General features: G+C 69.0%; 51 protein-coding genes, 1 tRNA gene and 1 pseudogene (2 of these 53 running past the window's edge). 18 read left to right on the forward strand and 35 right to left on the reverse strand.

Annotation, left to right across the window (positions count from 1 at the left end; all coding sequences use genetic code 11):
• The 4 genes in view from ACIBGM_RS30740 to ACIBGM_RS30755 are tightly spaced (at most 6 nt apart) and all read right to left on the reverse strand, a layout consistent with a single transcriptional unit that may run on beyond the window.
• Positions 1 to 708 carry the 5' portion of an ABC transporter permease gene (locus tag ACIBGM_RS30740; RefSeq protein WP_396387507.1) on the reverse strand. It extends 432 nt beyond the left edge of the window, so 708 of the gene's 1140 nt are visible here — the first part of the coding sequence; it begins with the start codon at positions 706 to 708; the stop codon falls past the left edge of the window.
• A 6-nt stretch (positions 709 to 714) separates the two neighbouring features.
• Entirely contained in the window at positions 715 to 1713 is a 999-nt protein-coding gene (locus ACIBGM_RS30745; RefSeq protein ID WP_360534344.1) for an ABC transporter permease, read from the reverse strand.
• The gene (locus tag ACIBGM_RS30750) at positions 1714 to 3714 is read right to left on the reverse strand and encodes an ABC transporter substrate-binding protein (protein WP_360534342.1); all 2001 of its coding nucleotides are present in this window, start codon (positions 3712 to 3714) and stop codon (positions 1714 to 1716) included. It lies immediately after the preceding gene.
• Positions 3711 to 6080 carry an Ig-like domain-containing protein gene (locus tag ACIBGM_RS30755; protein WP_396387508.1) on the reverse strand — a complete coding sequence of 790 codons (2370 nt, stop codon included), beginning with the start codon at positions 6078 to 6080 and terminating at the stop codon, positions 3711 to 3713. The genes ACIBGM_RS30750 and ACIBGM_RS30755 overlap by 4 nt, the downstream gene beginning before the upstream one ends.
• Before the next feature lie 228 nt (positions 6081 to 6308).
• Between ACIBGM_RS30755 and ACIBGM_RS30760 the strand changes: the two genes are divergently transcribed.
• Positions 6309 to 8081, forward strand: coding sequence for a glycoside hydrolase family 127 protein (locus ACIBGM_RS30760; RefSeq protein ID WP_396387509.1), 1773 nt, complete (start codon positions 6309 to 6311; stop codon positions 8079 to 8081).
• A gap of 1 nt (position 8082) precedes the next feature.
• Here ACIBGM_RS30760 and ACIBGM_RS30765 read toward each other — a convergent pair whose 3' ends face one another.
• The gene (locus tag ACIBGM_RS30765) at positions 8083 to 9087 is read right to left on the reverse strand and encodes a sugar-binding transcriptional regulator (RefSeq protein WP_360534336.1); all 1005 of its coding nucleotides are present in this window, start codon (positions 9085 to 9087) and stop codon (positions 8083 to 8085) included.
• 32 nt (positions 9088 to 9119) lie between these two features.
• On the opposite strand from ACIBGM_RS30765, the gene ACIBGM_RS30770 reads away from it, so the two are divergent.
• The gene (locus ACIBGM_RS30770; protein ID WP_396387510.1) at positions 9120 to 11963 is read left to right on the forward strand and encodes a glycoside hydrolase family 2 TIM barrel-domain containing protein; all 2844 of its coding nucleotides are present in this window, start codon (positions 9120 to 9122) and stop codon (positions 11961 to 11963) included.
• On the opposite strand, the gene ACIBGM_RS30775 is transcribed toward ACIBGM_RS30770, so the two are convergent.
• The 14 genes from ACIBGM_RS30775 to ACIBGM_RS30840 all read right to left on the reverse strand — a co-directional run bounded on the left by ACIBGM_RS30775 (position 11947) and on the right by ACIBGM_RS30840 (position 24782).
• A complete protein-coding gene (locus ACIBGM_RS30775; protein WP_396387511.1) occupies positions 11947 to 14064 on the reverse strand; it encodes a DUF6351 family protein in 2118 nt (705 codons plus the stop codon). The two genes, ACIBGM_RS30770 and ACIBGM_RS30775, sit on opposite strands and share 17 nt — an antisense overlap.
• 73 nt (positions 14065 to 14137) lie before the next feature.
• On the reverse strand, positions 14138 to 14569 hold the full coding sequence (locus ACIBGM_RS30780) for a DUF2550 domain-containing protein (protein WP_360534330.1): 432 nt from the start codon (positions 14567 to 14569) through the stop codon (positions 14138 to 14140).
• A gap of 107 nt (positions 14570 to 14676) precedes the next feature.
• Positions 14677 to 15081 carry a F0F1 ATP synthase subunit epsilon gene (locus tag ACIBGM_RS30785; RefSeq protein ID WP_360534328.1) on the reverse strand — a complete coding sequence of 135 codons (405 nt, stop codon included), beginning with the start codon at positions 15079 to 15081 and terminating at the stop codon, positions 14677 to 14679.
• Position 15082: 1 nt separating this feature from the next.
• Positions 15083 to 16537, reverse strand: a complete 1455-nt coding sequence (gene atpD, locus ACIBGM_RS30790; protein WP_360534326.1) for a F0F1 ATP synthase subunit beta — start codon at positions 16535 to 16537, stop codon at positions 15083 to 15085.
• 5 nt (positions 16538 to 16542) lie between these two features.
• Positions 16543 to 17454, reverse strand: coding sequence for a F0F1 ATP synthase subunit gamma (locus ACIBGM_RS30795; RefSeq protein WP_360534324.1), 912 nt, complete (start codon positions 17452 to 17454; stop codon positions 16543 to 16545).
• A 6-nt stretch (positions 17455 to 17460) separates the two neighbouring features.
• Complete coding sequence (gene atpA / locus ACIBGM_RS30800; protein ID WP_360534322.1) at positions 17461 to 19101, reverse strand: F0F1 ATP synthase subunit alpha; 1641 nt, start codon at positions 19099 to 19101, stop codon at positions 17461 to 17463.
• An 89-nt stretch (positions 19102 to 19190) separates the two neighbouring features.
• On the reverse strand, positions 19191 to 19988 hold the full coding sequence (locus ACIBGM_RS30805; protein ID WP_360534320.1) for a F0F1 ATP synthase subunit delta: 798 nt from the start codon (positions 19986 to 19988) through the stop codon (positions 19191 to 19193).
• On the reverse strand, positions 19988 to 20560 hold the full coding sequence (locus ACIBGM_RS30810; RefSeq protein WP_360534318.1) for a F0F1 ATP synthase subunit B: 573 nt from the start codon (positions 20558 to 20560) through the stop codon (positions 19988 to 19990). Before ACIBGM_RS30810 ends, ACIBGM_RS30805 begins: the two co-directional genes overlap by 1 nt.
• Positions 20561 to 20589: 29 nt before the next feature.
• Entirely contained in the window at positions 20590 to 20820 is a 231-nt protein-coding gene (gene atpE, locus ACIBGM_RS30815) for an ATP synthase F0 subunit C (RefSeq protein ID WP_360534316.1), read from the reverse strand.
• Positions 20821 to 20906: 86 nt separating this feature from the next.
• Entirely contained in the window at positions 20907 to 21689 is a 783-nt protein-coding gene (atpB, locus tag ACIBGM_RS30820; RefSeq protein ID WP_360534314.1) for a F0F1 ATP synthase subunit A, read from the reverse strand.
• Positions 21690 to 21786: 97 nt separating this feature from the next.
• Positions 21787 to 22002 (reverse strand): hypothetical protein, encoded by a 216-nt coding sequence (locus ACIBGM_RS30825; RefSeq protein ID WP_360534312.1) that lies wholly within the window; start codon positions 22000 to 22002, stop codon positions 21787 to 21789.
• A 123-nt stretch (positions 22003 to 22125) separates the two neighbouring features.
• On the reverse strand, positions 22126 to 22590 hold the full coding sequence (locus ACIBGM_RS30830) for a hypothetical protein (protein WP_360534310.1): 465 nt from the start codon (positions 22588 to 22590) through the stop codon (positions 22126 to 22128).
• A gap of 204 nt (positions 22591 to 22794) precedes the next feature.
• The gene (locus tag ACIBGM_RS30835; RefSeq protein ID WP_360534308.1) at positions 22795 to 23916 is read right to left on the reverse strand and encodes an MraY family glycosyltransferase; all 1122 of its coding nucleotides are present in this window, start codon (positions 23914 to 23916) and stop codon (positions 22795 to 22797) included.
• Positions 23916 to 24782, reverse strand: coding sequence for an L-threonylcarbamoyladenylate synthase (locus ACIBGM_RS30840; RefSeq protein ID WP_396387512.1), 867 nt, complete (start codon positions 24780 to 24782; stop codon positions 23916 to 23918). Before ACIBGM_RS30840 ends, ACIBGM_RS30835 begins: the two co-directional genes overlap by 1 nt.
• Before the next feature lie 241 nt (positions 24783 to 25023).
• Between ACIBGM_RS30840 and ACIBGM_RS30845 the strand changes: the two genes are divergently transcribed.
• From ACIBGM_RS30845 to ACIBGM_RS30855, 3 genes are all read left to right on the forward strand, one after another.
• Positions 25024 to 26040, forward strand: coding sequence for an adenosine deaminase (locus tag ACIBGM_RS30845; RefSeq protein ID WP_360534304.1), 1017 nt, complete (start codon positions 25024 to 25026; stop codon positions 26038 to 26040).
• A 69-nt stretch (positions 26041 to 26109) separates the two neighbouring features.
• Positions 26110 to 29094 carry a BTAD domain-containing putative transcriptional regulator gene (locus ACIBGM_RS30850; protein WP_360534302.1) on the forward strand — a complete coding sequence of 995 codons (2985 nt, stop codon included), beginning with the start codon at positions 26110 to 26112 and terminating at the stop codon, positions 29092 to 29094.
• Positions 29095 to 29131: 37 nt separating this feature from the next.
• Positions 29132 to 30076 carry a hypothetical protein gene (locus ACIBGM_RS30855; protein WP_396387513.1) on the forward strand — a complete coding sequence of 315 codons (945 nt, stop codon included), beginning with the start codon at positions 29132 to 29134 and terminating at the stop codon, positions 30074 to 30076.
• A 56-nt stretch (positions 30077 to 30132) separates the two neighbouring features.
• On the opposite strand, the gene prmC is transcribed toward ACIBGM_RS30855, so the two are convergent.
• The 11 genes from prmC to ACIBGM_RS30910 form a co-directional block, all read right to left on the reverse strand.
• On the reverse strand, positions 30133 to 30960 hold the full coding sequence (gene prmC, locus ACIBGM_RS30860; protein WP_360534298.1) for a peptide chain release factor N(5)-glutamine methyltransferase: 828 nt from the start codon (positions 30958 to 30960) through the stop codon (positions 30133 to 30135).
• Positions 30957 to 32033 carry a peptide chain release factor 1 gene (prfA, locus tag ACIBGM_RS30865; protein WP_396387514.1) on the reverse strand — a complete coding sequence of 359 codons (1077 nt, stop codon included), beginning with the start codon at positions 32031 to 32033 and terminating at the stop codon, positions 30957 to 30959. The genes prmC and prfA overlap by 4 nt, the downstream gene beginning before the upstream one ends.
• An 87-nt stretch (positions 32034 to 32120) precedes the next feature.
• The gene (rpmE, locus tag ACIBGM_RS30870; protein ID WP_145813862.1) at positions 32121 to 32327 is read right to left on the reverse strand and encodes a 50S ribosomal protein L31; all 207 of its coding nucleotides are present in this window, start codon (positions 32325 to 32327) and stop codon (positions 32121 to 32123) included.
• A 108-nt stretch (positions 32328 to 32435) separates the two neighbouring features.
• Positions 32436 to 34643 (reverse strand): transcription termination factor Rho, encoded by a 2208-nt coding sequence (rho, locus tag ACIBGM_RS30875; protein ID WP_396387516.1) that lies wholly within the window; start codon positions 34641 to 34643, stop codon positions 32436 to 32438.
• A gap of 354 nt (positions 34644 to 34997) precedes the next feature.
• Positions 34998 to 35966 carry a homoserine kinase gene (gene thrB / locus ACIBGM_RS30880; protein WP_396387517.1) on the reverse strand — a complete coding sequence of 323 codons (969 nt, stop codon included), beginning with the start codon at positions 35964 to 35966 and terminating at the stop codon, positions 34998 to 35000.
• A gap of 22 nt (positions 35967 to 35988) precedes the next feature.
• Positions 35989 to 37053, reverse strand: a complete 1065-nt coding sequence (gene thrC, locus ACIBGM_RS30885; protein WP_396387518.1) for a threonine synthase — start codon at positions 37051 to 37053, stop codon at positions 35989 to 35991.
• Positions 37054 to 37056: 3 nt separating this feature from the next.
• Complete coding sequence (locus ACIBGM_RS30890) at positions 37057 to 38349, reverse strand: homoserine dehydrogenase (RefSeq protein WP_360534289.1); 1293 nt, start codon at positions 38347 to 38349, stop codon at positions 37057 to 37059.
• On the reverse strand, positions 38346 to 39749 hold the full coding sequence (gene lysA, locus ACIBGM_RS30895) for a diaminopimelate decarboxylase (RefSeq protein WP_396387519.1): 1404 nt from the start codon (positions 39747 to 39749) through the stop codon (positions 38346 to 38348). The genes ACIBGM_RS30890 and lysA overlap by 4 nt, the downstream gene beginning before the upstream one ends.
• Positions 39746 to 41404, reverse strand: a complete 1659-nt coding sequence (argS, locus tag ACIBGM_RS30900) for an arginine--tRNA ligase (RefSeq protein WP_396387520.1) — start codon at positions 41402 to 41404, stop codon at positions 39746 to 39748. Before argS ends, lysA begins: the two co-directional genes overlap by 4 nt.
• A 62-nt stretch (positions 41405 to 41466) precedes the next feature.
• Complete coding sequence (locus tag ACIBGM_RS30905) at positions 41467 to 41997, reverse strand: hypothetical protein (RefSeq protein WP_396387521.1); 531 nt, start codon at positions 41995 to 41997, stop codon at positions 41467 to 41469.
• A 46-nt stretch (positions 41998 to 42043) separates the two neighbouring features.
• The gene (locus ACIBGM_RS30910) at positions 42044 to 42229 is read right to left on the reverse strand and encodes a PspC domain-containing protein (protein WP_360534281.1); all 186 of its coding nucleotides are present in this window, start codon (positions 42227 to 42229) and stop codon (positions 42044 to 42046) included.
• A 193-nt stretch (positions 42230 to 42422) separates the two neighbouring features.
• On the opposite strand from ACIBGM_RS30910, the gene ACIBGM_RS30915 reads away from it, so the two are divergent.
• Positions 42423 to 42494 (forward strand) — tRNA-Arg (locus ACIBGM_RS30915).
• A gap of 155 nt (positions 42495 to 42649) precedes the next feature.
• On the opposite strand, the gene ACIBGM_RS30920 is transcribed toward ACIBGM_RS30915, so the two are convergent.
• Positions 42650 to 43036, reverse strand: coding sequence for a hypothetical protein (locus tag ACIBGM_RS30920; RefSeq protein WP_396387522.1), 387 nt, complete (start codon positions 43034 to 43036; stop codon positions 42650 to 42652).
• Positions 43037 to 43197: 161 nt separating this feature from the next.
• Between ACIBGM_RS30920 and ACIBGM_RS30925 the strand changes: the two genes are divergently transcribed.
• A complete protein-coding gene (locus tag ACIBGM_RS30925; protein ID WP_396387523.1) occupies positions 43198 to 44601 on the forward strand; it encodes a carboxylesterase/lipase family protein in 1404 nt (467 codons plus the stop codon).
• Here ACIBGM_RS30925 and ACIBGM_RS30930 read toward each other — a convergent pair.
• From ACIBGM_RS30930 to ACIBGM_RS30940, 3 genes are read right to left on the reverse strand one after another with little or no spacing between them, the layout of a single operon-like run.
• Positions 44590 to 45219 carry a maleylpyruvate isomerase family mycothiol-dependent enzyme gene (locus ACIBGM_RS30930; protein WP_360533668.1) on the reverse strand — a complete coding sequence of 210 codons (630 nt, stop codon included), beginning with the start codon at positions 45217 to 45219 and terminating at the stop codon, positions 44590 to 44592. The genes ACIBGM_RS30925 and ACIBGM_RS30930 overlap by 12 nt on opposite strands.
• Before the next feature lie 24 nt (positions 45220 to 45243).
• On the reverse strand, positions 45244 to 46425 hold the full coding sequence (locus ACIBGM_RS30935; RefSeq protein WP_360533671.1) for an RNA polymerase sigma factor: 1182 nt from the start codon (positions 46423 to 46425) through the stop codon (positions 45244 to 45246).
• Positions 46422 to 46760 carry a YciI family protein gene (locus tag ACIBGM_RS30940; RefSeq protein WP_360533674.1) on the reverse strand — a complete coding sequence of 113 codons (339 nt, stop codon included), beginning with the start codon at positions 46758 to 46760 and terminating at the stop codon, positions 46422 to 46424. The genes ACIBGM_RS30935 and ACIBGM_RS30940 overlap by 4 nt, the downstream gene beginning before the upstream one ends.
• 195 nt (positions 46761 to 46955) lie before the next feature.
• Here ACIBGM_RS30940 and ACIBGM_RS30945 point away from each other — a divergent pair, with 195 nt between their 5' ends.
• The 4 genes from ACIBGM_RS30945 (at position 46956) to ACIBGM_RS30960 (ending at position 51160) form a co-directional block, all read left to right on the forward strand.
• On the forward strand, positions 46956 to 47342 hold the full coding sequence (locus ACIBGM_RS30945) for a VOC family protein (protein WP_360533677.1): 387 nt from the start codon (positions 46956 to 46958) through the stop codon (positions 47340 to 47342).
• Between the two features lie 46 nt (positions 47343 to 47388).
• The gene (locus ACIBGM_RS30950) at positions 47389 to 48159 is read left to right on the forward strand and encodes a phytanoyl-CoA dioxygenase family protein (protein ID WP_360533680.1); all 771 of its coding nucleotides are present in this window, start codon (positions 47389 to 47391) and stop codon (positions 48157 to 48159) included.
• 25 nt (positions 48160 to 48184) lie between these two features.
• Entirely contained in the window at positions 48185 to 49678 is a 1494-nt protein-coding gene (gene zwf, locus ACIBGM_RS30955) for a glucose-6-phosphate dehydrogenase (RefSeq protein WP_360533683.1), read from the forward strand.
• Positions 49679 to 49930: 252 nt separating this feature from the next.
• Positions 49931 to 51160 (forward strand): serine hydrolase domain-containing protein, encoded by a 1230-nt coding sequence (locus ACIBGM_RS30960; RefSeq protein WP_396387524.1) that lies wholly within the window; start codon positions 49931 to 49933, stop codon positions 51158 to 51160.
• 42 nt (positions 51161 to 51202) lie between these two features.
• Here the strand turns inward: ACIBGM_RS30960 and ACIBGM_RS30965 are convergent, their stop codons facing one another.
• Positions 51203 to 52276 (reverse strand): ABC transporter substrate-binding protein, encoded by a 1074-nt coding sequence (locus tag ACIBGM_RS30965; protein ID WP_396387525.1) that lies wholly within the window; start codon positions 52274 to 52276, stop codon positions 51203 to 51205.
• Between the two features lie 137 nt (positions 52277 to 52413).
• On the opposite strand from ACIBGM_RS30965, the gene ACIBGM_RS30970 reads away from it, so the two are divergent.
• From ACIBGM_RS30970 to ACIBGM_RS31000, 7 genes and pseudogenes are all read left to right on the forward strand, one after another.
• On the forward strand, positions 52414 to 52647 hold the full coding sequence (locus ACIBGM_RS30970) for a hypothetical protein (RefSeq protein ID WP_132213771.1): 234 nt from the start codon (positions 52414 to 52416) through the stop codon (positions 52645 to 52647).
• Between the two features lie 14 nt (positions 52648 to 52661).
• The gene (gene frdA, locus ACIBGM_RS30975; RefSeq protein ID WP_396387526.1) at positions 52662 to 54401 is read left to right on the forward strand and encodes a fumarate reductase (quinol) flavoprotein subunit; all 1740 of its coding nucleotides are present in this window, start codon (positions 52662 to 52664) and stop codon (positions 54399 to 54401) included.
• Positions 54402 to 54403: 2 nt separating this feature from the next.
• Positions 54404 to 55147 (forward strand): succinate dehydrogenase/fumarate reductase iron-sulfur subunit, encoded by a 744-nt coding sequence (locus ACIBGM_RS30980; RefSeq protein ID WP_360533696.1) that lies wholly within the window; start codon positions 54404 to 54406, stop codon positions 55145 to 55147.
• Positions 55144 to 55524 carry a fumarate reductase subunit C gene (locus tag ACIBGM_RS30985; protein ID WP_396387527.1) on the forward strand — a complete coding sequence of 127 codons (381 nt, stop codon included), beginning with the start codon at positions 55144 to 55146 and terminating at the stop codon, positions 55522 to 55524. The genes ACIBGM_RS30980 and ACIBGM_RS30985 overlap by 4 nt, the downstream gene beginning before the upstream one ends.
• Entirely contained in the window at positions 55521 to 55877 is a 357-nt protein-coding gene (gene frdD, locus ACIBGM_RS30990; protein WP_396387528.1) for a fumarate reductase subunit FrdD, read from the forward strand. The genes ACIBGM_RS30985 and frdD overlap by 4 nt, the downstream gene beginning before the upstream one ends.
• A 15-nt stretch (positions 55878 to 55892) precedes the next feature.
• A complete protein-coding gene (cobF, locus tag ACIBGM_RS30995; protein WP_396387529.1) occupies positions 55893 to 56660 on the forward strand; it encodes a precorrin-6A synthase (deacetylating) in 768 nt (255 codons plus the stop codon).
• A gap of 137 nt (positions 56661 to 56797) precedes the next feature.
• Positions 56798 to 56801 (forward strand): annotated as a pseudogene (locus ACIBGM_RS31000) (carboxylesterase family protein); its annotated part runs 404 nt beyond the window's last position; the annotation flags it as partial.

Consider the following 56801-nt stretch of genomic DNA (forward strand, 5'->3'; position numbering starts at 1 on the left):
TCCCCAGCTGTCCGGCAGCGCCGCCGACAACGCCATCCACAGCGGCAGTGTCGGGATCGACATGATGAACTCGATGACCCGCTGGATCGCGTTGTCGATCGGCCCGCCGAAGTACCCGGAGATGCCGCCGATCAGGATGCCGAGCACGAAGCTCGCGGCCACCCCGACCAGGCCGATCGACAGCGACACCTTGGCGCCGTGGATCAACCGGGACAGCAGGTCGCGGCCGGACTGGTCGGCGCCGAGCAGGAAGAACGGGTCGCCCTTCGTGGTCGGGCCGATCAGGTGGATGTCGGACGGGATCACGCCGAGCACCTTGTACTCGTCACCGCGGACGAACAGGCCGACGTCGACGATCTTGTTCTTGTCGACGGTGAAGGTCTGCTCGAACGTCTCCTGGTCCCGGGTGGACGAGTAGCCGTAGACGAACATGCCGTGCTCGGTGGAGAGGTGCACCCGCTGCGGCGGCGCGTACGGCAGGGACGTGTGCGCGGAGTCGCTCGCGGCCGGCGCGAAGAAGCCGGAGAAGATCGCGATGAAGTAGATCGGGAGCAGCACGATCGCACCGATCAGCGCCAGCCGGTGCTTGCGGAACTGGCGCCACATCAGCCGCCACTGCGGCAGCGCGCCGTGGTCCCGCAGGCTCTTCACCACCTCGGGTTCGGCCTGCGGCGGCGGTGCGGGCTGCTCCTGGATTGTCTGAACCATCAGGCCCTATCCCTTCGACAGCCGGTGTCGGATCCGCGGGTCCCACCAGGCCAGCGCGAGGTCGCTGAGCATCGTGCCGATCACCGTCAGCGCGCTGAGGATCAGGACGAAACTGCCGACCAGGTACATGTCCTGGCTCTTCACCGCGCCGAGCAGCAGCGGGCCGCTGGTCGGCAGGCTCATCACGACCGACACGATCGTCTCGCCGCTGATCAGGCCGGGCAGCAGCCAGCCGACCGTGCTGAAGAACGGGCTGAGCGACATCCGGACCGGGTACTTGAGCAGCAGCTTCCACTCCGGCAACCCCTTGGCCCGCGCGGTCGCGACGTACGGCTTGTGCAGCTCGTCGAGCAGGTTGGCCCGGGTGATCCGGATCAGCCCGGCCGTGCCGGCCACGCCGACGACCACGATCGGCACCCAGAGGTGGGATATCAGGTCGATCAGCTTGCCCAGGTTCCAGGCGGCGTCGGCGTACTCGGGTGAGAACAGCCCGCCGACGCTCTGGCCGAAGTACCGGAACCCGATCCACATCATCACCAGCGCGAGCATGAACTCCGGCACCGCCATCCCGATGAAGCCGAGGAAGGAGGCGACGTAGTCACCGGGCGAGTACTGCCGCAGCGCGCTGTAGATGCCGATCGGGAACGCGATCGCCCAGACGAACAGCAGGCTGCCGATCGACAGGAAGATCGAGAGCATGACCCGGTTGCCGATCAGGCTGGACACCGACTGGTTCCAGGCGAACGACTGGCCGAGGTCGCCGTGCAGGACCACCCCGGAGATCCAGGTCCAGTACTGCACGATGAACGGCTTGTCGAGGCCGTAGTGCCGTTTCAGCTCGGCGATCTGCGAGTCCGGGATGTCCTGGCCGCGGGCCTCGGCGTTCGCGATGACGGTGGTGGTGTAGTCGCCCGGCGGCAGCTTGATGACGACGAAGGTGACGAACGAGATCGCCGCCAGCGTCACCACCATCCAGAGCAGCCGCCGGGCGAGGTAGCGCAGCATCTATTGGCCGATCGCGAACTGCTCGGGGTGGACGATGCCGGGGGCAACGGCCTCGATCATCTTGTCCGGCACGTTGTGGAAGTCGTTCTTCGCGATGCCGTAGGTGTTCGGGACGCTGCTCAGGCCGATGTAGTAGAACTGGTCGGCCGCGATCTGCAGGATCTGCTTGCCGAGGTCGAGCGTCTTCGCCGGGTCCGGCTCCTGCCGGCCCTGGGTGAACAGCTCGAGCTGCTTCTTGACCTCGGCCGGCGGCTCGACACCTTCTTCGCCGTCGGACTGGTACCACTGCGCCCAGCCGATGCCGTACCGCGCGCTGCCGTCGTTGGTCGGCACCCAGTAGTGGTCACCACCGGTTCCGGTCGGCAGCACGAAGGTGCCACCGGTCCAGGTGCCGGCGTCGTGGTCGTTGGCCTTGACCCGCTCCTTGGCGAGGTCCTCGCTGACCGCCTGGGTCCGCAGCTCGACGCCGACCGCACGCCAGCGCTTCTTCACGAACTCGATCGCCTCGACGTGGTCCGGGAAGGACTCGCTGACCAGCACGGTGACCGACACCGGCTTGCCGTCCGCGCCCAGCCGGCGGCCGTCGGCCGCCTTCTTCAGCCCGGCCTTGTCCAGGTGCTCGTTGGCCTTCGCCTCGTCGAACTCCAGGTACTGCGTGGCGAGCTGCTCGTTGTAGTACGGCGAGTCCTTCGGCGGAGCGCAGTTCCACGGCTCACCCTGGCCGGCGTACACCGCGTCGATGATCTCCTTGCGGTTGATCGCGTACGACAGGCCGATCCGGAAGTCCTTGTTCGCGAACAGCGCCCGCTTGACCGGGTTCTTGTGGGTCTGGTTGAGGCCGATGATCATCGTGTTCGTCAGCTGGGTCGGCACCTCGAAGATCCGGTAGCCGCCCTTGTCCCGGTTCTGCGCGACGACCGGCTTGTTCTGCGCGGTGCCGAAGTTGCGGTACTGCATGCCGAACTCGCCGTTCATCACCTTCAGCAGCTCGACCTGCGCGTCCTGCACGACCTCGACCCGGCAGGCGTCGATGTACGGCAGCTGCCGGCCCGCGTCGTCGACCTTCCAGTAGTACGGGTTCCGGGTCAGGGTGACCGCGGAGCCCTTGCCGAGCGGGGTGACGACCTTCCACGGCGCCAGCGTCGGCTGGTCCGGGTTCGTCCACGGGTTCTGCTTCTGCGAGAACAGGTCCGTCCAGCTGCCGACACCGGCCTTCTTCGCCAGCGCGTTCGCGTTCGGGTTGTACTTGAGGTGGAACTGCTGGAAGTAGTGCTTCGGCAGCAGCATCCCGTAGGCGCCCTCGCGCAGGAAGATGCCGTCGGCGATCTGGATGATGAGCGACGGCTGCGGCGCGGTGTAGGTGAGGGTGACGGTCCGCTCGTCGGTCTTCTCGATCTTCGCGATCTTGCCGGTGTCCGGCGAGGCGAAGGCGTCGTAGATGCCGTCCGGGTGCAGCCCGGCGTCGCACTGCACCTCGAGCAGCGTGAACAGCAGGTCGTCCGCGGTGCAGGGCTTGCCGTCGGACCACTTCAGGCCCTCGCGGAGCTTGAACGTGATCACCTTGCTCTCGGCATCGACCGTGAACTCGGCGACGTTGCCTTCCATCTCGTCGTACCCGGGCTTGCCGGTCTTGTCCGGCTTCCAGCGGACCAGGGGCTCGTACGCCAGGGCGTTCCACAGCCACTGGGTGTCCTCCTGGGTCAGCATCGCCGAGCGCCAGGTGCCGCCGAACACCGCCTTGCCGGCTAGCGGCTTGATCACCGGCGGGTTCTTCGGCAGCCGCTCGGCCAGCGGGGGCAGGGTGCCCTTGTCCACCAATGCCTTCAGCATCGGCGACTCCAGCTGATCGGCCGTCGCGGCCTGGGCGCCGGTGCCGGCGGGCTTGGTGTCGAAGAAGCTGCAGCCCGGCACAGTGGCCGCCACCAGCATCCCGAGCCCGCCCTGCAGCACCCGTCGCCGGTCGACCTTGCGTAGTTCCTGGGACATCGTCACTTTCCTCACTGCTCGACCGTGATGTTGCTGAACTGCGCGGTCCCGTAGTCCACGAGGCCGTTGTCCTCCTTGCCCCCGTCGACCGCGAAGCCGATGTAGAAGGTCCGGCTCGGCATCGCGATCCGCTCGTAGCCGAACCGGTCCCACTTGACCTTGTCGGTGGAGATGCCATCTGCAATAGCTATGAAGGCCTCGAACTCGACCTCCCTCGCCTGCGGGCGCTCCCGGCGGAGCAGCCGCAGCCAGTACTGCTTGGTGGGATCGAGGTACTCGTCCTCGGTCCACGGCCAGGGCCCGACACTCGGCGACGGGCCGTCGGTCTGGATCCGGATCGCCTGCGCCTTCATGCCGCCGTCGTCGGTGACCCCGGACACGCCGCCGTCGTCGCCGACCGTGCCGGTGCCGCCGGCCACGCCGAACCCGATGCCGCCGTACATGAACGGCGCCGCCTGGTCGAGACTGTCGCGGATCATCAGGCCGGCGGTGAGTCCGTTGGCCACCTTGGTGATCTTGTCCAGCCGGGCGGTGATCTGGGCGACCGAGCCGGCGCCGCCGACCTGGAGCCTGCGGTAGACGTAGTGGAAGTTGCTGCCGCGCCCGAGGATCCGGCCGGAGCCCTTGACCGTCAGGATCCCGCCGTCGAGGCTGCCCGAGCCCGGCACCGGCGGCTTGCCGATCGCGGCCGACGTCCAGCCCGGCGTGCCGGACTGCAGGTTGACGTGCACCGGCACCTGGGTCGACTGGGTCGCCGTGCCGTTGCGGTCGGTGGCCCGGGCGGTCAGCCAGTAGGAGCCGTCGGCAACGTTCTTCCACTCGATCCGGTACGGCGCCTCGGTCGCGGTGCCGATCAACTGGTCGCCGTTGAAGAACTCGACCATGGCCAGCTCGCCGCCCTTGTCCGCAGCGGCGGACGCCTCGACCGTGACGGTCGGCGCCGTCCGCGCCGCGACGACCTCGTTGAACGCCGGGCTGGTGATCCGCACCGTCGGGTTGCCGACCGGGTCGGGCACGATCGAGTTGAGGTAGTTCTCCAGGTAGGTGTAGCCGTTCGGCGCGATCTTCTGGGCGTCGGACGGGTCGTTGGGGTCGAGGCCATTCGCCTTCTCCCACCAGTCCGGGATGCCGTCGTGGTCGGAGTCGACCGGCGCCTCGGTCTGCGCCAGCACCGGGAAGCCGCCGACCTCCTTCTGCGAGTTGATCAGTCGGCCGGTGCCGTTGCGGGCGTCGTCGACGATCCGCGCGTCGGCGGCGTCGCGTCTCGGCAGGACGGCGCCGGCGTTCTTCAGCACGGCGTCGTACGCCTTGGCCGCGGACTGCGTCTCGAGCTCGTCGGCGAACGGCAGCGGGCGGGGCAGCTCGTTGATGCCGCCGATCGGGTACCGGATGCCGCGCCGGTTGTGCGCGGTGACGTCCGGGTGGCCTTCCACCTGGTTGCCGGAGACGTGCCACTGGCCACCGCGGTTCGCGCTCAGGATGACCGGGGCGACCTCGCCCAGCGTGCTCGGGCCGGGCTTGTAGTAGTTGCCGACGATGTTGATGCCGTTGGCCCACTCACCGCCGTACACCGAGGTGTAGCCGTGGTCGTAGACCACGTTGTTGCGGTGGTCGACCTCGAGGTTGATGTTCTCGGTGTAGCCGAACCGCGGCTGCCGGCCGCCCTGGTGGGCGATCAGGTTGTGGTGGTAGGTGTTCCGCTCGCCACCCCAGATGCCGCCGTACCCGTGCCGGTTCTTCGGGTGCGCCGACAGCGCGAGACCCTCGGCGATGATGCACCACTGGATGGTGACGTCGAAGTTCCCGTACGGCGACAGGCACTCGTCGACCGCCCAGCTGAACGAGCAGTGGTCGATGATCAGGTTCCGGATCTCCGGGCTGACCGAGCCGGGCACGTTGGTGTTGAAGGCGTCGTCGGCGGCCGCGTTGCGGTCGCCGAGCCGGAACCGCAGGTAGCGGATGACGATGTCGTGCGCACCGCCCTTGATGCTGGTGCCGCGGCCGGAGACGCAGATGCCGCCGCCGGGGGCGGTCTGGCCGGCGATCGTGAGGTTGTTGCCGGCGATCTCCAGGCCGGTCTCCAGCACGATCGTGCCGGACACCCGGAAGACCACGGTGCGGTTCGAGCCGGAGACGGCGTCCCGCAGCGAGCCGGGGCCGGAGTCGTTGAGGTTGGTGACCTCGTAGACGGTTCCGCCGCGGCCGCCGGTGGCCCACTTGCCGGCGCCCTCGGCGCCGGGGAAGGCCGGAACCTTGTCCTCCGTGGACACGGCCTTCGCGGCGTGCGCCGGAACCGTGATGCCCAGGGAGGCGGCGGCTCCGACGGCGGCGGAGGTGGCGACGAACCCGCGACGGGTCCAGCCGGTGGATGCTTCGGTCATCGTCCATGCCTCGCTTTCGGCAGGGGGGCGGCTGCTGACCGGGCCAGATTCTGAATATCTAGTCAGCTTCGAATGGAACGACGGCCTCATGGTCACGGAGGTTACGAGGCGATGTCAAGAGCATGACACCCGGTTTCCGCAATCGTTTGCAGCCGGAGACTTCCGTGGCGGCAATCGTTTGCACCGAACCCTTGCCTGCAACTCGTTTGCAGTGGTTGGCTGTCGGCCATGCCTCTTGAGTCACTCCCGCTTGGCGCTGTGCGGATCACCGGTGGGTTCTGGCGGGACCGCCAGGAGATCAACCGGAACTCGACGATCCCGGCTGCCGCGCGGCGGTTGGAAGAGGCCGGAACGTTGCGGAACCTGCGACGGGCCGCCGGGCAGGAGCCGATCGGTGACGGGTTCGCGGGGAAGCTGTTCGCCGACACCGACGTCTACAAGTGGCTCGAGGCGGTCGCGTGGGAACAGACCCGGCTCCCGTCGACCGAGCTCACCAACTGGCAGACCGCAGCGAGTGCGCTGGTCGCGTCGGCGCAGGAGCCGGACGGGTATCTCAACAGCTACGTGCGACTGGCCCTCGACGGTGAACGGTTCGGCGACCTGGAGAAAGGCCACGAGCTGTACTGCGCGGGCCATCTGCTGCAAGCGGCCGTCGCGCAGTCACGCGCGACCGGGAATCGCACGCTGCTGGAGGTCGCCACCCGGTTCGCCGATCTGCTCTGCAAGACCTTCGGGCCCGGGCGGCTCGGGGGGATCGACGGTCATCCGCTGATCGAGATGGCGTTGGTCGAGCTCTACCGGGAGACCGGCACGGCGTCGTACCTGGAGCTGGCGTCGTACTTCGTCGAGGCCCGAGGTCACGGGCTGTTGCAGCCGCCGGGACACCACGGACCGGCGTACTTCCAGGACCACCTGCCGGTGCGGGAGGTGCGGACGCTCGCCGGTCATGCGGTGCGGGCGTTGTATCTGGCCGCCGGCGCCACCGATGTCGCGGTCGAGACCGGCGACGCCGAGTTGCTGGAGGCGCTGCAGGCATCGTGGGACACGATGGTCGAGAGTCAGCTGTACCTGACCGGCGGCGCCGGGTCGCGCTGGTACGGCGAGGCCTTCGGCGACCCGTTCGAGCTGCCGCCGGATGCGGCGTACTGCGAGACCTGCGCGGCGATCGCCAGCGTGCAGTGGAGCTGGCGGCTGCTGCTCGCGACGGGTGACAGCAAGTACGCCGACCTGATCGAGCGGACGCTCTACAACGCGGTGATCTCCGGCGTCTCGTTGAGCGGCGGCGAGTTCTTCTACGTGAACACGTTGAAGGTCCGTCAGCACGCGTTCGCCGACGACCAGCGGTCCGCGGTGGCAGGACGACAGCCCTGGTTCGGTACGGCGTGCTGCCCGCCGAACGTGATGCGGACACTCTCGTCACTCGACCAGCTCGTCGCGACGTCGGACGACGACGGGGTGCAGGTGCACCTGTACGCGCCGGCGTCGGTACGAGCGGAGCTGCCCGCCGGCAAGGTCGGGTTCGAGGTGGAGACGCAGTACCCGTGGCACGGCACAGTCACGGTCCGGGTGACCGAGTCACCTGATGAGCCGTGGACGCTGGGGCTGCGGATTCCGGCGTGGGCTGAAGGTGCAGTGATCACGGTGAATGGTGCTGAGGGACCGTTGCGGCGCCGGTGGTCTGTGGGCGACGAGGTGGTGCTCGAGCTGCCGGTGGAGGCACGTCGTACGGTGCCGGACGATCGGATCGACTCGGTGCGGGGTTGTGTGGCGATCGAGCGCGGGCCGTTGGTGTACTGCTTCGAGCAGCTCGACCAGGACGTCGTACTGGATGAGACGGCTGTGCTGGCTGGGGAGCTGGTCGAGCAGGAGCGGCCGGAGTTGCTCGGTGGGGTGACTACCGTCGAGGTGCCGGCGCGAGGCGGGACGTTGACAGCAATCCCCTACTACGCGTGGGCGAATCGGGACGTCGGTCCGATGACCGTGTGGATCGATGCCCGTTAGGTTAGTCCGCGGCCAGGCGTTCGGCGACCGTGCGGTCGGTGATGAGGACGTCGACCCAGCGTCCGAGGAGCGCTGCGCGGATGGCGGCGTACTTGCGCATGCCGCCCGCGACGCCGACGCTGCGGACGTCGTCGCTGCGCACCTGAGCTGCCGACAGCCCGAGCACGCGCTGGTCGAACTCGGACCGGATCGGTTTGCCCTCGTCGTCGAAAAACCGCAGGCAGATGTCGCCGACCGCGCCCTGGTCCTGCAGCACCTTCTGCTCCTCGGGGGTCATTGCGTTACCGCTCTCCCGGAGCAGTGGCGACGGCTCCAAGCTGCCGATCCCGACCAGCAGCAGGGTCAGCCGGGACCATGCCTCCATCACCTCGCTGACCACCGGGTCCTTCACCAGGGTCCGCTTCGCGCTCACGCTGCCGACCAGACCCGGCACCGGCAGCAGCACCGGTGCGGCGCCGGTGAGGTCGGCCAGCCGGCCGATCAGCCGGGCGGCGCGTGCCTGGGCGGCCGGGTTGCCGACGCCGCCGAGCACCTGCACGACCTCCTCGGCGACCTGCGTCGGCCGCGGTGTCATCGACTCGACGGTCGCGAGCAGCGTGGAGCTCCACGACGAGATGCCGATCCGGTCACCGCCGGTGAGGGTGGTCTCCAGGTACACCGCGGCTGCCGCGCCCAGCGCCGGGATGATGTGCGCGTCGTCCTCACCGCTGGCGTCGACCACGATCACCTCGCGAAGTCCGTACCGCTGCTCGACCGCGTCCTCCAGCTCGGTGTGCACGCCGCCCGGCGGGATGACGACCGTACGCACGATGCCCGCCACCACGGCCTGCTTCAGCAACCGGGACACCCGCGGCTGCGAGATGTGCAGCTGCGCGGCGATCTGCGGCTGGCGGACACCCTGCTCGTGGTAGAGCTTCGCGACCTTGGTCAGCAGCCGCAGGTGATCCGCCGACGGCTGCCGCCGGCCGACCGGTCGCGGCCCCTGTCCCGCACTCGCCGTCGTCATGCTCAGCATGCTAACTGCATCGGAAGGATGTAATGACGTACTACGAAGACCCTGGGCCCGGGTACGGCGTGCTGCCGGCGCGGGCTGCTGTGCGTTCCGACGTACCGTCGATCTGCCTGAACGGGACCTGGCGGTTCCGCTACGCGGAGTCGGTGGGCGAGGCCGGGTTCGAGCGGCCGGACTTCGACGACTCGGGCTGGGACTCGATCCCGGTGCCGTCGAGCTGGCCGATGCACGGGTACGGGCGGCCGATCTACACCAACCAGCCGTACCCGTTCCCGGTCGATCCGCCGTACGTGCCGGACGAGAACGGGACCGGGGACTACCGGCTGGAGTTCGACGCGCCGTGGGACGGGCCTGCGGTACTGCGGTTCGAGGGGGTCGACTCGTGTGCGCGGGTATGGCTGAACGGCGTGGAGCTCGGGGTGACGCGCGGGAGCCGGCTGCCGAGTGAGTTCGATGTGAGTTCGGTACTGCGGGTCGGACCGAACGTGCTGGCGGTGCGGGTGCATCAGTGGTCGTCGGGGAGCTACCTCGAGGACCAGGACATGTGGTGGCTGCCGGGAATCTTCCGGGATGTGACACTGCTGGCGCGTCGGTCGGTGACCGACGTGTTCGTGCATGCGGACTACGACCACCGGACCGGCGCTGGGACGTTGCTGGTCGAGTCCGTGCCCGGTGCTGTGGTGCGGGTGCCGTCGCTGGGGCTCGAGTTCGCTGCTGGTGAGTCGGTGACGGTGGCTGACGTGGAGCCGTGGTCGGCGGAGATGCCGCGGTTGTACGACGCTGTGGTCGAGACGCCGGATGAGCGTGTCTCGCTGCGGATCGGGTTCCGGACGGTGGCGATCGTGGACGGGGTGCTGACGGTCAACGGGCGGCGCGTGCTGTTCCACGGGGTGAACCGGCACGAGCACGATCCCGTGCTGGGTCGCGTCGTACCGGAGCATCGGTTGCGGCAGGAGCTGCTGGTGATGAAGCAGCACAACCTCAACGCGATCCGGACGAGCCACTACCCGCCGGACACGCGGTTGCTGCAGTTGTGCGACGAGCTCGGGTTCTGGGTGATGGACGAGTGCGACTACGAGACGCACGGGTTCTTCCTGCTGGGGTGGCGGGGGAATCCGGCCGACGATCCGTCGTTCGAGGCCGCGTCGGTGGATCGGATGCGGCGGCTGGTGGAGCGGGACAAGAACCACCCGTCGGTGATCATGTGGTCGCTCGGGAACGAGGCAGGTGTCGGGCGGAACCTGACCGCGATGGCGGCGTGGACGCGGGACCGGGACCCGTCGCGGCCACTGCACTACGAGGGTGATCTCAGCTGTGCCGACGTCGATGTCTACAGCCGGATGTACGCCTCGCACGCGGAGGTGGAGGCGATCGGGAAGCGGGCCGAGAAGCCGCTGGATGATCCGCGGCTGGACGCGCGGCGGCGGGCGATGCCGTTCGTCCTGTGCGAGTACTCCCATGCCGGGGGCAACGGTCCCGGCGGGATACCGGAGTACGAGGAGCTCTTCCACCGCTACGAACGCTGCCAGGGCGGCTTCCTCTGGGAGTGGATGGACCACGGCATCCTGCGGCCCGACGGGAGTTATGCGTACGGCGGCGACTTCGGCGAAGAGCTGCACGACGGCAACTACGTCCTCGACGGCCTGGTCTTCCCCGACCTGACGCCCAAGCCGGCCCTCCTCGAGGCCCGCAAGGCTTTTGAACCTCTCCACTTGCGCGTCTCCGAGAACGTCCTCCACCTCACGAACCGGTACGACGTCGCAGACACCAGCCACCTGTCCCTGCACTGGGAACTGACCGACGAGGGCGAGCCAGTCGCCCGCGGGACGCTGGACATGCCGGTCATCGCCTCCGGAGCCGAGGCAACCGTGGCACTACCCGACCTCCCCACCCCCCTCCAGAACCGCGAACGCTGGCTGACAGTCCGAGCCGTACTACGTGACAACACCCCACGGGCTTCTGCAGGCCACGAAGTAGCCTCCACCCAGACCCAAGTCGCCCCCGCCAGTGCGCCGACCTCCTCTTCTACTCCCGCCGTTCGGCCGGGACGGCCGGACGGTGAGGGGATCTCGTTGGGGCCGGCGGTCTTCTGCGCGCGGAGTGGGCGGCTGGTTCGGTTGGAGGGTTGGGACGTGGAGCATGTGCCGTTGGAGTTGTGGCGGGCGCCTACCCAGCACGACGCGCGGACTTGGGATGCGACCACCTTGGACCGAAAGACCCGATGGGCGAACGCCGGGCTGCATCGGCTGCGGTATCGGACCGTGGCGGTGGAGGTCGAAGGGGACGAGTTGGTGGTGCGGACGATGGTCGGCGCGGCCGCGACCGATGCCCGGGTGCTGACGACCTACCGGTGGACCTCCGACGGCAAGCGGCTGGCAGCCGACGTCGAGGCCGAGCCAGTGGGTGAGTGGACAGTCCCGTGGGCTCGCGTCGGGCTGACGCTCGGGCTGCCGCCGGGGTTCAGAGAGATCACATGGTTCGGGTTGGGCCCGGGACAGGCCTATCCGGACGCACGGGCAGCGGCGAGGGTCGGGCGATACTCGGCGACCATCGAAGAGCTGCAGGTGCCGTTCATCTACCCACAGGAGAACGGCGCGCGGGCCGACGTGCGCTGGGCCGAGCTGTCGGGGACGGCAGGAAGACTCAGGCTGACCGGAGACCCGCACCTGGGTCTGACGGTACGACGCTGGACCATGACCGACCTGGCCGCCGCCAATCACCGAGAAGACCTCACGCCAAGCGACCGCGTCTGGGTGACTCTGGACGCGCTGCAGCACGGGCTAGGCAGTCCGACGAGCGGCGCACCGATCCTCCCGCCGCACGATCTCCAGCCCCGAGCCCACCGCTTCAGCTTCAGTTTGGGAACGTGAGCCAGGTGCCGGCCAGCGGCTGCTGGCCGATGCCCGGCTTCGAGTAGTCGCAGACACCACCCGGGAAGATCCGCACCAACCGGTTCCACTGGGCGTCGGTGAAGCCGGGGTACTCGCCGCGTTCCGGAGCACGCAGCCGGCACTTGATCACATCCGCGGCGACCCCGGCTCCCGCGACCTCCCGCGGGAACGACGCCGACGGGAACAACTGCTCACACCGGGACGCAGGATCCCGGTCCAACGGCTGCGCGATGAACCCGGACGGTCCCCTGCAGCCCTCCACCAGCAACGTCGGTCGCGCAGCCTCGATCTTCTCCAGCCGCGGCCGGGACGAGTCGTCGGCCGCCAGCGTGGTCAGCCACTCGTCCAGCGAGTCGACCGCGTGCTGCAGCAGCGGGCTCGCCGTACTGAACGGCCCGTACCGAGCGTCCTCCAGCAGGCTCACCTGGTTGGCCGACGTCCCGTTCGCCTTCTCCAGCCGCGCCCGCATCGAGAAGGTGTGGTAGCGGACGTGGATGTCTCCGTAGGCCTGGTCGTCGAAGTACGCGCGGTAGTCGATGATCGGCACGTCGGCCAGCCCTCCCCCGCCGCTGGTCAGCCGCCCGGTCCGGTACGCCGTACGCACCGCCTGCGGATCCGCCACCGTCCGGGCCGGCACCAGGTTGGCGTCGGCGTCGAACCCGCCGACGTACTCGTTCAGGTCGAGGAACTGCGCGGCCGTGATCACCCCGGACCGCAGCACCCCGAGCCCGTACTGCACGCCGACGTTGTCCAGCGGTCGCCGCGCGAAGCCGGTCGCCGGGTCGGCGCCGTACGCGTTGATCGCGTGGTCGAACACGTCGCACCGCACGCCGCGCGGGTGGGTCTCCGGGTCGTAGCGCTCGGCGGCCGGGACGATGTCGCAGTTTCGCCGCGGGTCGATCCGCCCGGCGCTGACCGCCATGCTCGGCAGCGTCGCGTACGTCGCGAACCCGGCCACCTGCCGCTTCTGCTCCTGCGTCCAGGCGGCGTTCGACCGCGAGGTGAAGTAGGAGTCCAGCAGCCACGCGTCGCTGATGAACGTCACAGTGCCGAACCCGACGTCCGGGAACGAGCAGCCGGCGATGATGCCGTCGAAGATGCCCGGGTAGTTGTCGGTGATCTGGTGCGCCTGGTACGAGCCGCCCGAGCAGCCGAAGCCGACGGTGTACTCCGGCCGCCCGTAGTGCTCGACAAAGAGCTCCTTCGTCATCATCGCCGACTCAGCAGCGGTCAGGTCGTTGCAGTTCTGGCCGAAGACGTTCAGCGACGACGACATCAGCGCGTACCCACGGCCGAGCAGGAAGGCGTCGGTCACCCCGCCGGTCGTGCTGCCCGAGCGGTACCACCCGCCCGCGCAGCCGCCGCCGAGGGTGAAGATCGCCCGCCCGTTCCAGCCCGCCGTACGCCTGGTCGGCCGCGGCTTCGGCTCGCGCAGCGGGTCGTGCAGCATACTGGTCTGGACCACCGCCCGGTTGGCGCTGCCGGTCTCCATCCGGACGATGAACGGCGCGTTCGCGTCCGTGCGCCCAAGATCGGCCGGGTACGACGTCGCGCCAGCCGGCCATGTGGCCCACGCACCCGCCGTCGTCCGGTAGAAGTAGTCCACCCGCGGCTTGATCGTGCAGTCGGCGTCGAGCGCCTCGCCGAGCGTGCCGCCGACCACCGGGACGGTGAACTTCGCGGTCTCGCAGACGAACGGTTGCTGGTGCGGACCGGAGAACACCGGCCCTTGCCGCGGGTGGTTGCGGACGTCGAGGGTGGTTCGCTCGTCGCCGGCCTGGGCCCTGAGGGTGTTCGCGCCCAGGCGCATGCCCCCGACCAGACCGGTCAGACCGTGCTCGTCGGCGGTGAACGCCGAGGTCACGTCGTTGCCGTTCAGCGTCACCTGCACCCGGTCGGCGCCGCGGGGCACGTCGACGTGCACGAGCGCGTCACCTCCGGTCACCTTGTCCGGGCGTCCGGAGAGCACCTCCAGCTTGAGCTGCCGGGTCGCGGTGGCCGGAACCGCGGGAATGAGCAGGAGGACAACGAGGACGCCGGCGAGCAGACCGACGGCTCGGGTGCGATCGACCTGGCTCACGGGCCAAACGTACCCAGCTTCGGCGTCAGAACCGGGGTCCTGCCGGAGTGCCGCGGGCAGACCGGTGCAAACGTCAGTGGTAGGTCTGGCTGCTGGGTGGCGCGGACTCCATCCAGGCGAGGACGCCGGTCAGGGCTTCCTCGGTCATCGCGAAGTGGACCGTGCGGTCGTGCAGCTTCGCATCGACGATGACGTGGCCGGCGTACGTCACGAGGGGCTCGTTGCCCATCGGGCGCCGGGTGGTGACACCTTCCAGCTGGCGGCGGTTGACGACGAGCTTCGGCCACCAGGCGAGGCTGAAGACGCGGAACCACTGCAGGTCGTCGCCGACGTACCGGGCCAGGCCGAGCGCCCAGCCGCGGCCGTGCTCCTTCTCGGCCAGCTGCAGGCTGCAATCGAACGTGCCGCCGTCCCTGGACAACCAGCGACGACGGCACGCGAAAGCGATGACCAGCAGTACGGCGGCAAGCAGACAGACCCCGACGACATCGAGGACTATCCGCATACCTTGCGACCCCATTTCCGGTGCCCGAACTCGGTACTGCCCCGGGCACCCCGGAGAACCGTACTGTCAGTGACGATATTCGATTTCTCCGATTATGGCAGGTACGTTCAATCCACCTTCTCGGCGGCCCGCACCCTTGCCTCGGCGAGGCGGAGGTCTTCCTGGGCGCCCTCGGTGTCGCTACCGGTGGCCAGGGCCCGCTCCAGGTCGCGGCGGGCCTCCTCCAGGTCGATGTCGTGCCCCATCTCGGCGTTCTCGGCCAGGATGGAGACCCGGTCGTTCGCCACCGAGATGAAGCCGTCCGGCGCGGCCGCGACGAAGTACTCGTCGTCTACGGTCCGCACCTGGACGGTGCCACCCTGCAGCAGGCCCAGCAGCGGCGCGTGGCCGGGCAGGATACCGACGTCGCCGTCCGTGGTCCGGGCGATGACGATCTTGGCCTGGCCCTGCCACACCGTCCGCTCGGCCGCGACCAGCGCGACCTCGAGGTGCTTGGCAGAATCGTCGGCCATCTCAGTTGTCCTTCTGCAGCTCGGCCCACTTGCGCTCGACGTCCTCGAGCGAACCGACGTTGAAGAACGCCTGCTCGGCGATGTGGTCGCACTCGCCTTCGGTGATCTTCTTGAAGGACTCGATGGTGTCCTTCAGCGGCACGGTGGAGCCCGCGATGTTGGTGAACTTCTCCGCCATGTAGGTGTTCTGGGAGAGGAACTGCTCGATCCGGCGCGCGCGGGCGACGGTGATCTTGTCCTCTTCCGAGAGCTCGTCCACACCGAGGATGGCGATGATGTCCTGCAGCTCCTTGTTCTTCTGCAGGATCTGCTTCACCCGGACGGCCACGTCGTAGTGCTCCTGGCCGATGTACTGCGGGTCGAGGATCCGCGACGTGGAGGTCAGCGGGTCGACGGCCGGGTACAGACCACGCGACGCGATGTCGCGGGAGAGCTCGGTGGTCGCGTCGAGGTGGGCGAAGGTGGTCGCCGGCGCCGGGTCGGTGTAGTCGTCCGCGGGCACGTAGATCGCCTGCATCGAGGTGATCGAGTGACCCCGGGTCGAGGTGATCCGCTCCTGCAGCACACCCATCTCGTCGGCCAGGTTCGGCTGGTAACCGACCGCGCTCGGCATCCGGCCGAGCAGCGTGGAGACCTCGGAACCGGCCTGGGTGAACCGGAAGATGTTGTCGATGAACAGCAGCACGTCCTGCTGCTTCACGTCGCGGAAGTACTCCGCCATCGTCAGCGCCGACAGCGCGACCCGCAGGCGCGTGCCCGGCGGCTCGTCCATCTGGCCGAACACCAGCGCGGTGTCCTTGAAGACGCCGGCCTCTTCCATCTCGTTGATGAGGTCGTTGCCCTCACGGGTCCGCTCCCCCACCCCGGCGAACACCGAGGTGCCACCGAAGTTGTGGGCGATCCGGTAGATCATCTCCTGGATCATGACGGTCTTGCCGACACCCGCACCGCCGAACAGGCCGATCTTGCCGCCCTGCACGTACGGCGTCAGCAGGTCGAGCACCTTGATGCCGGTCTCCAGCATCTCGGTCTTCGACTCGAGCTGGTCGAACGACGGCGCCTTGCGGTGGATCGGCCAGCGCTCGGTGATCTCGAACTCGGACTCGTCCTGGTTCAGGCACTTGCCGGTGACGTTCCAGACCCGGCCCTTGGTGACGTCGCCCACCGGGACCGAGATCGCGGAGCCGGTGTCGCGCACCTCGGCGCCGCGGACCAGGCCGTCGGTCGGCTTCATCGAGATGGCCCGGACGATGTTGTCACCGACGTGCAGGGCCACCTCGAGGGTGATGGTCTGGGTCGCGCCGCCGATGGTCAGGTCGACCTCGAGCGCGTTGTAGATGTCGGGCATCGCGTCAGCCGCGAACTCGACGTCGACGACCGGGCCGATCACCCGGGCGACGCGACCGACACCCGCGGCGCCGGCCTCGTTGTTCTTCTCGGTAACCGTGGCAGTCATCTCTCTCACTCGCTCCCGGCGGTCGCGTCGGCCAGCGCGCTGGCGCCACCGACGATCTCGCTGATTTCCTGGGTAATTTGGGCCTGGCGGGCCTGGTTCAGGTCCCGCGTCAGCTTCTCGATCAGGTCCTGCGCGTTGTCCGTCGCCGACTTCATCGCGCGCTGCCGGTTGGCCAGCTCGGAAGCGGCCGCCTGCAGCATGCAGTAGTGGATCCGGCTGGCGACGTACTTGGGCAGCAGCGCGTCCAGCACGTCCTCGGCGGACGGCTCGAACTCGTACAGCGGCAGGACGTCGTCGGCCGCGGGGGCCTCCTGGCCCTCCACGACCTCCAGCGGCAGCAGCCGGATCACGTCGGTGCGCTGGGTCAGCATGGACACGAACCGGGTGAAGACGATGTGGATCTCGTCCACGCCGCCCTCTTCGGTCGGGGTCAGGAAGGCCTCGATCAGCGCGTCGGCGATCTCCCGGGCCCGGGCGAAGCTCGGGTTGTCGGAGTCACCGGTCCACGACTGCGCGATCTCGCGCTGACGGAAGGTGTAGTACGCGAGGCCCTTGCGGCCGCTGATGTACGGGACGATCTCCTTCTCGTCCTCGCGCAGCAGCGTGTTCAGCCGCTCACCCTCGCGGATCACGTTGGACGAGTAGGCGCCGGCCTGGCCGCGGTCGGAGGTGATCAGCAGCACCGCCGCCCGCCGCGGGTTCGGCTTCTCGGTGGTCAGCGGGTGGTCGACGTTCGAGAACGTCGCCACCGCCGACACGGCACGGGTGAGCTCACGCGCGTACGGACCGGCCGCCTGGGCGCGCTGCTGCGCCTTGACGATCCGGGACGCCGCGATGAGCTCCATCGCGCGGGTGAGCTTCTTGATCGTCGAGACCGAGGCCTTACGCTCGCGAAGCTCCCGCAGACTGGCTGGCACGGTCGATCAGCCCCGCTTCTGCCGGACGATCTGCTCCTGCTCGACGTCCTCTTCGTCCATCGCCTCGGCCGGCGCCTCGCTGCCGACCAGCAGCTGGCCGTCGGAGGTCTGGAAGGTCGGCTTGAACGCGTCCAGCGCCTCGGTCACGGCCGCGGCCGCGTCGTCGTCGAACTGGCCGGACTCACGGACGGAGTCGAGCACCTTGCTCTCCCGCCGCAGGTAGTCGAGGAAGTCACGCTCGAAGCGGAGCACGTCGTTGGTCGGGACGTCGTCGAACTTGCCCGTCGTGCCGGCCCAGATGGAGACCGTCTGCTCCTCCACCGGGTACGGCGAGTACTGCGGCTGACGGAGCAGCTCCACCAGCCGCTGACCGCGGTCGAGCTGGCGGCGCGAGGTGGCGTCGAGGTCGGAGGCGAACATCGCGAACGCCTCCATCGCGCGGAACTGGGCCAGGTCCAGCTTCAGCGAGCCGGAGACCTTCTTCATGCCCTTGACCTGCGCGGCGCCGCCGACCCGGGACACCGAGATACCGACGTCGATGGCGGGGCGGATGTTGGCGTTGAACAGGTCCGACTGCAGGAAGATCTGGCCGTCGGTGATCGAGATGACGTTGGTCGGGATGAAGGCCGACACGTCGTTCGCCTTGGTCTCGATGACCGGCAGACCCGTCATCGAACCGCCGCCGAGCTCGTCGGACAGCTTCGCGCAACGCTCCAGCAGGCGGCTGTGCAGGTAGAAGACGTCACCCGGGTACGCCTCGCGGCCCGGCGGGCGGCGCAGCAGCAGCGACATCGCGCGGTACGCCTCGGCCTGCTTGCTCAGGTCGTCGAACACGATCAGCACGTGCTTGCCCTGGTACATCCAGTGCTGGCCGATGGCCGAGCCGGTGTACGGCGCGACGTACTTGAAGCCGGCCGGGTCGGAAGCCGGGGAGGCGACGATGGTGGTGTACTCCATCGCGCCGGCCTCTTCCAGCGCGCCGCGGACGGCGGCGATGGTCGAGCCCTTCTGGCCGATCGCGACGTAGATGCAGCGGACCTGCTTCGTCGGGTCGCCCGACTCCCAGTTCGACTTCTGGTTGATGATCGTGTCGATCGCGATCGCGGTCTTGCCGGTCTTGCGGTCGCCGATGATCAGCTGCCGCTGGCCGCGGCCGATCGGGATCATGCCGTCGATCGCCTTGATACCGGTCTGCAGCGGCTCGCGGACCTCCTGGCGGTCCATCACGCCGGCCGCCTGGAGCTCGAGCGCCCGGGAGCCCTCGAGGTCCTTGATCTCGCCCAGGCCGTCGATCGGCTTGCCCATCGGGTCGATGGTGCGGCCGAGGTAGCCCTCGCCGACCGGCACCGACAGGACCTGCCCGGTCCGGCGGACCTGCTGGCCCTCCTCGATCCCGTCGAACTCACCGAGCACGACGACACCGATGTCGCGGACGTCGAGGTTCAGCGCGATGCCCTGGGTGCCGTCCTCGAACTCGAGCAGCTCGTTCGTCATCGCCGAGGGCAGGCCCTCGACGTGCGCGATACCGTCACCGGCGTCGACAACCGTGCCGACCTCTTCCCGGCTGGTTTCGGCCGGTTGGTAGGTGTTGACGAACTGATCCAGGGCGTCCCGGATCTCCTCCGGCCTGATCGTGAGCTCAGCCATTGTGTTTCCTGCTTCCTTTGACCCTTGCTGGCCTGTTGTGGCTCTAAAGGCGTTCCGACCCCTAGCGCCGCTTATGTCGTTAAGAGCCGTCAGCCCGCGATGCGCCGTTGCGCCTCGTCGAGCCTGGCCGCGATGGTTCCGTCGATCACTTCGTCGCCGATGTCCACCCGGACGCCGCCGACCACGTCGGGGTCGACGATCACGTTCAGCTGGATCTCCCGGCCGTACTGCCGGCCGAGCGCCTCGGCCAGCCGGGTGCGGTCGGCCTCGGTCAGGTCGGTGGCGACCCGCACGGTGGCGATGCTGGCGTTGCGCCGGGCCGCCGCAGCGACCTGGAACGACCGCAGCGAGGCGGCGAAGCTGCGGCCCCGCCCGTCCACCGCGCGCTCGGCCAGCCGCACCGTGGTGGCGTCGGCCTTGCTCTGCAGCAGGCCGCGGATCAGCTCCTGCCGTGGCGCCAGCGGGATGTTGCGGTCGCTCAGCTTGTCGCTGAGGGCCCGCTCCACCGCGACCACGCGCTCCAGCCGGAACAGCTCGTCCTCGACGTCGTCCAGCTTGCGCCGGTTGTCGGCGGACGCCATCTCGGCCTCGACGCTGATCAGGTCGAGCGCGTCACCGAGGTCACGGCTGGAGACCCAGCGGCCGGCCACCGCGGCGGTCAGGATCTCCAGCGCCTGGGCGGAGATCTTGCCGCTGAACAGCTGCTGGACCAGGCCGGTCTTCGCGTCCGCCGGGCGGGCCGGGTCGGTCAGGGCGCGCCGGAGCGCGCCGTTGCCGTCCAGCACCTTGGCGACCGAGAACAGCTCGGTGCCCAGGTCGTCGGAGACGGTGACACCCGCCAGGGCCTCCTCGGCCCGGGCGAGTGATTCCTGCGACGCGCCGCGCATCAGCCGTCCGTTCCGACGGCCTGACGTGCGGACTCCGACGCCTCCAGGTCGGCCAGGAAGCGCTCGACCGTACGGCGCTGGCGCGCCTCGTCCTCGAGCGACTCACCGACGATCCGGCCGGCCAGGGTGGTGGCCATGTGGCCGACCTCGCTGCGCAGCGAGGCGACCGCCTGGGCCCGCTCGGCGTCGATTTGGGTCCGGGCGTGGGTCACGATGCGCTCGGCCTCGGCGTTGGCCTGCTCACGCATCTCCGCAATGATCTGCGCACCCTGCTCACGCGCGTCCTCACGGATCTTCGCAGCCTCCTGGCGGGCCCCCGCCAGCTGCTCGTTGTACTTCTCCAGGGCGGCCTTCGCCTCGGCCTGGGCCTGCTTGGCCTCGTTCATCCCGCCTTCGATCGCCTGCGTCCGCTCGGCGTAAGCCTTCTCGAACTTGGGAACGACGACCTTGGCGAAGGCGATGGCCAGCAGGACCAGGAAGACGAAGCCGAAGATGATCTCAGCGGTGTGCGGCATCAGCGGGCTGGGGCCCTCGGCCGCAGCCTCCGTGAGCGGGAGCACTAACGTCGTCATGTCTGGGTCCTGTCAGTCAGGGGAACGGGTCAGCCGCGGAAGACGAAGGCGAGGGCGATACCGATGATCGCCAGAACCTCGGTCACACCGAAGCCGATCCAGGCGATCGACTGCAGCTTGCTCTGAGCCTCGGGCTGCCGCGCCGTGCCGTTGATCACGGCGGCGAAGATCAGACCGACGCCAACGCCCGGGCCGATCGCGGCGAGGCCGTAGCCCAGAACAGCGATGTCACCGGTGATTTGCAGAGCGATGTTGCTCATTGCGGTGTGTTCCTTTCGGTACGGATAGGGGCTATCCGGGTTTCCGTTACTACGGGTCTATGGGTACTGCGTTCGGGTGGTGCGGATCAGTGCTCTTCGGCGATCGCACTGCCGATGTACTGCGCGGTCAGCACGACGAAGATGTAGGCCTGGATGCACTGGACGAACAGCTCCAGCCCGGCGATCGCCAAGCCCATCAGCAAGGTGATGACACCGACACCTGCCAGCGCGATGCTGCCCGAGTGCAGCAGCATGTACTCGCCGCCGAGCACGAACACCAGCAGCAGGATGTGGCCGGCGAACATGTTGGCGAACAACCGCAGGCTCAGCGAGATCGGCCGCACCAGGATGTTCGAGATGAACTCGATCGGGATCATGAGCGGCATCAGCCACATCGGGACACCGGCCGGCATCGTCTGCAGCTTGAAGTAGCCCAGCACACCGTGCTTGCGGATGCCGGCGCCGTTGTAGATCACCCAGGTCATGATCGCGGCGACGTACGCCCAGCCGACGTGGCTGAAGGTCGGGAACTGGACGCCGGGCACCGACGCGGCCACGTTGTTCAGCAGGATGAAGAAGAACAGGCCGCACAGGTACGGCACGTACTTCATGTACTCGGCGCTGCCGATGGCGTCGCGGGCGATCGAGTTGCGGACGAAGTTGTACCCGAGTTCACCGGCGAACTGCAGCTTGCTCGGCACCACCGCGGCCTTGCGTGACGCACCCCAGAAGAACCAGACGATGACGACCACCGTCAGCGCGGCGACCAGCACCGGCTTGGTGAACCACTCGACACCCGAGAAGATGGGCGGAAGGTTGAAGTCTTCTGGACCGGGTGGGTTGAACTCGGTCGAAACGCCGGCGATCACCGGGTCTCCTCTCGCGTCGTGCTCAAGTCGGACGCCTTGTGGCAAAGGGCAGGGCGGCTCAGGGCATGGCGGTCAACAACGTCAGACCCGGCAAGGATCAGGACCGCGACCCGTACCGGAAGTGCAGCATCAGGATGGTGAGCCCGGCACCGAGGACGATGCCCACCGGGAGTAAGAACTGGGTGCCGAGCAGGCGATCCAACCCGAACCCGATGCCGCCGTACACCACGACACCGCCGATCAAGTAGGACAGGACCCGCCAGCCGTCGCCCGCGTTCGGGGGTGATGGCTTCGGATCCTGATGCTCGCTCATTGGCACCCGAAAGGTACCAGGAGGCAACAGACCCGGTCACATCGGTACCCGTTACGTGCACCACAACCGGGCGGTGCTTGATGATGAACTCACTCCGCTCGTTCATGCCGCTACCCAGGGTGCTCATGCGGTCACTTCCCCGTCCAGGTCGTAGATCGGGATCCGCAGCCGGGACCAGGCCCAGATCTCGCCGGCCATCCAGCCCATCACCACGACCAGCGCGCTGATGCCGAGCACGGTCAGATTCACGTGCGTGGCAAGGCTTTCGGAGTTCAGGGCGAGGGCCAGCAGGCCGCCGAAGATCGCGATCCGGCCGGTGTACGACGCCATCGCGACCGCGAGCTGCGTCGTCGGGGAGGTGCGCCGGGACAGGTGCAGCGCGAGCAGGCCCGCGCCGGAGAAGAGGACCACCGTCAGCAGGCCCAGGAGTGCGCCCCACAGACCCTCGATGCCGGCGGCGACGGTGGAAACGGCCGCCGCGTTCACGCCGACGACGAGCGCGGCGACCAGCGCGCCACGCAGCATTGCCAGCGCCGGGTGCCTGGTTGCCTGGCCGGCGACTTTCGGACTCTGAGCCGAGGAAGCCATCTGGTGGTTCCGTCCTGCTGGCGACCGGGTCTCGCGGCCCGGTCGTCGGGTGGGCGGGGTCAGGGGTGTCGCTGTTCTTTGCTGGTGCTTGTGAAAACTAGCACAAAGTCTGCACGGTCAGCAAAACGAGTCCCCTGCCGCTGTACAGGCACACCCTATCGCCAGGCCACCTGACCGAGTGGTCTGGTCCCGCCAAGAGCGTGCTCAGACCTTGGCGAGCGGTTTGCGGGAGCGGCGGCGGGGGAGGCCGGTGGTGAGCAGGACCGCGGTGACGGCGACGGCCAGGACGATGAGGGCGGTCCACCAGAACAGGACGAGGCCCAGCACGACAACGCCGTACGCGATCAGGGCGGTCCAGAGGTACATCAGGAGGACGGCGCGGCGGTGCGAGTGGCCGCGTTGCATGAGGCGGTGGTGCAGGTGGAGCTTGTCGGCGGCGAAGGGCGAGCGGCCGGCTTTGGTACGGCGGACGTAGGCCATCGTCAGGTCGAGCGCCGGGATCGCCAGGACCGCGATCGGGAGGATGAGCGGGAGCAGTGCGGGCAGCAGGCTGGAGCCGCCGACCTCGTAGGGCACTGCGTTCGGGTCCATCTGGCCGGTCAGGCTGATCGTCGACGCGGCCAGCATCAGGCCGATCAGCAGCGCGCCGGAGTCGCCCATGAACACCCTGGCCGGGAAGAAGTTGTGCGGCAAAAAGCCGAGACAGGCGCCGGCCAGCGCGACCGTGATCAGGGTCGAGGTCGTCGCCCGGTCGAGGTTCTGCTCGACGTTCAGCAGGTAGGAGTAGGTGAAGAACGCGGTCGCGCCGATCGCGGTCACGCCGGCCGCGAGGCCGTCCAGGCCGTCGACGAAGTTCACCGCGTTGCAGGAGACGAGCAGGATGCCGGCGGTCAGTACGGCGAGTTGCGCGGGCGGCGGCGAGACGACGCCGCCGGGCAGCGGCAGCCAGTACAACTGGATGCCCTGGACAACCATCACTCCGACCGCGAGGACCTCCCCGGCCAGCTTGGTGATCGCGTCCAGCTCGTACAGGTCGTCGACCACGCCGACGGCGCAGATCACCACGCCGCCGATCAGGATCGCCCGGGCGTCGTGGGCGACCTGCAGGCTGTCGCCGAGGAACGGCAGGCTGGAGGCGACCGCGAAGGCGGCGATCAGGCCGCCGAGGATGGAGATCCCGCCGAAGTACGGGATCGGGACCTTGTGCACGTCCCGGGCCCGGACCTTCGCGACGGCGCCGTACCGCAGTGCGATCTGCCGGGCCACCCCGGTCAGCAGGAACGTCGTGGCCATCGCCACGAACAGGACCAGCAGGTACTCGCGCACTAGTCTGCAGGCCTCACATCAGGGTCGTCCGGCTTCTTCTTGTCATTGTCGTCTTTCGACGGCGCTGCGTCCTTGGGCGCTTCGTCGTCTTTCGACGGGGCTGCGTCCTTGGGCGCTTCGTCGTCTTTCGACGGGGCTGCGTCCTTGGACGCTTCGTCGTCTTTCGACGGCTCTTCTTCCTTGGACGCTTCCAGCGGTTCTTCGGTTGGCTTCTCGCCGGAATCCTGGTCGGCTGTGACTTCAGGCACGACTGCTCGGAGCTGAGCAAGCGACAAAGCACCGAGGCGTACGACGTGGGGCGTGTCGCCGGTGATGTCGACGATGGTCGACGGCTGCCCGCCGGTCGCCGTACCGCCGTCAAGGTAGACCGCGACCGAGTCCTGCAACTGCTCCTCGGCGTCGTACACATCCAGCGCGGCCGGCTGGCCGCTGAGGTTGGCCGAGCTGACCGCGAGCGGCCCGGTCCGGGACAGCAGCTCACGGGTGTTCTCGTGGTCCGGCACCCGCAGCGCGACGGTGCCCTGGGTCTCCCCCAGGTCCCACATCAGCGACGTCTGCGCGTGGCAGATCACGGTCAGCGGCCCGGGCCAGAACTCCTGGCAGAGCTTGCGTCCCGATTCGGGGACGTCGGTGGCGAGCGCGTCCAGCGACTCGACCACCGAGATCAGCACCGGCGGTGGCATGTCGCGGCCCCGGCCCTTGGCGTCCAGCAGCCGCTGGACCGCGTCGGCCTTGAAGGCGTCCGCGGCGATCCCGTAGACGGTGTCGGTCGGAAGGACGACCAGGTCGCCGGCCTCGATGGCGTCCACGGCCGCGCGGTAGGCCGGTGCCAGCTCGTCGCCGGTGAAGTCGAAGCGCTCACTCACGCACCGAATCGTGCCACTCACCGCCCCGCCCACTCCACTCGGGCTCCCGCAGGCCCGAGTTGACAAATGATTGTCAGCTTCCCGGCACGGTCGCCCAAGACGTCCTTAGGATCCCCGACATGACTGTTTTGAATTGCCGGGCCTCCGGCGCCGGCGGGTCATGGGGCTGGAACTCCCGGCCTTCCCTCGTCCCTCCAGTCGCTTCGCTCCCTCCACTCCTCAGTCCAGGCCGGGAGGCCCCATGACCCTGTCGCGGGATTTCCTGACCGGCCTGCCGAAGGCCGAGCTCCATGTCCACCACGTCGGGTCCGCCTCGCCGCGGATCGTCGCCGAGCTCGCCGCCCGCCACCCCGAGTCGCCGGTGCCGCGGGACCCGGCCGCGCTGGCGGAGTACTTCGAGTTCGACGACTTCGCAAAGTTCATCGAGATCTACCTGACCGTCGTCGACCTGATCAAGACGCCCGACGACGTCCGGCTGCTGACCTACGAGATCGCCCGCGAGATGACCGCGCAGAACCTGCGGTACGCCGAGCTGACGGTGACGCCGTACACCTCGGTGACCCGGGGGATCGCGGCCGAGGCGTTCTGCGAGGCGATCGAGGACGCGCGGGTCGCGGCCGAGAAGGAGCTCGGCATCACGCTGCGCTGGATCTTCGACATCGCCGGTGAGGCCGGGCTGCCGGCCGCCGACGAGACGCTGCGGATCGCGACGAAGATCCGACCCGAAGGGCTGGTCGGGTTCGGTCTCGGCGGTCCGGAGATCGGCGTGCCGCGGCCGCAGTTCCAGCCGCACTTCGAGGCCGCCATCGCCGAAGGGCTGCGCAGCGTGCCGCACGCCGGCGAGACCACCGGGCCGGACACGATCTGGGACGCGGTCCGGGTGCTGAAGGCCGAGCGGATCGGCCACGGCACGTCGACCATGCAGGACCCGGCCCTGGTCGAGTACCTGGCCGAGCACCGGATCCCGCTCGAGGTCAGCCCGACGTCGAACATCGCCACCCGTGCGGTCGCGTCGTACGACGTCCACCCGCTGCGGGCGATGGTCGAGGCCGGCCTGGTCGTCACGATCAACTCCGACGACCCGCCGATGTTCGGCACCGACCTGACCAACGAGTACGCCGTCGCCGCGCAGCTGCTCGACCTGGACCAGGCCGGCGTCGGCGAGCTGGCCAAGACCGCGGTCCGCGAGTCCTTCGCCGAGGACTCGGTGAAGAGCGCGTTGATCACCGAGATCGAGGAGTACGTCGCCAAGTCATAAGCCAGGTCATAGGCCAAGGCGTAGACAATCGTTTGCCGGTGGCCCCGTCCGCACGCGAGACTGCGCAGTGTGACCGGATCGCTGCGGATCGAGCTGCTCGGGCCGCTCCGCGTCGAGGTGGACGGCCGGGTCGTGGAGGCGGGGCCGCTCCGGCAACAGGCTCTCCTCGCGGTGCTTGCGCTGCGAGCCAACCGGACCAGTACGGCGGAGGAGCTGTTCGACGCGGTCTGGGCGGACCGGCCGCCGGCGAGCGGTTTGAAGGTGTTGCCGCCGTACATCTACCGGATCCGCAAGGCGCTCGGAGTGGACGGGCTGCTGGAGCGGACACGCGACGGCTACCAACTGCGGCTCCCCGCGGGATCCGTCGACCTCGACGACTTCGAGGCAGCCGCGCAGCAGGCTGAGGCGTCGCGTGCCGCCGGTGATGTCGATACTGCTGCGGCCGCCTACGCGCGAGCGCTCGACCTCCACCGCGGTGAACCGCTCAGCGGCCTGCCGGGCCAGTACCTGGCGGCGCAGCGCGTCCGGCTGACCGAGCGCCGCTACAAGGTGCTGAGTGATCGGATCGACCTAGACCTCGAATGCGGTCGCCACACTGCGGTTGTGGCCGAACTGGTGGCCGCAGTAGCCGACCGGCCCCTCGACGAACGGCTTGCCGGCCAGCTGATGCTCGCCCTGTACGCCGGTGGCCGCCAAGCCGAGGCGTTGAACGTCTATGCCCGGACGCGCGACACCTTGGTCGAGCAACTCGGAGTCGAACCGGCCCCGGAGCTCCGTGCCACGCACCAACGGGTCCTCCGCAACGAGCCGCAACCGCAGCAGACGCGTGACGAGCTCCCGTACCAAGACGCCGCCTTCGTCGGCCGGGAAGCAGAGCTGGCCGCATTGGTCGCAGCACTGACTCCCACTGTCCGGTCCGCTCCCCCGGTCGTCGCCATCGACGGCATGGGTGGCACCGGCAAGACCGCCCTGGCTGTCCGCGCCGCCCGCGAGCTGGCCGACGCTTACCCCGACGGTCTGCTCTACCTGCAGCTCCACGGACACACACCAGGCAGACAGCCGCTCGCTGTCGCGGCTGCGCTGGACCATCTGCTCGGCAGTCTCGGCATCCGACCAGATCGCATCCCGCGCGATCCGGACGGGCAGGCGGCGATGTGGCGGTCGGAGGTCGCCGGAAGACGAGTGCTCGTCGTACTGGACGATGCACTGAGTAGCGAGGTGCTGCAGCCGCTGCTGCCGGGCACGCCCAGCTGCGGTGTCATCGTGACGAGTCGGCGCCAGCTCACCGGGATCGACGCCGGCACTCGACTGCCCCTCGCCGTACTGGATGAGGTGGACGCGGCAGCGCTCCTCACGGAGATCATCGGCGCCGACAGGGCACAGGCCAGGCAGCAGGCGACACATGAGCTGGTGCAGCGGTGCGGTCACCTGCCGCTGGCCATCCGGATCGCGGCCGCGCGGCTGCGGCACCGCCCGGCCTGGACAGTCGAGCACCTCAACCAGCGTCTGTCCGCGCAGGAACGGCGGCTCAGCGAGCTGGCCGTCGACGGCCGGCGGCTGGAGTCGGCCTTCGCCTTGTCCTACGAGTACCTGAGCGACGAGCAGCAGCGGATGTTCCGCTACCTCAGCCTGATGCCCGGCCGCGACGTCGACCAGTACGGCGCCGCCGCGCTGGCCGGGGTCACTCCGGAGGCCGCCGAGCCAGTCCTCGAAGAGCTGGTCGACGCCAACCTGCTGCTGCAGCCGGCCGCCGGCCGCTTCCAGTTCCACGACCTCCTGCGCGCCTACGCAAGCCAGCTGAGCAAGCAGTACGACGAGGACGCCGTACGACGAGCCGCCAGCGGCCGCCTGCTCGAGTACTACCTCAGCACGGGCCACCGAGCCGTCTCCCAGATCACCAAGCTCCGCTACATCGACATCAGCGACCGGCAGCCCATCCCCGGGCCGGAGCTGGCTTCGTCACAGCAAGGACTCGCGTGGGGTGACGTGGAGGGTGGCAACGTGCTGGCTGCCGTCCAGCAGGCGGCCGACGGCGGCTGGGACGAGCGGAGCTGGCTGATCGCCGCCGGCTTCGCGCGGTACTTCCATGAACGCGGCCGGGTCAGCGAACGCGAGACTCTGCTCGCGCTCGGTCTCCAGGCCGCGCGCCGACTGGGCGATCCCATGGCGCAGGCGTCCGTGCTGCACGTGCTCGGGATCTTCAGCAAGGTGCAGTCCGGTCCGAAGGTCAGCCTGGAGTACCTGCGCGCCGCCGTCGAGCTGTTGCCCGACGACGCCGACCCGGTGCTGCGCATCCAGGTATTGATTGCCTTCGGCAACACCATCGGGATGATCGATCCCGGTACCGAGTCGACCGCGGCGCTGACCACCGCGCTGGAGCTGGCGCGGTCGATCGGCGACGACCGGATCGCCGGTCACGCCCTGACCGAGCGTGCCATCAAGGAGGCCGCCCGGCACGACTACCGGCAGGCGTACGAGTCGTACAAGCTGGCGATGGCCATCGCCAGGGCGCAGGACGACCAGACCCTGCAGCCGCACATCCACAACGGGACGGCCGAGGTGCTCAACGCGCTCGGCCGCCATGACGAGGCCATCGAGAGCGTCCGGCAGGGACAGGACATCGCCGATCGGGTCGGCATGCGGCACAGCCGGTCGGACGCGCTGATCCAGCTCGGCATCGCGCACCGTGCGCTCGGCCGCCTGGACGAGGCGCTGGAACTGCATGAGCAGGCGCTGAAGGTCGCGCTGGAGGTCGGCTCCCGATTCTCCATCGACGAGTCACGCATCGAGCTCGGCTACAGCCTGCTGGCCGTCGGCAGGCCGGACGAGAGCCGTGCGATGTTCGATGCGGTTCTGCAGGACTCGCAGGCCGAGCATCAAGCTCTCACCGCTGCGCGGGTTCTCGAAGGACTTGCAGCGGTCGCGGAGGCCGCCGGCTCCTACGAGCAGGCAGCGGCCTTGCTGGACGAGGCCCTGCGACGGCTGGGGTCGCTGACGCCGCTGTACGCCGCCGAGCTGCGACAACGCCGCACATCGATCATGCGGTCGGCCTAGTTCGGGTTCTGGCGGTCGGCGTGGTTCTCTAGGTGGGGTGCGCACAGTTCCACGGGTGGTGGCCGTGCTCGGGCTGTTGCTGGGCGTGGCTGCCTGCAGCGATGAGCCGGGAGCCATAGCACCCCCTGCTACCTCACCCACACCGTCGGACAGTCCATCGACGAGCACTCTCCCTCCCCCGCCGGCTCATGGTGACCTGCCGCGCGGTGGGCGCACGATCTTCCCGAAGCACCAGCTCGTCGGGTACGTCGGCCTGCCCGGCTCTCCCGCGCTCGGCCCACTCGACAAGGACCTGGACACCAGGGCGGCCCGGCTGGAGAAGCTGTCCCGTGCGTATGCCGCCGGCCGCACACCGCTGCCGGTGATGGAGCTGATCACCGTGGTCGCGAAGGCGGCGCCCGGTAAGGACGGGATGTACCGCGGCCGGCTGCCGGACGCGAAGATCCAGGAGTACCTGACGGTCGCCCGCAAGCACCGGATGCTGCTGCTGCTCGACGTCCAGCCCGGCCGGGCCAAGATCCTGCCCGAGGTGAAGCGGCTCGAGCGCTGGCTGAAGGAGCCGGATGTCGGGCTGGCCTTCGACCCGGAGTGGGCGGTCGGGCCCAACCAGGTGCCCGGCCGCGTCTTCGGCCGTACGACGGGCGCCGAGCTCGACGGCATCGCGTCGTACCTGTCGGGGCTGGTGCAGACGCACAAGCTGCCGGAGAAGGTGTTCGTGTTCCACCAGCTGTCGCCCCGGATCGTGACCGGCGAGCAGGCGCTGAAGAAGCATCCGGGCGTGGTGACGATCAAGTCGGTGGACGGGATCGGGGCCGCCGAGGACAAGCTGGAGACGTGGGGCAAGCTCACCCGGCGGCTGCCTCCCGCGGTGCACACCGGCTTCAAGCTGTTCCGCGTCGAGGACGCCCGGCACGGCCCGGTGATGACGCCGGCCCAGGTCCTCGCGCTGAAACCGCGCCCAGAGTTCGTCGTGTACGAATAGAGGATGCGGATAGCCTTCGCCGTCGCCGGTGGCCCGGGAGCAGGATCTGGCCAGGCCTAGATCCGGCGGCCCGTCGCGAACCGGTGGCGGCCGGCGAGGTCCAGCTGGTCGCGGACCTCGGTGAACAGCCCGGTCGCGGCGAATACCGCCGGCGCCGACTCGCCCTGAACGTCCGCGTGCTCGCACGCGAACCAGCCGCCGGGCTTCAGCAGCCGGCCGGCCGTCGCCGCGACGACCTTGATCTCGTCGAGGCCGTCGTCACCGGACCACAACGCCAGCGCCGGGTCGTGGTCGCGGACCTCGGCGGTGACCGATTCCCACGCAGTCAAAGGGATGTACGGCGGGTTGGAGATCACCGCATCCACCTGGCCGTCGAGCTCGGGCAGGCAGCCGTCGATATCACCCTCGTGCAGGACAGCACCGGTCCCGGCCAGGTTGCGGCGAGCCCAGACGCAGGCCTCCGGCGACAGCTCGACCGCGTGCACGACGCTGTCCGGGCGCTCGGTCGCCACCGCGCCGGCGATCGCGCCGGAGCCGGTGCACAGGTCGACGACCAGGGGCGACTCGACGTCGGCCAGCTTGTCGAGGATCCAGCCGACCATCACCTCGGTTTCCGGGCGCGGCACGAAGACACCGGGTCCGACCGCGAGCTCCCGGTAGCGGAAGGCCGCCGTACCGGTCAGGTGCTGGAGTGGCTCACGGGCGGCTCGGCGGGCGATCAACTCGTCGTACGCCTGTAATTGAGCGTCGGTCGGCTCGGCGAGGTTGAGGCGGCTGGACCCGGTGACGAAGGCGAGCAGCTCGGCGGCGTCGAAGTCGGGTGAGGCGACCCCCGCCTCCCGCAACCGAGCCGCCGCCTCGGCGACAACCACCTTCCCGCTCACTTGGAGTCGACGGCCTCGAGGCGGGCGGCCAGGTCGGCGTCGGTGAGGGCCTGGATCACCGGTGCGAGCTCGCCGCCGAGGACCTGGTCCAGGTTGTGCGCCTTGTAGCCGACGCGGTGGTCGGAGAACCGGTTCTCCGGGAAGTTGTAGGTGCGGACCCGCTCGGACCGGTCGACGGTCCGGATCTGCGACCGGCGCGCGTCCGACGCCTCCTGGTCGGCGGCCTCCTGAGCGGCCGCGAGCAGCCGGGCGCGGAGCACGCGCAGGGCCTGCTCGCGGTTCTGCAGCTGGGACTTCTCGTTCTGCATCGACACCACGATGCCGGTCGGCAGGTGGGTGATCCGGACCGCGGAGTCGGTCGTGTTCACGCTCTGCCCACCCGGCCCGGACGACCGGAACACGTCGATGCGCAGGTCGTTCTGGTCGATCTCGACGTCGACGTCCTCGGCCTCCGGCAGCACCAGCACGCCGGCCGCGGAGGTGTGGATCCGGCCCTGCGACTCGGTCACCGGCACCCGCTGGACCCGGTGCACACCGCCTTCGAACTTCAGCTTCGCGTACGGCGCCTCGCCCGGCTCCGGCGTGCCCTTCGCCTTTACCGCGACGGTGATCGACTTGTACCCGCCCAGGTCGGACTCGGCCGAGTCGAGCACCTCGGTCTTCCAGTTCTGCGACTCGGCGTACTTCAGGTACATCTTCAGCAGGTCGCCGGCGAACAGCGCGGACTCGTCGCCGCCCTCACCGGCCTTGATCTCGAGGATCGCGTCCTTGTCGTCACTCGGGTCGCGCGGGACCAGCAGCAACTGCAGCTTGTCCGCCAGCTCCTCGCGGCGGGCCGCCAGCTTGGTGGCCTCGTCGGCGAACGCCGGGTCCTCGGCCGCCAGCTCCCGGGCCGCCTCGATGTCGTCGCCGGTCTGCAGCCACTCGTCGTACGTGCGGACGACCGGCGCCAGCGCGGCGTACCGCTTGCCGACGCGGCGCGCGTTGGCCTGGTCGGAGTGCAGCTCCGGATCGGACATCTGCCGCTCCAGCTCGGCGTACTCCGCCTTCAGCGTCTGAACCGCCTCGAACATCGCGCACTCCTCCCTTCAGGTGTCCCGGACATACACAAACCGCGCGCCGGTCCCGCAGACATGCGGAACCGGCGCGCGGTGAGGCAACTACTTCTTGGCGTACCGCTTCTCGAAGCGGGCCACCCGGCCACCGGTGTCGAGGATCTTCTGCTTGCCGGTGTAGAAGGGGTGACACTGCGAGCACACGTCGGCGTGAATGACGCCGTTCTCCGCGGTCGAGCGCGTCTGGAACGTGGCGCCACAGGTGCAGGTCACCGTGGTGTCGACGTACGTCGGGTGGATGTCGCTCTTCAAGGGATCTCCTAGGTTCAGGTGCCCCGGGTCGCCCGCGGGCGCGAGCGTGAACCGGAACCGACACACCAGTTTGCCACCCAGGGGCAGCAAACTGGTAATCGAGTGCTTCTAGTTACCGTCGTCGGTACTGCGTGCCCCGCCCGCGGACGGTGTGGTCTTGTTCACCTGCAGCAGGAACTCGATGTTCGACTTGCTCTCCTTGAGCTTGCCGATCAGCAGCTCCAGGGCGGCCTGGCCGTCGAGGGCCGACAGCACCCGGCGGAGCTTCCAGACGACCTGGGTCTCGTCCTTGCTCATCAGCAGTTCCTCGCGGCGGGTGCCGGAGGCGACCACGTCGATGGCCGGGAAGATCCGCCGGTCGGCGAACTCGCGGCGCAGCCGCAGCTCCATGTTGCCGGTGCCCTTGAACTCCTCGAAGATGACCTCGTCCATCTTGGAGCCGGTCTCGATCAGCGCGGTGGCCAGGATGGTCAGCGAGCCGCCGTCCTCGATGTTGCGGGCCGCGCCGAAGAACCGCTTCGGCGGGTACAGCGCCGAGGAGTCGACACCACCGGACAGGATCCGGCCGCTGGCCGGCGCCGCGATGTTGTACGCGCGGCCGAGCCGGGTGATCGAGTCGAGCAGCACGACGACGTCGTGGCCGAGCTCGACCAGGCGCTTGGCCCGCTCGATCGCCAGCTCGGCGACCGTGGTGTGGTCGTCGGCCGGGCGGTCGAAGGTCGAGGCGATGACCTCGCCCTTCACGGTGCGCTGCATGTCGGTGACCTCTTCGGGCCGCTCGTCCACCAGCACGACCATCAGGTGTACTTCGGGGTTGTTCGTGGTGATCGCGTTCGCGAGCGCCTGCAGCACCATCGTCTTGCCGGCCTTCGGCGGCGAGACGATCAGGCCGCGCTGGCCCTTGCCGATCGGGCTGACGATGTCGACGATCCGGGTGGTGAGCACGCCGGGCTCGGTCTCCAGCCGGAGCCGCTCGGTCGCGTACAGCGGGGTCAGCTTGTTGAAGTCCTGCCGCTGCTTGGCGATCTCCGGGTCCGACCCGTTCACGGTGTCGATCCGGACCAGCGGGTTGAACTTCTCCTTGCGCTCACCCTCCTGCGGCTGCTTCACCGCGCCGGTGATCGCGTCACCCTTGCGCAGGCCGTACCGCTTCACCATCGACAGGGCGACGTACACGTCGTTCGGGCCCGGCAGGTAGCCGCTGGTCCGGACGAAGGCGTAGTTGTCCAGCACGTCGAGGATGCCGGCCGCCGGGACGAGGACGTCGTCCTCGCTGATCGTCGGCTCCGGGTCGAACCGCTCGCCGCGGCCGCGGTTGCGGCCACCGTCCCGACCGCTGTCGCGGCCGCCGGTCTGGTTCCCGTCGCGGTTGCGGTCCCGGTCGCGGCCCCGGCGGCGCCGGCGACGGCCCTCGCCTTCCTCGCCGCGGTCGGCCTGGTCCTGCCGGTTCCGCTGGTCGCCCCGGTTGTCGGCCCGGTTGTCGGCCCGGTTGTCGGCCCGGTTGTCGGCCCGGTTGTCGGCCCGGTTGTCGCCCCGGTTCTGGTCGCCGCGGTTGCCGTCCCGGTTCTGCTCGCCGCGGTCGCCGCGGTCGCCCCGGTTGTCACGGTTGCGGTCGCGGTTCTGCTCGCCGCGCTCACCCCGGATGTCCCGGTTGTCGCGGTTCTGTTCGCCGCGGTCCCGGTTGCGGTTCCGGTTGTCGCGGTCACCGCGGTCGTCCCGGTCCTCACCGCGGTCGTCGCCACGGTTGTCCGCACGGCTCTCCGCGCGGTTGTCCACAGCCTGCTCGGCCTTCGGCTCGGCGACGGAGGTGCCGTTCTGCGTGGCGACCGCGGCCGCAGGCGCCTCGGCGGCGACCGCCGGCGCACTGGCAGCCGGCGCACTCGCGGCCGGCGCACTGGCAGCCGGAGCGTTGGCAGCCGGCGCAGCGGCGGCGTCCTGCTCGGCGGCGCCGTTCTGGGCGGTCTCCTTGGCCGCGGCGCGGGTCCGGCGGCTGCCGCCCTCCCGCTTGGCCGGGGCCTTGGCCGCGGGCGCCTCGTCGGCGGCCTCGTCCAGGGTCGGCTGGCTCGTCTTCGGGCGCGATCCGCCCGTCGAGCCACCCGCCTGGGCGGCCTTGATCGCCTCGATCAGCTGGCCCTTGCGCAGTGCGCCGGTGCCCTTGATGCCGAGCGTCCCGGCGAGCTGCTTGAGCTCGGGGAGCAGCATGCCCTCGAGGCCGCCTCCGGCCTTCCGGCGACGCGTCGCGGTGGTGGCCGCAGCGTCGGAACCCGGGGCCGACGAGGTGCCGGCTCCGCTGGAGGCTTCAACAGTTTCAGTCACGTGAGGTCCTTCCCACACGGATCGTCGATGACATGGAAGCCAATCGACCGTTTCATCACCCACGACCGATGCGGTGCCAGCTGTTCCGGCTGCGGCGGTCACGTGGGTACAAGAGGCTCTCGCTCGATCTGAGTCCCCTCGGACATCCCCGGCGCAGGCGGCGCAAGTTCAGATCCACAGGAGGGTCGCCACACAACACAGGGTGCCGGGAGCACAGCCCGGATCGTGACGAGAGTTCACCGATCACCTGGAGGGGATCGGGTGAGTCGAGACTAGCACCACTACGGGTCTTTCTGCTGACTCGAGGGGTACAACGCGTGTCAGTCCCGACTCATTCCCGAACGGCTCAGTGGTCTAGCCCGCCTCCATCGACCAGACCTGTACGCCGACTGGATCGATCCCCAGGTCGTGCCGGGTCCAGCCGTCCGGAGCCGGCGGCGCGCCCCGAAAGAAGCTCTGACCTGCACTTTTACCGGGTGACTGCGGGCCCGATGAGGCAGCGGCCGGATCTGGGCGGCCCAGCACGACCACAGTCGGCCCGGCGCCGCTCACGATCGCCGGCAGCCCGCTCCCCCGCAGCTTGTGCACCAGCGCCAGACTCTCCGGCATCGCTGGCTCGCGGTACTCCTGGTGCAGCAGATCCTCGGTCGCCGTCAGCAACAACTCCGGCCGCCCGGTCACCGCCGCGACGAGCAATGCAGCCTTCCCCGCGTTGGCCGCGGCATCACTGTGAGAAACGACCGTCGGCAGCAACCCGCGCGCCTCCTTGGTCAGCACGCGATTGTCAGGTACGTACGCCGCCGCAGCCAACCCGTCCACGGTGTCGAGTCGCACCGCTCGGCCCGTCTCCCCTTCAGTCCAAGCGATTGTGAACCCACCGAGCGCAGCCGCCGCCACGTTGTCCGGGTGCCCTTCGAGCTCGTTCGCCAGTACGACGAGATGCTCCCGATCCAGCGGTTCACCGGCCAGTCCGTACGCCGCCGCGAGTCCGCCGACGATCGCGGCCGACGACGAACCGAGCCCGCGGCCGTGCGGAATCCGGTTCTCGCAGCGCAAGGTGAACCCGGGCACCGAGGCGCCCAGGGCCTCGAGACCGCGACGGATCGCCTGGACCACCAGGTGCGACTCGTCCAGCGGCACCTCGCCCTCGCCGGCCCCGCTGACCTCGACCGTGACGCCGGATCCACCCGGGGTGACGATCAGGTCGTCGTACAGGGTCAGCGCCAGGCCGAACGCGTCGAAGCCGGGGCCGAGGTTCGCGCTCGTGGCCGGGACGCGGACCCGGACCTGGTCGCACGGCCGGCGGTCGCTGGTGACCTCCACCTTGCTCTCCACTGCCGGCCGGTCAGCTCAGGCCGGCGACGCGGGCGACGGCGTCGGTGTCGGCCGGGGTGACCGGTGACTCCTTCACCTTCGCGTGGTCGAGCGCGGTGTCGATGTCCTTCAGGCCGTGGCCTGTGACGGTGATCACCACGGTCGAGCCGCCGTCCAGCCAGCCTTGCGCCTTCGCGTGCAGCAGACCGGCGACGCCGGCCGCCGATGCGGGCTCCACGAACACGCCTTCGCGGGCGGCGAGCTCACGCTGCGCGGTGAGGATCTGCTCGTCGGTGACCATCTCGATCCGGCCGCCGGACTCGTCCCGGGCGGCCTCGGCCAGCGTCCAGGAGGCCGGGTTGCCGACCCGGATCGCGGTCGCCGCGGTCTCCGGCTTCTCGACGATCGCCTTCCGGACGATCGGGGCCGCGCCCTCGGCCTGGAATCCCCACATCCGCGGGGTCTTCGAGGCGAGCTTGTCCTTCGCGTACTCCTGGTAGCCCTTCCAGTAGGCCGCGATGTTGCCCGCGTTGCCGACCGGCAGCACGTGCAGGTCAGGGGCGTCGCCGAGCAGGTCGCAGACCTCGAAGGCGGCCGTCTTCTGGCCTTCCAGCCGGACCGGGTTGACCGAGTTCACCAGCGCGACCGGGTAGTGCTTGCCGAGCTCGCGGACGATCCGCAGGCAGTCGTCGAACCCGCCGTCGATGGAGACCAGCTGGGCGCCATGCACGATCGCCTGGGCCAGCTTGCCCTTCGCGATCCGGCCGGCCGGGATCAGCACCAGCGGGAGCAGCCCGGCGCGGACGGCGTACGCCGCCGCCGACGCCGAGGTGTTGCCGGTCGACGCGCAGACCACGGCCTTGTCACCGGCCTGCGCGGCCAGCGAGATCGCGACCGTCATGCCGCGGTCCTTGAACGAGCCGGTCGGGTTGTTGCCCTCGACCTTGAGCCAGACCTCGCACTTGGTCTGCTCGCTGAGCCACTGCGCGGCCACCAGCGGCGTCCCGCCCTCGCCGAGCGTGACCACGGGAGTGTCCGCCGACACCGGCAGCCGGTCCCTGTACTCCTCGATCACGCCTTGCCACTGGTGTGCCATTCGCTACTCGCCTTCTACCCGCATCACACTGCTGACTTCACGAACGATGTCCATGTCACGCAGGGTCTCCACGGTCGCGGACAACGCGGCGTCGGTCGCGGTGTGGGTGACCACCACCAGCTGCGCGTCACTGCCCCGGCCTTCTTGCCGGACGGTCTGGATGGACACGTCGTGCTCGGCGAAGGCGTGGGCCACTGCCGACAGCACACCGGCCTTGTCGGCCACGTCCAGCGACACGTGGTAGCGGGTCACCGCGTCACCCATCGGCCGCACGGCTCGCTGGGTGTACGACGACTCGCCGACCCCCGGCACTCCCTTGAGCCGGTTGCGCGCGGCGGACACGAGATCCCCGAGGACAGCGCTGGCCGTCGGGGCGCCGCCGGCACCACGACCATAGAACATCAGCTGTCCGGCCGCTTTGGATTCCACGAACACGGCGTTGTACGCGTCGCGAACACTCGCCAACGGATGGGTGGCCGGGATCATCGCCGGGTACACCCGGGCGCTGACCGAGTCGCTCGCCTCGTCGAGCTCGCAGATCGCCAGCGACTTCACCACGCAGCCCATCTCGCGGGCCGAGGCGATGTCGGTGGCCGACACCTCGGTGATGCCCTCGCGGTGCACGTCGGCGATCGAAACCCTGGTGTGGAAGGCCAAACTGGCCAGCAGGGCCGCCTTCGCGGCCGCGTCGAAGCCCTCGATGTCGGCGGTCGGGTCGGCCTCGGCGTACCCGAGCGCCTGGGCCTCCTCCAGCGCCTCGTCGAACCCGGCGCCGGTGCTGTCCATCTTGTCCAGGATGTAGTTCGTGGTGCCGTTGACGATGCCCATCACCCGGGTCACGTCGTCACCGGCCAGCGACTCGCGCAGCGGCCGCAGGATCGGGATCGCACCGGCGACGGCGGCCTCGAAGTACAGGTCGCGCTGGTACTTCTCCGCGGCGGCGAACAGCGTCGGGCCGTCCTCGGCCAGCAGCGCCTTGTTCGCCGTGACCACGGAGGCGCCGTGCTCGAGCGCGGACAGGATCAGGCTGCGGGCCGGCTCCAGGCCGCCGATCACCTCGATCACCAGGTCCAGGTCGCCGCGCGACACCAGTGCGTGCGCGTCGGTCGTGATCAGCGCCGGGTCGACCGCGATGTCCCGCGCGCGACCGGGCCGCCGGACCGCGATCCCCGCGATCTCCAGCCGGCCGCCGACGCGGGCGGCGAGATGGTCACCCTGCTCGGTCAGGATCCGCACCACCTCGGTGCCGACCACGCCACAACCGAGCAGGCCTACCTTCAAGGGTTTGTCGTTCACTCCGCCCCCATGTCGAGCAGTAGCAGATCGTCTTCGGTCTCGCGCCGTACGACGACTCGCGTGTGACCGTCCTTGACCGCGATCACCGGTGGCCGCGGTACGTGGTTGTAATTGCTCGCCATCGACCGGCAGTACGCGCCGGTCCCCGGTACGGCGATCAGGTCGCCGGGACGCACGTCCGACGGGACGAACTCGTCCTTCACCACGATGTCACCGGCCTCGCAGTGCTTGCCGACCACCCGGGCCAGCGTGGGATCGGTGTCGGAGTAGCGGTTCGCGAGCGTGCACGAGTAGTCGGCGTCGTACAGCGCCGTGCGGATGTTGTCGCTCATCCCGCCGTCGACCGACACGTACGTGCGGGAGGCGCCGGCGTCGAGCTCGACCTCCTTGACCGTGCCGACCGTGTAGACGGTGCAGACGGCCGGGCCGACGATCGCGCGCCCGGGCTCGATCGACACCTTCGGCACGTCGACCTGGAACGCCCGGCACTCGTGCTCGACGATCTTGCCCATCTCGGTGGCCAGCTGCGCCGGGTCGGACGGGTCGTCCTGCGTGGTGTAGGCGATGCCGAAGCCACCACCCAGGTCGAGCTCCGGCATGTCCACACCGAGCTCCTCGGAAACCCTTGCGTGCAAGGCGATCACGCGCCTCGCGGCCACCTCGAACCCGGACGAGTCGAAGATCTGCGACCCGATGTGCGAGTGCAGCCCGAGCAGTTCCAGCTCGGCCGCTTCGTTGACTCGGGCAACGGCTTCGAAGGCCGCGCCGGACGTGATCGAGAAGCCGAACTTCTGGTCCTCGTGCGCGGTCGCGATGTACTCGTGGGTGTGCGCCTCGACGCCGGCGGTGACCCGGATCATCACCGGCGCGGTGGTGTCGCGCTCCCGGGCGAGCTCGATCAGCCGGTCGATCTCGTACAGCGAGTCCACGATGATCCGGCCGACGCCCGCGTCCAGCGCCCGGGCCAGCTCGGACTCGGACTTGTTGTTGCCGTGGAAACCGAGCCGCTGGGGGTCTGCGCCGGCGCGCAGCGCCACGGCCAGCTCTCCGCCGCTGCAGACGTCGAGGTTGAGGCCCTCCTCCATCACCCAGCGGACGACCGTCGTACACAGGAACGCCTTGCCGGCGTAGTAGACGTCGAAGTCCTTGAAGGCGTGCTTGAACGCGCGGGCGCGGGCGCGGAAGTCGTCCTCGTCCAGCACGTACGCCGGGCTGCCGTGCTCGGCGACCAGGTCCCGGACGTCGACACCGCCGACGACCAGTGAACCCTCGCCGGTCTTCTTCGCCGTGGACGACCACAGCTGCGGGACCAGGTCGTTGACGTCGCGGGGAGCACGCAGCCAGGACGGGCCGCGGTGGCCGATGTCCGCGTGCAGCGCGCCCGCCTCGTGCGCCCTCACATCCGCTCCGGTGCGGAGACGCCGAGCAGGTCCAGCCCGTTGGCGAGCACGGTCCTGGTCGCGGAGACCAGGGTCAGGCGAGCCTTGTGCACCGGCTCCACCTCCTCGTCGCCGCGCGGCAGCACGCGGCAACTGTCGTAGAACTTGTGGAACGCCGACGCGGTGTCCTCGAGGTAGCGGGCGATCCGGTGCGGCTCGCGCAGCTCCGCGGCGGTGGCGACGACGCGCGGGAACTCGGCCAGCGCGCGGAGCAGGTCGCCCTCGCGCTCGTGGCTGAGCAGGCCCGGGTCGAACTCGTCCAGCTTGATGCCGAGCTCGTCGGCGTTCCGCAGGATCGAGGCCAGCCGGGCGTGCGCGTACTGGACGTAGTAGACCGGGTTCTCGCTGACCTGGCGGGTCATCTCCTCGATATCGAGGGTCAGCGGTGAGTCCACCGGGTAGCGGCAGAGTGTGTAGCGCAGCGGGTCGACACCGCCCTCCTCGACCAGCTCGGCCAGCGTGACGATGGTGCCGGCCCGCTTGGACAGCCGCATCTCCTCGCCGCCCTTGAGGATCTTCACCAGCTGGCCGATCAGGATCTCGATGTTGTGCTCCGGGTCGTCACCGGCACACGCGGCGATCGCCTTGAGCCGGTTCACGTACCCGTGGTGGTCCGCGCCGAGCATGTAGATGCAGACGTCGAAACCGCGCTCGCGCTTGTTCACGTAGTACGCCGCGTCCGAGGCGAAGTACGTCGGCTCGCCGTTCGACCGGATCAGCACCCGGTCCTTGTCGTCGGTGAAGTCCGTCGTCCGCATCCACAGCGCGTCGTCGGCGTCGTACAGGTGACCCTGCTCGCGGAGCTTCTCGATCGCGTGGCCGACGCCGTCCTGCTCGTGCAGGCTGCGCTCGGAGAACCAGACGTCGAAGTTGGTCCGGAAGTGCTCGAGCTGGGACTGCTGCTCCTTGAGCTGGCGCTCGTACCCGGCCTCGCGGAACGCGACCGCCTGCTCCGCCTCCGGCAGTTCGGTGATGCCGGGGACCTCGGCGACGATCTGCTTGGCCAGGTCGAGGATGTACTCGCCGTGGTAACCGTCCTCCGGGATCGGCCGGCTGTGCGCGGCCGCCTGCAGGCTGGCGCCGAACTTGTCCATCTGGGCGCCGCGGTCGTTGATGTAGAACTCACGGGTCACCTTCGCGCCGGCCGCGGCCAGCACCCGGGCCAGCGCGTCACCGACCGCGGCCCAGCGGGTGTGGCCGAGGTGCAGCGGGCCGGTCGGGTTGGCGGAGATGAACTCCAGGTTCACCGTCTGGCCGTGCAGGCTGTCGGTGTGCCCGTACGCCGCGCCGGCGTCGAGAATCGCCTGCGCGACCTTGCCCTGGGCATCGGCCGCGACCCGGAGGTTGATGAAGCCCGGACCGGCGATCTCGACCGCGGTGATCGCATCGTCGTCCTGCAGCTTGGCGGCCAGCAGCTCGGCGAACTGGCGCGGATTCAGCCCGGCCCGCTTGCCCAGCTGCATGGCGACATTGGTGGCGTAGTCCCCGTGCTCGGGGTTCTTGGGTCGCTCGACCTTCAGCTCGCGCGGCAGCCCGCCCTCGACGGTGATGGCGCCGTCGTCGGCGAGCGCGGCCAGGGCCTGCAGGATCTTCTCAACGAGCTGTTCCGGAGTCACTGCCTCAGCCTAATGGGCCTGCCCCCAAACCCTTGACTCACCATCCACAGCCCGGTACGCCGTCAACCGTGGGCGATCACGAAGATGCGCGCCTTGGGGGTCAGCGGTGCATCCCAGGCAGCCGGCTTGCCGTCCACGGTGACTGTGAGTGAGCCACACGTGTCGCCCAGGCACTTGGCGTCGTACCGGACTCCCCAGAGGGTGAAGAACTGCGCGAGCGTCGGGCGCTCGGCGGTCGTCTTGGCCTCGACGTACACGAGGCCGTCGGTGGTGTGCGTGTGCACGGCGGCCTGCTCGGCGCGGACCCGGTCGACACCGATCCCGGCCGGGATCTGCACCTGCGCCCCGTCGACGTTGACCGAGAGGATGACGGTGTACGGCGACGGGCCGGAGAAATCGAGCGGGAGACGTTCGAACCCCGCCTTGTCGATGTACGACACCGCATCGCGGGGCGCGTCCCACGGCGGCGGCCCGGTCCGGAGCTCGGCCGGGCCGGGCGGCGCGGGACCGACCTGGCAGCCGCCGGTCACACTGCTGACGAGGAGCAGAGCGGCTGCCGTCGCACCCGCCCGGCGCCACCTGCCTGCTTTCATGAGGAGCAGGTTGCCATGAGGCGCCGGTGCAGGTGGTCGCCGGGGGTCAGCGCTCCGACGGCATCAGGAACCAGAGCACCAGGTAGATGAGGATCTGCGGGCCGGGCAGCAGGCAACTGACGACGAAGATGAGCCGCATCGTGTTCGCCGACATACCGAACCGGCGAGCCAGTCCGGCACAGACACCGCCGATCATGCGACCGTGGGACGGGCGGACCAAAGTGCTAGCCATGGGTACCGAATTCCTTTCACTGATGGGCTTACAACCACTATGACGCCGACCTGAGCGGACACGATCCCGCCGCACCGCCCTTCCAGGGTCCCGTCAGGGTCACCCCGGCCCCCACCTCCGGTACCCACCCGACGCACCGGCACCCGATTCGGGAATTCGCCGAATCTCCTGATACTGTTCTGACCGTTCCTGAGCCCCCGTAGCTCAGGGGATAGAGCACCGCCCTCCGGAGGCGGGTGCGCAGGTTCGAATCCTGCCGGGGGCGCGCGATCGATCGAGCGATTCTTGTCCGCAAACAGCGCGGACTTGGATCGCTCGCGGTGTTTTGTGGGGGCGCGGCCCCCACGCCCCGCCCGGAGGGGCTTCGCCCCCCGGACCCCCCTTGGCTGTGGTTGCTGTCGGCTGTTCGGTGCGGGTTTGTTAGTCGTCGGGTAGTGCGATCAGGGACATGAGGACTCTGGTCTTGCCTGGTCTCTGCTGTCGGTGGGGTCCTAGGAGGGCGTTGATGGTCTCGCGGAGGTTCGTCAGCTCGGTCGGGTCGGCGTAGATGAGCTGCTGTGAGTAGGTGGGTTGGTTGAGGGTGAGGGTTCGCTCTGTCGTTCCTCTGACCTTGCGTTCTCGGACGACTGTTAGGTAGCCGGCGTCGATGAGGGTGGCTACGTGGCGGTAGAGGGTGGTGGTGGGGACGTCTGGGAGGTCTTGTTTCAGGGCTGTGGTGGTTACTTCCCGGCCTAGGGCCCGTTGGGCTATGCGCCAGCGGATGGGGTGGAGGAGGGCGTCTGGGACGGGGGTTTGGGACTTGGGCATGGGGTCTCCCCATTGGTTTCAATTTTGGTAATAATATCGTGGATGGAAGCATTTCCCTTCGGCCGCGGCTGGTTTGGTACGTCGTGGGGCGTAGTTGGGAGGTTGACTGCTGCGCCGGGGGAGGTAGTGGAAGTCGGGCCTATGCGCGGACGTCTTGCCACGTGAGCTACACGGGCGTGCCGTACGCCGCTCCCCCGGTCGGCGACAAGCGATGGCGTCCACCTGCTCGGCCGAAACCGTGGTCGGGGGTGCGCGACGCTACGGCGCCGAGCACCCCGTGTGCGCAGCAACTGGGGGCAGTCGGGTCGGAGGACTGCCTCTACCTCGACGTCCGGGTGCCGCGTGACGTGCGGCCGGGCGAGCGGCTGCCGGTCCTGGTGTGGTTGCCAGGCGGCGGCTTCGTGACCGGAGCAGCCAAGGAGTACGACGGCACCGAGCTGGCCACGTCCGGCCGGCTGATGGTTGTCACGGTCAACTATCGCCTCGGAGCACTCGGCTACCTCTCGTCCCCCGCGCTCGGCGAAGGCAACTACGGTCTGATGGACCAGGCCGCTGCACTGCGCTGGGTACGGCGCAACGCCGCCACCTTCGGTGGAGACCCCGCCAACGTCACACTGGCCGGTCAGCCCGCTGGAGCACGCTCGGTGTGCGCACTGCTGGCCTCACCGCTCGCCCGCGGCCTCTTCGACCGTGCGACCATCCAGAGCGGCGCGTGCGAGAACAGAGTGCCGACGCTGGCCGAGGCACGAGCCTTCGGCGCCCGCGCGACCGAGGATCTGGGCTGCACGACAGCGCCTGATGTCGCGGCCTGCTTGCGCGAACGCCCAGCCGGCAAGGTACTTGAGGCGCTCTCGAGCATCCCGCTAACGCCGCACGGCCGCAGCGGCGACCGCCCTTGGGGCCCGTCAGCCGGTACGACGGTGCTGCCGAAGCAACCGGGGGACGCGCTGCGCAGCGGGACTGCTGCCCGGGTGCCGCTCCTGATCGGCGGGACCGCTCACGAGATGCGTGGATTCCTCTCGCGGCAGTCGTCGTCGCTGACGGCAGCGCAGTACAAGGCGGTGCTGGTCGAGACGTTCGGCGACCGGGCGGACGCCGTACTCGCGAAGTACCCGGTGACCACCAGTCCGGCGCTGGCGTTGGCGACTGTGCTCAGTGACTGGGGTGGCTTCATCGGTGCGTGCGCTGTGCTGCGGACTGCCCAGGCGGCCGCCAGGTATCAGCCGGTCTACGCCTACGAGTTCGCCGAGGACAGCGGACGGGTGCTGCCGGACGGCTACCCGCTCGGCGCCTTCCACAGCTCGGACCTGCCGTACCTGTGGGCCGTCGATATGCCGCAGAACCCGTTCCCGCCACTCACCCCAGACCAGGAACGCCTGTCCGACACGATGATCGGCTACTGGTCGGCGTTCGCTCACACCGGCAACCCCAACGGCGCCGGACGTCCCAAGTGGTCCACCTTCAACAACTCCGGCACGGTATTGGGACTTGCCACGACTGGGGTCGCGCCAACGCCGTACGGCGCCAACCACCAGTGCGGCTTCTGGCAGGGTCTACCGCGCTGAGTGCGTGGTGAAGCGCGCCGCAGGGCCGCCAGTCAGGTGGTCCGATGGGAGGGTGCGGCCGCAGAGCACGAGGAGGAGGTCTTGGGCCTGGCCGGACAGGACCTCCCCGGTGCCGTGCGTCCAGTCGAGGTCGGTGGCGCGAAGCTGGACGCCGGTGAGGTCCACGCCGAAGTACTTGAGGTGACGGGGATTCACACCGTCGAGGACGCGACGCAGACGGTCCTCGGGCACCCGCCGGTCGATGCCCAGCGCAACGGTGATGTCGAGGCCGTGGACGACGTCGTGGGAGAGCGCACCCTCGTACCCGCCGCCCGGTGGCTTCCACGGGTGGTTGACGTTCTGCCGCAGGCACTCCGTGAGCTCGTGCCGCGAGAGCTCGGCGGCGTCCTGCCGCGCCTGGCGGTCCGAGAGCTTGTTGAACTTCCCGCCGGCCCGGACCATCCCCAGCAAGAACCGAGGCATGGACATCCGGTAGGGCATGGTGATGTGAGCGACGACCTCGCGCACCCGCCACCCCTCGCACAGGCTCGCCCTGTCCCAGTCCTCATCCCGCAACCCGCCCAGCAGCTCAGCAAGGTCAACTCGCTCCCCCGCCACCAACGTTCTGATCTCCGTCATACCCCACCGACGAACGGCCTCCGCTCAGACAGACAGCTCGTCCAGCCGGCGTCGCAGGTATTTCCGTTCGGCGTCTGTGGTGGCGAGGTCCAGGGCCTCGCGGTAGGACGTTGCGGCCTCGTGGTGTCGGCCGAGGCGGCGGAGGAAGTCGGCGCGGGTGGCTGGGAGCAGGTGGTAGCCGGCTAGAGGGCCGGCGGCGAGGTCGTCGAGCAACTTCAGGCCTACTGCGGGACCGTCTGCCATGCCGATCGCTACTGCGCGGTTGAGTGCGACCACTGGGGTCTGCTTGAGCTGGCCGTACAGTCCGGCGATCTGCGGCCAGTCTGTGTCGGCCGCCGTACGCGCGGTCGCGTGGCAAGCCGCGATGGCGGCCTGCACCTGGTACGGACCGGGGCTGCCGCGGCGCAGGGTTGCATCCAGCAGCTCGACGGCCTCGGTGATGGCTGCGTGGTCCCAGCGGGTGCGGTCCTGGTCGTCCAGCGTCACCAGTACGCCGTCTGCGGTCAGGCGCGTGTCCCGCCTTGCGTCGTGCAGCAGCATCAGTGCGAGCAGTCCGGCGGCCTCGGGCTCGTCCGGCATGAGTTGCACGAGCAGTCTGGCCAGTCTGATCGCTTCACTGGTCAGGTTGCTGCGGAGGACGTCGGAGTACCCCTCGTTGAACAGCAGGTACAGCACAGCCAGTACGGCGGGCGTCCGCTCAGGCAGCAGGTGGGCAGGCGGGACGCGGTACGGGATGCCGGCGTGCTGGATCTTCTGCTTCGCCCTGGTCAGCCGCTTCGACATGGTCGTCTCCGGGACCAGGAACGCGCGTGCGATGTCCGCCGTACTCAGACCTGCCAGCGTCCGCAGCGTCAACGCGACGCGCGCCTCCATCGCCAGCGCCGGATGGCAGCAGGTGAACATCAACCGCAGCCGGTCGTCGGGTACGTCGTACGGCTCGTCGGGCTCGTACTCCACAGCAGCCACCTCTTTCAGCTTCGCGACGCCGACCGCCTCACGACGCAGCCAGTCGATCGCGCGGTTGCGCGCAGTGGTGGTCAGCCAGGCACCGGGCCTGTCCGGTACGCCGTCCCGCGGCCAGCGCTCCAGCGCCGCCGCGAACGCCTCCTGGGCGCACTCCTCGGAAAGCTCCCAGTCACCGGTCACGCGGATCAGGGTGGCGACCACCTGGCCCCACTCCTGCCGGTAGATCTCCTCGAAGGTCACACGATCCCCGGCGGCGGCTCCAGCACCGGGCGGATCTCGATCGTCCCGTAGGTCGCGAACGGATGCTTGGCGGCGATCTCGATGGCCTCGTCCAGGTCGGCGCAGTTGATCAGCACGAACCCGCCGATCTGCTCCTTGGTCTCCGCGAACGGACCGTCGGTGAGCAGTAGCTCGTCGTTGCGAACCCGCACGGTGGTCGCCTCGTTCGGCGGCCGCAGCCCGGCCCCGCCCTCGACCACGCCGCGCTGCTCCATCTCCTCCGACCAGCCGCCGCACCCCTCGTTCGCGTGCGCCTCGGCCGTCTCGTCACCGCAGATCATCAGCAAGTACTTCACAGTCCTCCTCCAGGGGTCTCACCCCACCGACGAACAGCTCCAGCGGAAACAGACACCCCCACCGTAGAACGCCGGCGTCCCCGAGCACGTCGTACCCGGTCGGTGCCTTTCCGGGCGGTTTCTTGTTCGCTTTCCGGCCGGAGCGGACTAGCGTCGAAGGTGACGGATCGCCGGTGTCGAAGGGGAGGACTTGCGATGACCGGACGAGTAGTGCATTTCGAGGTGCCGTACGACGACGCCGACCGGGCGCGGGCGTTCTACGCCGACGTGTTCGGCTGGCAGGTCAACGTGATGCCGGAGCTGCAGTACACCAGTGTGTCGACCGGGCCGGTGACCGAGGAGGGGTTCCCGAAGGAGCCCGGCTACATCAACGGCGGCATGTTCGAGCGCGCCGGGGCGCCGGTCACCATCCCGGTGATCACCATCGACGTCGACGACGCCGACGCTGCGCTGGAGTCGATCGAGCAGCACGGCGGCAAGACGGTCGCGGCCAAGTTCGCGGTCGGCGAGATGGGCTTCGCGGCGTACTTCGAGGACTGCGAGGGGAACGTCCTCGGGCTCTGGCAGTCCGCGACCAGCTGAGTAATTCGGTCGCGGCCGGTCGCCGTACGCGGTCAGAGTGGTGAGCATGGTGACAGCGGCTCAGCATGAGGAGTTCGACCGCACCGGCCTGCTGCGGGTGCCCGGGGCGATCCCGGCGGGTGACGCGGCCGCGATGTGCGACCGGGTCTGGGACCACGTGCGCGCGGAGCATGGGATGGAGCGCGGCGATCCCGCGACCTGGCGCGTCGAGGAGCGGCTGTCCGGCCTGCGCAAGATTTCAGGCGGCCGGGAGTTCGAGCGCGTTGGCAGCCCGGCGGTCCGGTCCACCCTGGACGGGCTGCTCGGCGCATGGACCGAGCCGTCGAGGTGGGGTGTCCTGCTGGTCACGTTCCCACGCCATGAGCAGGCCGAGTGGGACGTTCCGTACGACGTCTGGCACAACGACTTCGTCCCGTACGACGCCGGCCGCGGGCTCCGCGCGGTCCAGATGTTCGTCCTGCTGAACGACATCCGGCCACAGGGCGGCGCGACGCTCGTACTCACCGGCTCGCACCACCTGGTGGCCCGGTACGCCGACCCCGCCGAGGACGGCCCGCATCCGAAGCGGCTGCGGAAGGTGCTCACGGGCGTCGACCCGTGGTTGCGGCAGCTGTGGGTGCGCGACGATGCCAACGGCAACGACCGGGTCCGGCGGTACCTGGCCGACGGCGGCGAGGTGGACGGCGTACCGCTGCGGGTGGTCGAGCTGACCGGCCAGGCCGGTGACGCGTACTTCATGCACTGCGACACCTTCCACTCGGCCGCGCCCAACTGCGGGGACGCGCCGCGGATGATGGCGACGAACATGATCCGCTGACCGCCGGGTGCCTACACTTTCGGGTATGCCCGACCGCATCCAGACCATCGCCTATCCCGCGCCCGGATCGCGCCCGTCGCGACGGGATCCGGAGCCGCTCGCGCCGCACGTGATCGTGCTGTTCGGGGCCACCGGCGACCTGGCCAAGCGCAAGCTGCTGCCCGGGTTGGCGTACCTGCAGCAGTCCAAGTTCGCTCCCGACGTACGCATCATCGGGATGGCGACAGAGCAGCTCAGCTCCGACGAGTTCCGGGAGAAGGCCCGGGACGCGGTGGAGCGGTTCGGGACGCACCGGATGAGCAGCGAGGACCTCACCCAGTTCACCGACCGGCTCGAGTACGTGCCGGCCACCGCCGGGCCGGAGGCGCTCGCGACCGCGGTGAAGGCGGCCGAGGCCCAGCTCGGGCCGGACGCCTGCCGGCTGCACTACCTGTCCGTGCCGCCGAAGTCCGCGCAGGCGGTGGTCGCGATGCTGCGAGACGCCGACCTGGTCGACCGGGCCCGGGTGGTGATGGAGAAGCCGTTCGGCGACGACCTGGCCACCGCGATCCGGCTCAACGACTTCGTGCACGAGACGTTCGACGAGGCGCAGATCTTCCGGATCGACCACTTCCTCGGCAAGGAGGCGGCACTCAACATCCTCGCCTTCCGGTTCGCGAACGGCCTGTTCGAGCCGATCTGGAACCGCAACTTCATCGACCACGTGCAGATCGACATCCCCGAGTCCCTCGGCCTGGACCAGCGAGCCACCTTCTACGAGCCGACCGGCGCGTTCAAGGACATGGTCGTCACCCACCTCATGCAGGTGATGTCGTTCGTCGCGATGGAGCCGCCGACCGCGCTGGAGCCGCGGGCGATCTCCGAGGAGAAGAACAAGGTCTTCCGCTCCATGCTGCCGATCAACCCGGCCGACGTGGTCCGCGGCCAGTACAGCGGATACCGAGGCGAGGAAGGCGTCGCGCCGGACTCCGACACCGAGACCTTCATCGCGCTGAAGGTCGGCATCGACAACTGGCGGTGGGCCGGCGTCCCCTTCTACCTGCGCACAGGCAAGCGGCTGGCCGAAGGCATGCGGATCATCTCGATCGCCTTCAAGGAGGCGCCGAAGACCATGTTCCCGGCCGGCTCCGGCGTCGGAGGCCAGGGCCCCGACCACCTGACCTTCGACCTGGCCGACTCGTCGCGGGTCTCGCTGTCCTTCTACGGGAAGCGACCCGGCCCCGGGATGCGGCTGGAGAAGCTGTCGATGCAGTTCTCGACGCAGGAGACCGAAAGCGCGGGCGACGTACTGGAGGCGTACGAGCGCCTCATCCTCGACGCAATGCGCGGCGACCACACCCTCTTCACCACCGCCGAAGGCATCGAGTCCCTCTGGGACCGCTCCGCCCTGCTCCTGGAGGACCCACCCCCGGTCAAGCCCTACCAACCCGGCACCTGGGGCCCCAACGCCATCCACCAACTCATAGCCCCCCGAGCCTGGCGCCTCCCCTTCGAACGCGAATGGCGCGAATCCAAGTAAGTCTTTCCCACGCTGCGACCACGCTTCGCTGCGCTCGCTCGCGCGGCTCCTGCCCGCCCTTGGTTCTGCCGGCAGAAATGTGGGCGGGCGGGAGCCGGGCGGAGCGGGCGACGGAGGAGCACGCGTAGCACGGCGTGGGAAAGAACTGCGTGGGGAAGAACTGCGTGTCAGGGCTGTGGCGGCTTCGTGTCAGGGCGGGCCGGGAGGGTTGCTGTCATGAGCGCGACCACACGGTATGAGGGAGATATCACGATGGGAACTGGCAGCACTGGCTTCTCGGCGGCAGGGGTGCGCCGACTGCACGACGTACTGCGGCGGCATGTCGACTCCGGGAAGGTGCCTGGGGTCGTGGCGCTGGTCAGCCGGGGCGGGGGGACTCACGTCGAGGCGATCGGGACGATGCATCACGACGGCGGGGCAGACGTACGGCGGGACACGATCTTCCGGATGGCGTCGACGTCCAAGCCGCTCTCGATCGCTGGAGCGATGGTGCTGCTCGACGAGTGCAGGCTGCGGCTGGACGACTCGGTCGAGCAGTGGCTGCCCGAGCTCGCCGACCGGCAGGTGCTGAAGCGGATCGACGGTCCGCTGGACGACACCGAGCCGGCGCGGCGGCCGATCACCGTGCGGGACGTGCTGACGTCGACGTTCGGGCTCGGCATGGACATGACGGTGATCGGCACGCCGATCATGGGCGCGATCTTCGAGCAGGGGCTGACCCCGAACCTGCCGGAGCCGATGCCAGAGCCGGACGAGTGGATGCGCCGCCTCGGCACGCTGCCGCTGATGCACCAGCCCGGCGAGCAGTGGCAGTACCAGCTCAGCAGCGACCTGGTCGGCGTACTCGTCGCCAGGGTCACCGGCCAGTCGTTCGAGTCGTTCCTGCGGGAGCGCATCTTCGAGCCGCTGGGGATGAAGGACACCGGCTTCCACGTGCCCGAGGACAAGATCGACCGGCTACCGGACCTCTACGCCCCCGACCCGCAGACCGGCGAGTTCCTGGTCTGGGACGAGGCGAAGGGCGGACGGTGGAGCAAACCTCCGGCGTTCCCGGGCGGCGGTGGCGGGCTCGTGTCCACCGCTGACGACTACCAGGCCTACTTCCAGATGCTGCTGAACGGCGGGATGCACGGGAACGAACGGATTCTGTCCCGGGCCGTCGTGGAGCTGATGACCACGAACCGCCTGACCCCGGAGCAGACTTCCGCCCGGACCGCTCTGGCGCGGGACAACGTGCACATCTCGTTCGGCCAGGGGCAGCACGGTGGCTGGGGCTTCGGGATGGCGGTGCGCACCTACCGGGGTGACTACGCGCCGGTCGGCCAGTTCGGCTGGGACGGCGGCAGCGGCACCTCGACGTACGCCGACCCGGCCAACCAACTGACCGGAATCCTGCTCACCCAAGTCGGAGCCTCCGCCCCCAACTCGATTCACTTCATGCACGACTTCTGGACCACCCTCTACCAGGCAATCGACGACTGACACCGAGGCCAGGGCCGGGGCGCCGCTCCGGCCCTGGAGTGGTCAGCCGGTGTGGAGGATCCGGAAGTTCGCGGGGTCGGCTGGGTCTCGGTCGACTACCTGGACCGGTGGCCAGGTCCATTGCCAGACGCTGATGCCTTCGGTGCGGGAGAAGCTGATCTGGCCGCGGGTTCCTGCTACTGAGACCTGCGGCCAGGATTGGCCGGTGCGGAGTACCTCTGCGAGTACGGCGATCGCGTCGTACCCCTCATACGCGACGAAGGACGGGGTTCCGTTGAGGGTCTTCTCGACTCGGGTGCCGAGTGGAGTGAGGTGCTCGGGAAGATAGCGCAGGAACGGGATCGCGGCGCCGTCGTCGCCGAGTAGCCTCGCCCACTCGGTGAACTCTGGTTGGCCGGCTGGGGCGCCGATCAGGGTGCCGGCGAGGCGCTGGTCGCCGCGGACGGCCTTGACGATCGGGACGGCCGGGTCTGGGATGCCGACCAGGAGGAGCAGGGCTGTTGCTTGGTTGGCGACTAGCTCGTCGCACACGTCAGTAGGGGTGAGGGTGGTTATGTCGAGTGCGATGACTGCGCCGCCGTGGGAGGCGACGTAGTCCTGCAGGATGCGGGTGCCGGTTGCCCAGTAGACGCTCGGTTGGGTTGCTACGGCGATGCGGGTGTGGCCGGCGCTGAGTAGGAAGTCCGCGTAGATCCTCCAACCGCGGGATTGCGGCGGGGAGAGGCGCGCTACCCAGTCGGTCGGCTGCTCGGTGAGCGCGTCGAGGACGGCTGACGAGCAGAGGTACGGCAAGCCGAGCGCGTCGGCGCGGGCGGCGGCCGATCGAGCGACAACGCTGTGGTACTCCCCCACCAAGGCAGCCACGCCTAGGTCCGCCAGCTCATCCACAGCGGCCGCAGCCTTCTGCGGATCGGCCGCGGTGTCCCGCACCACCAACTCGAGCGGCCGCCCGTCGATGCCACCCGCGTCGTTGACGTCGCTCAACCCCAGCGCCAACCCGGCGAGCAACTGTTCCCCCGCCTCAACCCACCCAGGCCGACTGAGCGGAGCAAGGGCACCAACCTGAACCGACGATCCCACCGGCGTGACCATGCCGCACATTGCATCCGCCACCATCACCGATCGGCAAGCCGATTACCTGCTCGCCCGAGGCGTGGGAAGGAACTGAGGCATTGCCCGGGGTTGGTTGTCGGGCGCACTATCGAGGTGTGATGTGAGTCACAAACATCTGGGTGGGGTCTGGAGGTGGGCGGATGACCGGGACCAGGACGCACATGACTGCGGAGCGGGCGCCGTGTGGGCGGGTGGGTGACGCCGACCGGAGCCAGGAGGACGACTTCGAGGGGTTCCGGATGGACGATGTGCGGTACGCCTGCGGGTGCCGCCGGATCCGGCACGAGTTTCATGACGGGAGTGTGCGGATCCAGACCGTGCGGCACGACGGCAAGATCCTGATGGACGAGCACAGCGGCGATCACGAAGCCTGACGGGGCGGGCGGACATGACATTTCACGACGTCGTGGTGATTGGTGGCGGCGGCGCGGGGTTGCGGGCTGCCATTGCGGTGGCGGAGACGAATCCGGCCTTGCGGGTGGCGGTGGTGTCGAAGGTCTATCCGATGCGCAGTCACACGGTGTCGGCCGAGGGTGGCGCCGCGGCGGTGGCGGCGGACGACGACTCGCTCGACGAGCACGCCTACGACACGGTGTCCGGCAGCGACTGGTTGTGTGACCAGGACGCGATCGAGGCGTTCGTGCAGGAGGCGCCGCGGGAGTTGCTGCGACTGGAGCACTGGGGTTGCCCGTGGAGCCGGCAGCCGGACGGGCGGATCGCCGTCCGGGCGTTCGGCGGCATGAAGAAGAAGCGCACCTGGTTCGCCGCCGACCGGACCGGCTTCCATCTGCTGCACACCCTGTTCCAGACCGCGCTGTCCTACACCGACATCATCCGGTACGACGAGTGGTACGTCACCAAGATCCTGGTCGACGACGGACGCGCGTACGGCGTCGTCGCGATCGAGCTGGCGACCGGCCGGATCGAGACCATCACGGCGAGCGCGGTGATCGTGTGCACCGGCGGCTGCGGCCGGGTCTACCCCTTCACCACGAACGCGAACATCAAGACCGGTGACGGGATGGCGCTCGCCCTGCGCGCCGGCGCCGCCCTGAAGGACATGGAGTTCGTCCAGTACCACCCGACCGGCCTGCCGTTCACCGGCATCCTGATCACCGAGGCGGCCCGCGCCGAAGGCGGCTGGCTGCTGAACAAGGACGGCTACCGCTACCTGCAGGACTACGACCTCGGTAAGCCGTCCCCTACCCCGGTGCTGCGCAGCATGGAGCTCGGTCCGCGCGACCGCCTCTCGCAGGCGTTCGTGCACGAGCTCGACAAGGGCCGCACGATCGACACGCCGTACGGGCCGGTGGTGAACCTGGACCTGCGGCACCTCGGCGCGAAGCTGATCGACGCCAAGCTGCCGTTCGTCCGAGAGCTGTGCTCGAAGTACCAGAACATCGACCCGGTCAAGGAGCTCGTGCCGGTCCGGCCGGTGGTGCACTACATGATGGGCGGCATCCACACCGACATCCGCGGCGCGACCTCGCTCGAAGGCCTGTACGCCGCCGGCGAGGTGGCCTGTGTCAGCATCAACGGCGCGAACCGGCTCGGATCGAACTCGTTGCCGGAGTGCCTCGTCTTCGGCAACCGGGCCGGCCGGGCCGCGTCGGTGTTCGCCGGCCGCTACCGCACCGCCGTACCGAAGGCGATCGAGGCGCAGGGACGCGACGAGGTACGACGGCTGACCGAGGAGCTGACCCGGCACGCCGAGGGGCACGAGCGGATCGCGGACATCCGGACCGAGATGCAGACCACGATGGAGAACGGCGCCGGGATCTACCGGGACGGCGACTCGCTGGCGAAGGCGGCCGAGCAGCTCGCGGAGCTGCGGCTGCGGTTCACCCATGCAGCGATCGACGACCACAGCACGAGGTTCAACACCGAGCTGATCGCGCTGCTGGAGCTCGACTTCATGCTGGACGTTGCCGAGAGCATCATCGCCTGCGCGCTGCGCCGGGAGGAGTCGCGGGGCGCACACCAGCGCGTCGACTTCCCGGCCCGCGACGACGAGCGGTTCCTGGCGCATTCGCTGGTACGGCGGGACCCGGACGGAACCAGCCGCGTCACGTACCTGCCGGTGACCATCACCCGCTGGCCGCCGGGAGAACGGGTGTACGGGAGGTAGGGATGGCAGACGAGATCACCCTGGAGGTAGCGCGCTACCGGCCCGACCAGGACTCCGAACCGGTGATGCAGTCCTACCAGGTGCCGCTGCGCGAACACTGGGCCGTGCTGGACGGGCTGTCGTACATCAAGGACAACCTGGACGGCACGCTGTCGTTCCGTTGGTCGTGCCGGATGGGCATCTGCGGTAGCTGCGGTATGACGATCAACGGCGAGCCGCAGCTGAGCTGCGCGACCTTCCTGACCGACTACGCGCCCGGTCCGGTGCGGGTGGAGCCGCTGCGGAACTTCCCGGTGATCCGCGACCTGGTCATCGACATCGACGACTTCATGACCAAGCTGCCCGAGGTCAAACCCTGGATCGTCCGGGACGTGCACAGCCCGGTCGAGGAGGGCGAGTACCTGCAGACGCCGGAGCAGTTGGCCGAGTACCAGCAGTTCAGCATGTGCATCAACTGCATGCTGTGCTACTCGGCCTGCCCGGTCTACAGCCTCGAGCCGGAGTTCATCGGGCCCGCAGCGATCGCGCTGGCCCAGCGCTACAACCTGGACTCGCGCGACGAGGGTGCTGAGGAGCGTCGCGCCGTACTGTCGTCGCCGGAAGGGATCTGGGCGTGCACCTTCGTCGGTGAGTGCAGCGCGGCGTGCCCGAAGGGTGTGGACCCGGCCGGCGCGATCCAGCGGTACAAGCTGACCGCGGCGACGCAGTCGATCAAGGACCTGCTGATGCCGCGGAGCCGGCGATGAGCACGTACCAGCGGCCGCTCAACCTGTTCTGGTGGCTGGAGCGCCGGTCGTACCTGCTGTTCGTGCTGCGTGAGTTGAGCTGTCTCTTCGTCGCCTGGTTCGTCGTCTTCCTGCTCCTGCTGGTGAAGGCGGTCAGCGACGGTCCGGCGGCGTACCAGGACTTCCTCGACTGGAGCGGGCAGTGGTGGATGATCGCGATCAACGTGATCGCGATGGCGTTCGTGCTCCTGCACACGGTCACTTGGTTCGGGCTGGCGCCGCGGGCGATGGTGATCCGGCTGCGCGGGCAGCGGATACCGCCGCCTCAGGTGGTCGTCGGGCACTACCTGTTGTGGCTGGTGCTGTCGGCCGTCGTCGCCTGGCTGGTACTGCGATGAACCGCCGCCGCCCGTACCCGGAACCGCTGCTCTGGATGCTGTTCAGCTCCGGCGGCATGGTCGCCGCGTTGATGGTGCCGATCCTGCTGTTCCTGTTCGGCATCGCGTTCCCACTGGACCTGCTGTCGCCGCCGGACCACTCGCACCTGCTCGCCATACTGCGGAACTGGATCACCCGACTGGTCCTGTTCGGGCTGTGCACACTGTGCCTGTTCCACTGGGCGCACCGCTTCCGCTTCACCCTGTACGACGGTCTCCAGCTCAAGCGGTACGGCGCACCGATCGTCGTGCTGTGTTACGGCGGCGCCATAGTCGGGACCGTGGTCGCCGCCGCACTCCTGCTGTCCGTCTGACGTAGGGTCTGCGGCATGCGGGAGATCGTGGTGATCGGCGTCGGGGCGGGCGATCCGGAGCAGGTGACGATGCAGGCCGTGTCGGCGCTGAACCGGGTCGACGTGTTCTTCGTACTGGACAAGGGCGAGGTCAAGCAGGAGCTGGTCGACCTGCGGGAGGAGATCCTGCGCCGGTACGCGACGGACAAGGACTACCGGGTCGTCGTCGGCCGCGATCCGGAGCGGGACCGGACCACCAGCGCGTACGTCGAAGCCGTCGACGACTGGCGACGGCGCCGGGCCGACGTGTGTGCGGAGCTGATCGCGTCGGAGCTCGGCGAGGACCAAGTGGGCGCGTTCCTGGTCTGGGGTGACGCGTCGCTGTACGACAGCACGCTGGCGATCCTGGACGACATCCTGGCGCGCGGTGAGCTCGCGTTCGAGGTCGAGGTGATCCCGGGGATCAGCAGCGTGTCGACGCTGGCGGCACGGCACCGGGTCGGCCTGAACCAGGTGGGCCGGCCGATCCAGATCACCACCGGGCGCCGGCTGGCGAAGGCGTGGCCCGAGGATGTGGACGACGTGGTCGTGATGCTGGACGCGCAGACCGCGTTCACCGAACACCTCGACCAGGACGCGGACATCTACTGGGGTGCCTACTTGGGAACGCCGGATGAGCTGCTCATCTCGGGTCCGCTGCGCGAGGTGGCGGCGGAGATCGAGAAGGTCCGCGCCGAGGCGCGAGACCGCAAGGGCTGGATCATGGACACGTACCTACTGCGCAGGAACACAGAAGAGAACTAGCCCGCCTTCGGCGGCGATATGGGGAGCTTCGGCGGTTGCGAACGGTGCTTCTGCGACGGATGTCTTACGGACTGATGCCGGGCTGGTGAGAGGCAAGACAGTCGGCGGCGTGCGGGTGTTCAACGGGGGTTCCGTATGCGG

Source organism: Kribbella sp. NPDC050470, from assembly GCF_044458365.1.
Classification (GTDB): domain Bacteria; phylum Actinomycetota; class Actinomycetes; order Propionibacteriales; family Kribbellaceae; genus Kribbella.

What these genes read in the sequence shown, in the direction of transcription:
- ACIBGM_RS30930 (WP_360533668.1), bottom strand. Translation starts at nt 45,219, where the DNA reads ATGACGGAGATCAGAACGTTGGTGGCGGGGGAGCGAGTTGACCTTGCT.
- ACIBGM_RS30950 (WP_360533680.1), top strand. Translation starts at nt 47,389, where the DNA reads ATGGTGACAGCGGCTCAGCATGAGGAGTTCGACCGCACCGGCCTGCTG.
- ACIBGM_RS30780 (WP_360534330.1), bottom strand. Translation starts at nt 14,569, where the DNA reads ATGCGGATAGTCCTCGATGTCGTCGGGGTCTGTCTGCTTGCCGCCGTA.
- prfA (WP_396387514.1), bottom strand. Translation starts at nt 32,033, where the DNA reads ATGTTCGAGGCGGTTCAGACGCTGAAGGCGGAGTACGCCGAGCTGGAG.
- zwf (WP_360533683.1), top strand. Translation starts at nt 48,185, where the DNA reads ATGCCCGACCGCATCCAGACCATCGCCTATCCCGCGCCCGGATCGCGC.
- ACIBGM_RS30985 (WP_396387527.1), top strand. Translation starts at nt 55,144, where the DNA reads ATGAGCACGTACCAGCGGCCGCTCAACCTGTTCTGGTGGCTGGAGCGC.
- ACIBGM_RS30965 (WP_396387525.1), bottom strand. Translation starts at nt 52,276, where the DNA reads ATGGTGGCGGATGCAATGTGCGGCATGGTCACGCCGGTGGGATCGTCG.
- atpA (WP_360534322.1), bottom strand. Translation starts at nt 19,101, where the DNA reads ATGGCTGAGCTCACGATCAGGCCGGAGGAGATCCGGGACGCCCTGGAT.
- ACIBGM_RS30745 (WP_360534344.1), bottom strand. Translation starts at nt 1,713, where the DNA reads ATGCTGCGCTACCTCGCCCGGCGGCTGCTCTGGATGGTGGTGACGCTG.
- ACIBGM_RS30805 (WP_360534320.1), bottom strand. Translation starts at nt 19,988, where the DNA reads ATGCGCGGCGCGTCGCAGGAATCACTCGCCCGGGCCGAGGAGGCCCTG.
- ACIBGM_RS30910 (WP_360534281.1), bottom strand. Translation starts at nt 42,229, where the DNA reads ATGGCTAGCACTTTGGTCCGCCCGTCCCACGGTCGCATGATCGGCGGT.
- ACIBGM_RS30845 (WP_360534304.1), top strand. Translation starts at nt 25,024, where the DNA reads ATGACCCTGTCGCGGGATTTCCTGACCGGCCTGCCGAAGGCCGAGCTC.
- frdD (WP_396387528.1), top strand. Translation starts at nt 55,521, where the DNA reads ATGAACCGCCGCCGCCCGTACCCGGAACCGCTGCTCTGGATGCTGTTC.
- thrC (WP_396387518.1), bottom strand. Translation starts at nt 37,053, where the DNA reads ATGGCACACCAGTGGCAAGGCGTGATCGAGGAGTACAGGGACCGGCTG.
- ACIBGM_RS30770 (WP_396387510.1), top strand. Translation starts at nt 9,120, where the DNA reads ATGACGTACTACGAAGACCCTGGGCCCGGGTACGGCGTGCTGCCGGCG.
- ACIBGM_RS30905 (WP_396387521.1), bottom strand. Translation starts at nt 41,997, where the DNA reads ATGAAAGCAGGCAGGTGGCGCCGGGCGGGTGCGACGGCAGCCGCTCTG.
- ACIBGM_RS30825 (WP_360534312.1), bottom strand. Translation starts at nt 22,002, where the DNA reads ATGAGCGAGCATCAGGATCCGAAGCCATCACCCCCGAACGCGGGCGAC.
- ACIBGM_RS30830 (WP_360534310.1), bottom strand. Translation starts at nt 22,590, where the DNA reads ATGGCTTCCTCGGCTCAGAGTCCGAAAGTCGCCGGCCAGGCAACCAGG.
- ACIBGM_RS30980 (WP_360533696.1), top strand. Translation starts at nt 54,404, where the DNA reads ATGGCAGACGAGATCACCCTGGAGGTAGCGCGCTACCGGCCCGACCAG.
- ACIBGM_RS30785 (WP_360534328.1), bottom strand. Translation starts at nt 15,081, where the DNA reads ATGGCCGACGATTCTGCCAAGCACCTCGAGGTCGCGCTGGTCGCGGCC.
- ACIBGM_RS30810 (WP_360534318.1), bottom strand. Translation starts at nt 20,560, where the DNA reads ATGACGACGTTAGTGCTCCCGCTCACGGAGGCTGCGGCCGAGGGCCCC.
- ACIBGM_RS30970 (WP_132213771.1), top strand. Translation starts at nt 52,414, where the DNA reads ATGACCGGGACCAGGACGCACATGACTGCGGAGCGGGCGCCGTGTGGG.
- ACIBGM_RS30960 (WP_396387524.1), top strand. Translation starts at nt 49,931, where the DNA reads ATGGGAACTGGCAGCACTGGCTTCTCGGCGGCAGGGGTGCGCCGACTG.
- atpD (WP_360534326.1), bottom strand. Translation starts at nt 16,537, where the DNA reads ATGACTGCCACGGTTACCGAGAAGAACAACGAGGCCGGCGCCGCGGGT.
- atpE (WP_360534316.1), bottom strand. Translation starts at nt 20,820, where the DNA reads ATGAGCAACATCGCTCTGCAAATCACCGGTGACATCGCTGTTCTGGGC.
- ACIBGM_RS30760 (WP_396387509.1), top strand. Translation starts at nt 6,309, where the DNA reads ATGCCTCTTGAGTCACTCCCGCTTGGCGCTGTGCGGATCACCGGTGGG.
- ACIBGM_RS30755 (WP_396387508.1), bottom strand. Translation starts at nt 6,080, where the DNA reads ATGACCGAAGCATCCACCGGCTGGACCCGTCGCGGGTTCGTCGCCACC.
- ACIBGM_RS30945 (WP_360533677.1), top strand. Translation starts at nt 46,956, where the DNA reads ATGACCGGACGAGTAGTGCATTTCGAGGTGCCGTACGACGACGCCGAC.
- cobF (WP_396387529.1), top strand. Translation starts at nt 55,893, where the DNA reads ATGCGGGAGATCGTGGTGATCGGCGTCGGGGCGGGCGATCCGGAGCAG.
- frdA (WP_396387526.1), top strand. Translation starts at nt 52,662, where the DNA reads ATGACATTTCACGACGTCGTGGTGATTGGTGGCGGCGGCGCGGGGTTG.
- ACIBGM_RS30765 (WP_360534336.1), bottom strand. Translation starts at nt 9,087, where the DNA reads ATGACGACGGCGAGTGCGGGACAGGGGCCGCGACCGGTCGGCCGGCGG.
- ACIBGM_RS30920 (WP_396387522.1), bottom strand. Translation starts at nt 43,036, where the DNA reads ATGCCCAAGTCCCAAACCCCCGTCCCAGACGCCCTCCTCCACCCCATC.